We start from the raw sequence: 57,671 nt of genomic DNA, 5'->3' as shown, positions 1-57,671 counted from the left end.
CAAAGCGTTCGAAGGCGTGGAAAAGCTCGTCGAGCTGAACCTGCAAGTCGTCAAGTCGACGCTCGCCGAAGGCCAGGAAAACGCCCAGCGCGCGCTGTCCGTGAAGGACGCGCAAGAACTGCTCGCGCTGCAAGCCAGCCTGACGCAGCCGGTCGCCGAGAAGGTGCTGTCGTACGGCCGTCACCTGTATGAAATCGCGTCAGCCACGCAAGCCGAGTTCGCCCGTGTTGCCGAAGCGCAATACGAAGAGCAGAACCGCAAGGTGCAGGCACTCGTCGACAACGTCGCGAAGAACGCGCCCGCTGGTTCCGAAACGGCCGTCGCCGTGATGAAGTCGGCTATCACCGCCGCCAACACGACGTACGAAACGGTTCACAAGGCAACGAAGCAAGCTGTCGAAATCGCCGAGAGCAACTTCAACGCAGCCGCCACGGCCGCGACGAAGGCTGCCACGCAAGCGACGGAACAAGCTGCCCGCGCTGCGAAGCGCCCGACGGTCGCCTAAGTTCGAATCGACTGTTTCGGCGGTAAGCGTTGTACGAGAAACCCGGCTGCGGCCGGGTTTTTATTTGCCCCGACGACTCGTCACGGCAAATAAAAAGGCGCGTTCCCGCCAAGGGGAACGCGCCTTTCTCACATCTGACCGCGAACTGCCTTACTTCTTGCGCTGCGGCGGCAGATCTGTACAGACGCCCTCGTAAAGCTCGGCGGCCATGCCGATCGACTCGCCGAGCGTCGGGTGCGGGTGAATCGTGCGGCCGATATCGGTGGCATCCGCGCCCATTTCGATCGCGAGACACACTTCGCTGATCAGATCGCCCGCGTTCAGGCCGACGATGCCGCCGCCGATCACGCGATGCGTTTCCTCGTCGAAGATCAGCTTGGTGAAGCCCTCGTCGCGGCCATTGGCGATCGCGCGGCCCGACGCGGCCCACGGGAAGACCGCTTTGCCGTACTTGATGCCTTCGGCCTTGCACTGGTCCTCGGTCTTGCCCGCCCACGCCACTTCCGGATCGGTGTACGCCACCGACGGAATCTGCATCGCGTCGAAGTACGCCTTCTCGCCGTGCGCCGCTTCCGCCGCGACGTGACCTTCGTGCACGGCCTTGTGTGCGAGCATCGGCTGGCCGACGAGATCGCCGATCGCGAAGATGTGCTCGACGTTCGTGCGCATCTGCTTGTCGACGTTGATGAAGCCGCGCTCCGTCACCGCGACGCCCGCCTTGTCCGCGCCGATCTTGCCGCCGTTCGGCGTGCGGCCGACCGACAACAGCACGAGGTCGTAACGCTGCGGCTCCGCCGGCGCCTTCTCGCCTTCGAAGGTCACGTAGATGCCGTCTTCCTTCGCTTCGGCCTTCGTGGTCTTCGTCTTCAGCATGACGTTGGCGAAACGCTTGGCGTTGAACTTCTCCCACACCTTCACGAGATCGCGGTCCGCGCCCATCATCAGGCCGTCGAGCATTTCGACGACATCGATCTCTGCGCCCAGCGTCGAATAGACGGTGGCCATTTCCAGACCGATGATGCCGCCGCCCACCACCAGCATGCGCTTGGGCAACTGACGCAACTCCAGCGCGCCGGTGGAATCGACCACGCGCGGGTCATCCGGGAAGAACGGCAGCTTCACCGCCTGCGAGCCGGCCGCGATGATCGCCTTCTGGAACTTGACGACCTTCTTGCCGTCCGCGCCCTGCACTTCCATGTGATGCGGATCGACGAACGTGCCGACGCCCGTCACCACCTGCACCTTGCGCGCCTTCGCCATGCCCGCGAGGCCGCCCGTCAGCTTCTTGACGACGCCTTCCTTGAAGCCGCGCAGCTTGTCGAGGTCGATGGTCGGCTTGCCGAAGCTGATGCCGTGTTCGGCGAGCTCGTGTGTTTCATCCATGACGAGCGCGGTGTGCAAGAGCGCCTTCGACGGAATGCAGCCGACGTTCAGACACACGCCGCCGAGCGTCGAATAACGTTCGACGAGCACGGTCTTCATGCCGAGATCGGCGGAACGGAACGCCGCCGAGTAGCCGCCGGGGCCGGCGCCGAGCACGAGCATTTCGCACTCGATATCCGCCGAGCCCGAATAGCTGCCCGCTTGCGGCGCGGGCGCGGCGGTCGCCTTCTCGGCCGGTTGCGGCGCGGCGGCCGCGGGGTTCGTCGGCACGTAGGTCGTGCCGCCGCCCTGGCCTTCGAGCGTCAGGATGAGCGTGCCTTCCGAGACGTTATCGCCCACCTTCACCTTCAGTTCCTTGACGGTGCCGGCTGCGGGCGAAGGCACGTCCATCGTCGCCTTGTCGGATTCCAGCGTGATGAGCGACTGTTCTTTCTCGACCGTATCGCCCGGCTTCACGTGAATTTCGATGATCGGAATGTCCGTGAAGTCGCCGATATCCGGCACCTTCACGTCCTGCGTGCCGCCGCCGGAAGCCGCGGGCGCAGCGGGAGCGGGCTGGGCCGTCGACGCTTCCTTCGGCGCCCCGCCGGCCGGCGCGCCCGACCCGGCCGCCGCGCCTTCGGTCTCGACCATCGCGATGACCGAGCCTTGCGAAACCTTGTCGCCCTGCTTGACCTTCACTTCCTTGATGGTGCCTGCCACGTCGGCGGGCACTTCCATCGTCGCCTTGTCGGTTTCGAGCGTGATGACGCCCTGTTCCTTTTCGATGACGTCGCCGGGCTGAATATTGACTTCGATGACATCGACATCGGAGAAGTCGCCGATGTCGGGTACTTTTAGTTCGACGAGACTCATGGTGTCCCCTAAGAGAAGAGCGGATGGAACCGGAACGCGCATCACGGCGCGCGCGGTTCCGCCGTCGGCTGGGCCGCGCGTTCGGACGGGCAAGCCCGAACGCGCGCCGCGGTCAAAGAATCACGCGACGGAAATCCGCCAGAATCGCCGACAGATAAGCGTTGAAGCGCGCGGCTTCCGCGCCGTCGATCACGCGATGGTCGTACGACAGCGAGAGCGGCAGCGTGAGACGCGGCACGAACTGCTTGCCGTCCCACACCGGCTTTTGCTGGCCGCGCGACAACCCGAGGATCGCCACTTCCGGCGCGTTGATGATCGGCGTGAAGTGCGTGCCGCCGATGCCGCCCAGCGACGAGATCGAGAAGCAGCCGCCCTGCATCTGGTCCGGCTTCAGCTTGCCTTCGCGGGCGAGCTTCGACAGCTCGGCCATTTCCTTCGCGATATCGACGAGGCCCTTCTTGTCCGCATCGCGGATCACAGGAACGACGAGGCCATTCGGCGTGTCGGCCGCGAAACCGATGTGGTAGTACTTCTTGAAGACGAGGTTGTCGCCGTCGAGGCTCGCGTTGAAGGTCGGGAACTTCTTCAGCGCCGCGACCACGGCCTTGATGACGAACGCAAGCATCGTGAACTTCACGCCCGCTTTCTCGTGTTCCTTGTTCAGCTTGACGCGCAGCTCTTCCAGCTCCGTGATGTCCGCTTCGTCGTTGTTCGTGACGTGCGGAATCATGACCCAGTTGCGATGCAGGTTCGCGCCCGAGATCTTCTTGATGCGCGAAAGCGGTTTCGGGTCGACCGGACCGAACTTCGTGAAATCGACCTTCGGCCACGGCAAAAGGCCCAGCTCGCCGCCGCCACCGCCCGCCGGCGCGGCTGCCGCGGCGGGCGCCTTGGCCTGCCCCGTCATCACGCCCTTCACGAATGCGGTGATGTCCTGCTGCGTGATGCGTCCCTTCGGACCGGTGCCGTTCACGCGCGTCACGTCGACGCCGAGTTCACGCGCGAACTTGCGCACCGAAGGCGACGCGTGGCTCGACGTGCGCGTGCCGTCGCCGGCCGGCATCACGGGCGCTTGCGCGAGCGCGGACGGCGCTTCCTTCGCGGGCGCGGGCTTCGCGGGCGCATCGGGCGGCGCTGCGGCCGGCGACGGCGCTTCCTGCTTCGGCGCCGCTGCCGCTGGCGCTGCGGCAGCACCGCCTTCGCCGCCTTCGAGCACGAGAATCAGCGATCCTTCGGACACCGTATCGCCGATCTTCACCTTCAGTTCCTTCACCGTGCCCGCAGCCGGGCTCGGCACGTCCATCGTCGCCTTGTCGGATTCGAGCGTGACGAGCGACTGTTCCTTCTCGACCTTGTCCCCGACCTTGACGGCGATCTCGATGATCGGAATGTCCGTGAAGTCGCCGATATCCGGCACCTTCACTTCCACCGAGCCGCCGCCGCCCGAAGCCTGCGCGGGCTGCGAGTGCGTCTGCGTTTGCGCGGGCGCTTCTTCTTTCGCAGGCGCGGCAGGCGCAGCGGACGCAGCGTTCGCGCCGCCTTCCAGCACGACGATCAGCGTGCCTTCGGAGACGTTGTCGCCCACCTTGACCTTGACTTCCTTCACCGTGCCCGCCGACGAGCTGGGCACGTCCATCGTGGCCTTGTCGGATTCGAGCGTGACGAGGGATTGTTCCTGCTCAACGACATCGCCCGGCTTGACCAGCACTTCGATCACCGGAATGTCCTTGAAATCGCCGATGTCCGGCACTTTGACTTCGATCGCTTGACTCATTATTAGTGTCTCCTGGGTTGCACGCGGCCTCTTTCCGCTTCGGAAAGAGGCCGCGTCACAACGCTCGGGGGCGATGCCTTTAGACGGTCATCGGGTTGGGTTTGGCCGGGTCGAGGTTGTACTTCTTGATCGCCTCAGCGACGACGTTACGCTCGATCGTGCCTTCGTCGGCGAGCGCGTTGAGCGCCGCCAGCGTGACCCAGTAGCGGTCGACTTCGAAGAAGTGGCGCAGCGCCTCGCGCGTATCCGAGCGGCCGTAGCCGTCGGTGCCGAGCACCACGAACTTGTTCGGCACATAGCCGCGAATCTGGTCGACGAGCGCGCGGATGTAGTCCGTCGACGCGATCACCGGGCCCTGCGCGTCCTTCAGCAGCTTCGTCACGTGCGGCACGCGCTTCTCTTCGGTCGGATGCAGCAGGTTGTAGCGCTCGCACGCCTGGCCTTCGCGGGCCAGTTCGGTGAAGCTCGGCACGCTCCAGAGATCGGCGGACACGCCCCAGTCGTTCTTCAGCAGGTCGGCGGCGGCGATGACTTCGTTGAAGATCGTGCCCGCGCCCATCAGTTGGACGTGCGCCTTGCCTGCGCTCTCGGCCTTCTTGAACGAGTACATGCCCTTGATGATGTCGGCCGCGACCGACTCGCCTTGCGGAATCGCCGGATGCTCGTAGTTCTCGTTCATCACGGTGATGTAGTAGTACACGTCCTCCTGCTCCTGCACCATCCGGCGCAGGCCGTCCTGCATGATAACCGCGAGTTCGTAGCCGAAGGTCGGGTCGTAGCTCACGCAGTTCGGAATCGACGCCGCCCACAGGAGCGAGTGACCGTCTTCGTGCTGCAGGCCTTCGCCGTTGAGCGTCGTGCGGCCAGCGGTGCCGCCCAGGAGGAAGCCGCGCGAACGCATGTCGCCCGCGGCCCACGCCAGATCGCCGATGCGCTGGAAGCCGAACATCGAATAGAAGATGTAGAACGGGATCATGATCTCGCCGTGCGTCGAGTACGACGTCGCGGCCGCGATCCAGTCACACATGCCACCGGCTTCGTTGATGCCTTCCTGCAGAATCTGACCCGTCTCCGATTCCTTGTAGAACATCAGCTGGTCGGAGTCTTCCGGAATGTACTTCTGGCCGTCCTGATTCCAGATGCCGATCTGGCGGAAGAGGCCTTCCATGCCGAAGGTGCGCGACTCGTCCGGCACGATCGGCACGACGCGCTTGCCGATGGTCTTGTCCTTCAGCAGGATGTTCAGCACGCGCACGAACGCCATCGTCGTGGAGATTTCGCGGCCTTCGCCCGTGCCCTTCAGGAGCGGTTCGAACGCGGAGAGCGCCGGCACCGGCAGCGATTCCGCCTTTTGGCGGCGCGCCGGCAGATAGCCGCCCAGATCCATGCGCTTCTGGCGCATGTATTCCAGTTCCTTCGAGCCTTCCTCGAACGTGAGATACGGCACGTCGACGATCTGCTCGTCGCTGATCGGCAGACGGAACTGGTCGCGGAATTTCTTCAGCGTCTCGATCGGCAGCTTCTTCTGCTGGTGCGTGATGTTCATCGCCTGACCATGCTCGCCCATGCCATAGCCCTTGATGGTCTTGGCGAGGATGACGGTCGGCGCGCCCTTCGTCTTCGTGGCGGCGTCGAACGCGGCGTAGATCTTGTGCGGATCGTGGCCGCCGCGGTTCAGGTTCCAGATGTCTTCATCGGACCAGTCGGCGACGAGCGCCTTGAGTTCCGGCGTGTTGAAGAAGTGTTCGCGCACGAACGCGCCCGACTCCGACTTGTATGTCTGATATTCGCCGTCGACCACTTCCATCATGCGGCGCATCAGCGCGCCCGTCTTGTCGCGGGCGAAGAGCGCGTCCCAGCGGCTGCCCCAGATCACCTTGATGACGTTCCAGCCCGCGCCGCGGAATTCGCTTTCGAGTTCCTGGATGATCTTGCCGTTGCCGCGCACCGGGCCGTCCAGACGCTGCAGATTGCAGTTGATGACGAATACGAGGTTGTCGAGACGCTCGCGGCCGGCCATGCCGATCGCGCCGAGCGATTCCGGCTCGTCCGTTTCGCCGTCGCCGAGGAACGCCCAGACCTTGCGGCCTTCCGTCTTCGCGATGCCGCGCGCCTGCATGTACTTCATGAAGCGCGCCTGATAGATCGCCATGATCGGGCCGAGGCCCATGGAGACGGTCGGGAACTGCCAGAAGTCCGGCATCAGCCACGGATGCGGATACGACGAGATGCCCTCGCCGCCCACTTCCTGGCGGAAGTTGTCCAGTTGCTTCTCAGTCAGGCGGCCGAGCAGGAACGCGCGCGAATACACGCCCGGCGACGAGTGACCCTGCACGAACACGAGGTCGCCGCCGTGTTCTTTGGACGGCGCGTGCCAGAAGTGATTGAAGCCGACGTCGTAGAGCGTCGCGGCCGACGCGAACGAAGCGATGTGCCCGCCGACGTTCGTGTCCTTGCCCGCGCGCAGCACCATGGCGATGGCGTTCCAACGCGTGTACGAACGGATGCGGTGCTCGACGTCCTGGTCGCCCGGAATCTTCGCCTGCGACGCGACCGGAATCGTGTTGATGTACGGGGTGTTGGCCGAAAACGGCAGGTGTTCGCCGTGCACGCGAGCGAACTCGATCTGTTTCTCGATCAGGTAATGCGCGCGGTCAGGGCCGACCGCCGAAATCACGCCATCCAGTGCTTCGAGCCATTCGGCGGTTTCTTGCGGATCGTCGTCCTTGGCATTGGCGACATATTTGAGAACTTCGTCGGGTACAGCGGACATGCTCGTCTCCTGATGTGAGGAACGCTCTAAGAACAGCCGAAAAACACACGCCCGCACGGACTCGGGCACTGGCCGCGTGCCGGCATTCTAAAGAGGGTCCAGACCTAGTAGCAAGGAATTTTTCGAATCATGGGAGCGGATCTCATGATGTGAAAAAATGCTGCAATGCACCGTCCCATATAATTTTTCTGTTCAGACGTTTCTCCTCCTTTTCCCGCAAATGAGCCGTCTTTACCGTCTTTTTACGCCAATTAACAATCGGGTGCTGCGTTACAATCGCTTCCATGTTGACTGACCGGCTGATCAAACGCTCGGCGCGCGTCGGTAAGAAACCGACCGACTCGTCGCCCTCCCGCTGGCACCACGGCCCGTGGTGGTCGAACTCCTATTTACTCACGCCGCTCATCTCCATCATCGTTTTTTTGGTGGTGATGAGTCTGATTCTCTGGAGCCTGAACCGGCGCGAGCAGCAGCAACAGGAAGACACGCTGTACCGCAACGTCGCGTGGGCGCAGCAGCAAATCCGTCTTGCCATGACGGGTGCGCAAGAACAAATCCAGGCCCTCGCGCGCGACATCGCGGCCGGCCACGGCGACTCGCAGAACTTCCAGACCGCGTCCACCGACATCATGCAGGGGCATCCCGAGATCCTCTACATGAACTGGTACACGAGCGAGCACAAGCCGCGCTGGCCCAATACGCCGCTGCCGGTGCTCGGCTCGCGCCTCGCGAAGCCGAACGACACGCAAATGGACGAGGCCGTGCAGGCCGCGTTCGACGAGGCGCGCACCACGCGCCGCCAGGTCTACTCGCCGCTTCTCTACGACGACCTCGGCAACGGTTACATCACGCTGCAAACGCCCGTGTTTCGCGACCGCGAATTCCTCGGCTCCATCGCGGCGGTGTTTTCGATCGAAGGCATTCTGAAGCGCGACATTCCGAGCGAACTGTCCGCGAAGTACAAGATCTCGATCACCGATCTGAACAATCGCGAGCTCGCGACCACGTCGAGCCGCCCGCGCCTGCCGCGCGACATGTTCTACGACCTGCCGCTCGACCCGCCCGGACAGGGCCTGTCGGTGCGCGTCTATTCGTATCCGCAGCTCACGAACTTCACCAATAACACGCTGGTGTGGCTCGTCGCGGGCTTGTCGTGCTTCGTGCTGTGGAGCCTCTGGAGTCTGTGGAAGCACACGCGCCAGCGCTTCGAAGCGCAGCAGGCGCTCTACGCCGAAGCCTTCTTCCGCCGCGCGATGGAAAACTCGGTGCTGATCGGCATGCGCGTGCTCGACATGCACGGCCGCATCACGCACGTGAATCCCGCGTTCTGCCGCATGACGGGCTGGGACGAAAGCGATCTCGTCGGCAAGAACGCGCCGTTTCCGTACTGGCCCCGCGACGCATATCCGGAAATGCAGCGCCAGCTCGACATGACGCTGCGCGGCAAGGCGCCCTCGTCCGGCTTCGAGTTGCGCGTGCGCCGCAAGGACGGCTCGTTCTTCCACGCGCGGCTCTACGTCTCGCCGCTCATCGACAGTTCCGGCCGTCAGACGGGCTGGATGTCGTCGATGACGGACATCACCGAGCCGAAGCGCGCCCGCGAGGAACTCGCCGCCGCGCACGAACGCTTCACGACCGTGCTCGAAAGCCTCGACGCGGCCGTGTCCGTGCTCGCCGCCGACGAAGCCGAACTGCTCTTCGCGAACCGCTACTACCGGCATCTGTTCGGCATTCGCCCGGACGGGCATCTGCAACTGGCGGGCGCGGCCTTCGACGGCAACGCGCAGAGCTCGTCCGACACGCTCGACATGATCGACACCTACGCGGGCCTGCCCGCCGCCGCGCTCACCGAAAGCTCGGCGGACGCGCAGGAGGTCTACGTCGAGGGCATCCAGAAGTGGTTCGAAGTGCGCCGCCAGTACATTCAGTGGGTGGACGGCCACCTCGCGCAGATGCAGATCGCGACCGACATCACGCAGCGCAAGCAGGCGCAGGAACTGGCGCATCAGCAGGAAGAAAAGCTGCAGTTCACGAGCCGCCTGATGACGATGGGCGAGATGGCGTCGTCGCTCGCGCACGAATTGAATCAGCCGCTCGCGGCCATCAACAACTACTGCTCCGGCTGTGTCGCGCTCGTGAAGTCCGGGCGGATGACGCAGGAAACGCTGCTTCCGGTGCTGGAGAAGACCGCGCAGCAGGCGGTGCGCGCGGGCATGATCATCAAGCGCATCCGCGAGTTCGTGAAGCGCAGCGAGCCGAAGCGCCAGGCGACGCGCGTGGCGGATATCGTCGCGGACGCTGTCGGTCTCGCCGAAATCGAAGCGCGCAAGCGCAAGATCCGCATCGTCACCGAGATCCGCTCGCGCATGCCGGTGATCTACGTCGATCCGGTTTTGATCGAACAAGTGTTGGTCAACCTGTTGAAAAACGCGGCCGAAGCAATGCATGATGCAAAGCCGAACGCCGTCGATCCGGTGATCCGCGTGGTCGTGCAGCGAACCGATGGCGGTTTCGTGTGCATCAGCGTGGTGGATCAGGGTCCGGGCGTCGACGAAGCCACGGCCGAGCGTCTGTTCGAGCCGTTCTACAGCACGAAATCCGACGGCATGGGCATGGGCCTGAATATTTGCCGCTCGATCATCGAATCGCATCGCGGGCGGCTGTGGGTGGTGAACAACGTCGAGGCGGACGGCCACGTGACCGGCGCGACCTTCCACTGCAGCCTGCCGATCGGCGAAGCGGACGGATCGACGGGACCGGGCGCCGACGCGCGCGACGAACATACCAATACGAGACAACATACCGTTACGGGAGAACTATGAGCAGTCCAGTCACCACTCAGGAAACCGTCTTTGTCGTCGACGATGACGAGGCCGTGCGTGATTCTTTGCGCTGGCTGCTCGAAGCCAACGGCTATCGCGTGCAATGCTTTTCCAGCGCCGAATCGTTCCTCGACGTCTATCTGCCGATCGCGCATTCCGGCGCCATCGCCTGCCTGATTCTCGACGTGCGCATGGCCGGCATGACGGGCCTCGAATTGCAGGAAAAGCTGATTGCGGACAACTCCGTGCTGCCGATCATCTTCGTCACCGGTCACGGCGACGTGCCGATGGCTGTCTCGACCATGAAGAAAGGCGCGATGGATTTCATCGAGAAGCCGTTCGACGAGGCGGAACTGCGCAAACTGGTCGAGCGCATGCTGGAAAAGGCGCGCAGCGAGAGCACGAGCGTCCAGCAGCAGCGCGCGGCCGCCGAGCGGCTCGGCAAGCTGACGGCGCGCGAGCATCAGGTGCTCGAGCGCATCATCGCGGGGCGTCTCAACAAGCAGATCGCGGACGACCTCGGCATCAGCATCAAGACGGTGGAAGCGCATCGCGCGAACATCATGGAGAAGCTCTCGGTGAATACCGTCGCCGATCTGCTGCGCCTCGCGCTGTCCAACAAGCCTCAGCAGTAACCTCTTCGCGGTTTCGTCGCGTGGCCGGCTCGCATGCCGGCCACGACCGCTTCGGCTCTTCGCTCGCCGCCTCGGCCGGTGACATCCGCGAAACAGAAACGTGAAATTTCGTGTTTCGCATTGACACCGAAGAGCGCCCGCCCGTAGTTTGATCGTGCCCCAACATCGGAGTCGATCATGCGCGACAAGGCAACCGCTGTAAGCACCGGCAAACGTTTCGCCGTCCACCGCAAGCCCGCGCGAACGTGTCCATCCCTTGCCGCTTCGTCTGGCAGTTCCCCAGTCCCCTCTCAATCACCCACTTGGTATCCGTCGACTTGGCGCCGCGGGCCGATGAAAGCGTCGAAGTTCGTGCCTCTTGGCAGTCATGTCGCGCACTGGGCGCCTCAAGCAGCCGGCTTCGCCGCCTTCCTTTACCGATCCCACAACGCACCCGAGTCCCCCGCTTCCGATCCGTCGATCTGTCGCTGGTCAGCGGAAGCACCGACGTTCTTGCGTCTCGGCAGACATGTCGCACGCCCGGCGTCTCAAGCGCGTTACTCGGCTGCCTCAGTTCGCCGATCCACCAACGCACCCGAGCCCTTCGCTTCCAGTTTGCTGCTGACGTGCCGCTGGCCAGTCGACGCGCCGACGTTACTGCGCCCTGACAGTCATGTCGCGCGCCGGGCGGACTTAGGCTCACGCGACACGCCATGCCAGTCGGTCGCGGACCGCCTGCGGCCAGTGCGCCTTCTCGCGCTCGCCGCAATGCTCGCCGCCGCGCCGCTCGCCGTATTTCATGTGCCGCCCGCGCACGCTCAGACGCAGCCCGCCGGCCAGAAGCTCTCGAACGAGCAGATCGATGCGCTCGTCGCGCCCATCGCGCTTTATCCCGATGCGCTGCTCGCGCAGGTGCTGATGGCCTCGACGTATCCGCAGGACATTCAGGCGGCCGCGCAGTGGTCGAAGGCCAATCCGAACATCAAGGGCGACGACGCGGTCAAGGCCGTGCAGTCCGAGCCGTGGGACCCGAGCGTGCAATCGCTGGTTGCTTTCCCGCAAGCACTGGCGACGATGGCCTCCAAGCCCGACTGGGTCTCGCAACTCGGCAACGCGTTTATCGCGCAATCCGGCGACGTGATGGATTCCGTGCAGCGGCTGCGGCGCGCGGCTCAGAGCGCGGGCAATCTCAAGAGCAGCGAACAGCAGAAGGTGGTCGTCGAGCAGAGCACCATTCAGATCGTGCCGGCCAATCCGCAAGTGGTTTACGTGCCGACCTATAACCCTACCGTCGTCTACGGCGCGTGGCCGTACCCCGCGTATCCGCCGGTCTACGTGCCGCCGCCGCCCGGCTATGCGATCGCCTCCGGGCTCGCGGCCGGGCTCGCGTTCGGTACCGGGGTCGCGGTCGCGAACGCGCTATGGGGCAACTGCGACTGGGGCCGTCACGACGTCAACGTGAACGTGAACCGCTACAACAACATCAACGTCAACAACCGCATCAACGCGAACAGCAACAACGTGCGCTGGAACCGCAACGACCCGCAGTTCAACCGCAATAACATCGGCAACCGGCAGAACTTCGGGAACCAGAATCTCGGCGGAGCGAATCGCGACCAGTTCCGCGGCCGCGATCAGGCCCGCGCGCAGGCTGCGCAGACGCTCCAGCAGCGCACCGGGCAGAACCTCAATCAGTCGGCGAGTCAGCGCGTGCAGAACATCCGGCAAGGCGGCGATGGGCACGGCATCGGCAACAACGATCTGCATCAACGCGCGCAAAGCGTGAACCGCGACAACGCGCTGCGCGGCGCGGGCGACGGCAACGCGGCGCGGCAGGACATCCAGCGCGGGCAAGCAAGCCGCCAGTCGTTCGCGAGCGCGCATCCGAATGCGGGCGGCGGTTTCGAACGACAAGGCGGCGGGCTCGGCAGCGGCGGCGGCGGAATCCAGCGCAGCGGCGGGTTTCAGGGCGGCGGGGGGGCGGCGGCGGGGCGGCACGTTTCACGGCGGCGGCGGCTTTCATCGCCGCTGAGCCGCCGAGCTTCGCTGCGCCCCATCCACGCCCACGACTCAGGAACCCGACATGATCTCGATGAAAACACTTGCCGCATCGCCCCGCCCTTTTCTCAGCGCATCGCTTTTGCTCGCGGCCTCGCTCGCGCATGCGCAGGCCGTCTATCCGACGCCCGAAGCCGCCGCGCAAGCTTTCACCGACGCTATCGCATCGAACGACGAAACCGCGCTCTCCGAAGTGCTCGGCAAGGACCACGCGCGCTACGTGCCGACCGACAACATCGGCGAGGAAGACGTCTACGAGTACCTCGGCTCGTGGTCGAAGGGACACCGGATCGTCGAGGAGACCGGACCGGCCGGCGGCCCGAAGCGCGCGCACATCGAAACTGGCGACAGCGGCTGGACCCTGCCGATTCCGCTCGTGCAGACGGACAAGGGCTGGCGCTTCGACATGCCCGCCGCGCGCGACGAAGTGCTGACGCGGCGCACGGCCGCAACGAGCGATCGGCGATGCGCGTCGCGCTCGCCTACATCGACGCGCAGAACGACTATCGCAAGCTCACGAACCACTACGCCGACCGCTTCGTGAGCACGCCCGGCAAGCACGACGGCCTCTACTGGGACGCCGCGCCCGGCGAACCGGACAGCCCGCTGGGCCCGCTCGCGGCGGCCATGCCCAACAAGGCGACCGCCTCGGGCGGCTACTACGGCTATCACTACCGCATCCTTACCGCGCAAGGGCCGCACGCGAAAGGCGGCTCGAAGAACTACATGCAAAGCGGCGCGCTCGCGGACGGCTTCGGCCTGATCGCATGGCCGGCGAAGTACGGCGAAACCGGCGTGATGTCCTTCATGATCGATCAGGACGGGCAGCTCTATCAGAAGAACCTCGGTCCGGCGTCGGCGCGCGTGGCGGCGTCGATCAAGTCGTTCGATCCCGATTCTTCGTGGCAGCCCGTTTCGCCGTAGACCGACGAGCACGGCGGGCACCCTCGCCCAACACGCCGCCGGACGCCGGAAAGCGCCCGGCGGTATAATCTCGCCCTTCTTCGAGGGCGCCTTGCGCGCCCTGGCACGCCCGGCAGCTTGACGCATCGCCTGCGCGCCTCTCTTCGCTACGCCGCCCAATCTCGATTCCGATTCGCCATGACTGCCCAACTCATCGACGGTAACGCCCTCTCCAAGACTCTTCGCGCCGATGTCGCCGCCCGCGCGGCCGCGCTCACCGCTCGCGGACACAAGCCGGGGCTCGCCGTGGTGCTCGTAGGCGACAATCCGGCGAGCGAGGTCTATGTGCGCAACAAGGTAAAGGCGTGCCAGGACAACGGACTGCATTCGGTCTTCGACCGCTTTCCCGCGACGCTGGCCGAAAGCGAACTGCTCGCGCACATCGAAAAGCTCAATGCCGATCCGGACATTCACGGCATTCTGGTGCAGTTGCCGTTGCCCGCGCATATCGACAGCCACAAGGTGATCGAAGCCATTGCGCCGGAGAAGGACGTGGACGGCTTTCACGTCGCGAACGCGGGCGCGCTGATGACCGGCAAGCCGCTCTTTCGCCCGTGCACGCCGTATGGCGTGATGAAGATGTTCGAGGCGCACGGCATCGACCTGACGGGCGCGAATGCGGTGGTGATCGGACGCTCGAATATCGTCGGCAAGCCGATGGCGCTGTTGCTGCTCGAAGCGGGCGCGACCGTTACGATCTGCCACAGCAAGACGCGCGATATTGCGCACTACACACGCAACGCCGATGTCGTCGTCGCGGCGACCGGCCGCCGCAACATCCTGACCGCCGACATGGTGAAGCCGGGCGCGACGGTGATCGACGTCGGCATGAATCGCGATGAAGCCGGCAAGCTGTGCGGCGACGTCGACTTCGCGGGCGTGAAGGAAGTCGCGGGCTACATCACGCCGGTGCCGGGCGGCGTCGGCCCGATGACCATCACCATGCTGCTCGTCAACACCATCGAAGCCGCCGAGCGCGCGGCACAGGCGTAAGCCGCAGGGGACGCGCGCCATCGCGATCGTCCCCTTAGAAACAATCCATTGGATTTTGGCCCCGCGGCCCCAATAATGCTCCCATATCATTCGGACACGAGCGGCGCGGGCTTCGCATGACTGGCCCGCTCCGCGCTTCAACGATCACAGAACCGGGAGAGCCATGAGCGATACCACCGCAGCCACGCCGACCACGGCAGCATCCAATCCGCTGCTCGATTTTTCCGATTTGCCGCGCTTCGGCGACATCAAGCCCGAGCATGTCACCCCGGCGCTCGACGTGTTGCTGGCGGCGGCTAAAAGCGCCGTCGATCGCGCGAGCGCCCCGGACACGCCTGCCACCTGGCAAGACGTCGTCGAAACGGTGGAGCGTGAATCGGAAAAGCTCTCGCGCGCGTGGGGCATCGTCGGGCATCTGAACGCCGTCGCCGATACGCCCGAGCTGCGCGCCGCCCACGCCGAAAACCTGCCGCGCGTCACTGAGTTTTCGGCGAGCGTCGGCCAGAATCTGGCGCTGTATGAGAAGTACAAGGCGATCGCCGCAGGCGACGAATTCGCGGACCTTTCGCCCGAGCGCAAGAAGATTCTGGAAAACGCGCTGCGCGATTTCCGCCTGTCCGGCGCGGAATTGCCCGAAGACCGCAAGCCGCGCTTCGCCCAGTTGCAGGAAGAACAGGCTGCGCTGTCGAAGGCGTTTTCGGATCACGTGCTGGATTCGACCAACGCATACTCTTACGTCGTCACGCAGCAAAGCGACCTCGCCGGCCTGCCCGACGACGTGATCGAAGCCGCTCGCGAAGCCGCGCAGAAAGAAGGCAAGGAAGGCTGGAAGTTCACGCTGCACTTCCCTTCGTACTTCCCCGTGTTGCAATACGCCGAGCATCGTCCGATGCGCGAGGCGATGTATCGCGCGTATGTCACGCGGGCGTCGGAACTGGGCGAAACGTACGGCCACGGCAAGCCCGAATGGGACAACACGCAGAACATCGTCGAGCATCTGAAGCTGCGTCAGGAAGAAGCGCGCACGCTCGGCTATCAGAACTTCGCGGAAGTGTCGCTTGCGCCGAAGATGGCGGAATCGCCCGCGCAGGTCATCGCGTTTCTCGAAGACCTCGCCAAGCGCGCGCGTCCGTATGCTGAAAACGACTGGATGGAGCTGCGCGCGTTCGCGGCGACCGAGCTCGGCATGCCGGAGCTTCAGCCGTGGGATGTCGCGTATGCCGCCGAGAAGCTGCGCCAGAAGCGCTATTCGTTCTCCGAGAACGAAGTAAAGCAGTACTTCCCGCAGGAAGCGGTGCTCAAGGGCCTTTTCAAGGTGACCGAAACGTTGTTCAACGTCTCGATTCGCCGCGACGAAGCCGCCGTGTGGAATCCGGACGTGCGCTTCTTCCGCGTCGAGAACAAGGACGGCTCGCTCGTCGCTCAGTTCTATCTGGACCTGTACGCGCGCGAAGGCAAGCGCGGCGGCGCATGGATGGACGACGCCCGTGCCCGCCACAAGCGCACGCAAGGCGACGTGCAGACGCCGGTCGCGTACCTCACCTGCAATTTCTCAGCGCCGGTCGGCGGCAAGCCCGCCTGCTTCACGCACGATGAAGTCATCACGCTCTTCCACGAATTCGGGCACGGACTGCATCACATGCTTACGCGCGTGGACGAACTCGGCGTGTCGGGCATCAACGGCGTCGAATGGGACGCGGTGGAATTGCCGTCGCAATTCATGGAGAACTTCTGCTGGGAGTGGGACGTGCTGACCGACATGTCCGCGCACGTCGAAACGGGCCAGCCGTTGCCGCGCGAACTCTTCGACAAGATGCTCGCCGCGAAGAACTTCCAGAGCGGTCTCGGCACGCTGCGTCAAATCGTCTTTTCGATGTTCGACATGGTGCTGCACACGTCCTACGATCCGGCCAACGGCACGCAGAACGTGAACGACCTCGCCCGCGAGATCAACGAGAAGTTCCACGTCATTCCGCAGGCGCCGTTCTCGCGCTGGCCGAATACGTTCAGCCACATCTTCGCGGGCGGTTACGCGGCGGGCTACTACAGCTATAAGTGGGCCGAAGTGCTGTCCGCCGACGCCTACGCCGCGTTCGAGGAAGCCGCGAAGGCCGCGAACGGTTCGGTGTTGAACGCGGAAACCGGCACGCGCTATCGCCGCGAGATTCTGGAGGTGGGCGGCAGCCGCCCGGCGATGGATTCGTTCAAGGCGTTTCGCGGACGCGAGCCGAGCATCGACGCGCTGTTGCGTCACAACGGCATGAGCGAGCACACGCAGACGGTGCACTGATCCAAAACCCCGGCCGCCGAGCCGGGGTTTTTTCTTTCAGCGCTGGATCCTGAAGTCCACTTCCGCGGGCCGGCCTTCCAGCGCGAGCGTCGCGCGCATGGACGGGCTGCGACTCACCACCTTCCCTCTTCTGATCACCGCCGTGCGCGCCGCGCGCAGACGGATCGCTTCGATCGGATCGCGCGCGTCGAGCACGACGCAGTCCGCATGACAGCCCACTTCCACGCCGTAGCCTTCGAGCCCGAGAATGCGCGCGGGCGTGCGCGTGACGGCATCGAAGCACGCATGCATCGCGTCGACGCCCGTCATCTGCGCGACGTGCAGGCCCATGTGCGCGACTTCGAGCATGTCGCCGGAGCCCAGGCTGTACCACGGGTCCATCACGCAGTCGTGGCCGAACGCGACGTCGATGCCCGCCGCCATCAGTTCGGGCACGCGCGTCATGCCGCGCCGCTTCGGGTACGTGTCCGAGCGACCCTGCAACGTGATGTTGATGAGCGGATTCGCGATCGCCGAGACGCCCGCTTCGCGCATCAGCGGAATGAGCTTGCTGACGTAATAGTTGTCCATCGAATGCATGGACGTGAGATGCGAGCCCGTCACGCGGCCGTGCAAACCTAGGCGATGCGTCTCCGCCGCGAGCGTTTCGATGTGGCGCGACATCGGATCGTCGGATTCGTCGCAGTGCATGTCCACGCGCAAGCCGTGCTGGGCCGCGTACTCGCACAGCAGCGTGACGGACGCCGCGCCGTCCGCCATCGTGCGCTCGAAATGCGGAATGCCGCCGACGACATCGACGCCGAGCGCGATCGCGCGCTTCAGGTTCTCGAATGCGCCCGGACTGCGCAGCACGCCGTCCTGCGGGAACGCGACCAGTTGCAGGTCAAGATACGGCTTCACGCGGCGCTTCACTTCGACGAGCGCCTCGGCGGCGAGCAGACGCGGATCGCAGACATCGACGTGCGAGCGGATCGCCAGCAGCCCGCGCGCGACGGCCCAGTCGCAATACTGCAGCGCCCGCTCGACGATGGCTTCCTGCGTGAGTTCGGGCTTCAGTTCGCCCCATAACGCGATGCCTTCGAGCAGCGTGCCGGACGCGTTCACGCGCGGCAGACCGTACGAGAGCGTCGCGTCCATGTGAAAGTGGGCGTCGACGAACGGCGCGGTGACGAGCGAACCGTCCGCGTCGATTTCCTCACGCGCGCTCGCATTCAGATGCGGCTCGATCGCAGCGATACGGCCTGCTTCCATGCCGATATCGACGAGCCCCGTCGAGCGCACGAGCGATGCACGGCGAATGATGAGATCCATATGAAGCCCTCGGGCGTAAGCGGTTCGGACGATTGTAGCGGGGACATAAAAGCCCGCACGGGCCGCCTCGATGCTTATCGAATTGATCAGGAATTGGGAAGAAACGTTTGCCGATCCGCCGTGGCGGATGCGTCGGCACGTTTGGCGGCGAGCATTTAAGCGCGAGCTTACAATCGGTTGCAACTCAAGCAAAAGATACGGAGACCCAAGGTGCTAACCGCAAATCTTGCCTGCCGAAAGGACCGCAACCTGTTTCGAATGCTGTCGGGTGTCACCGGCTTCGTGCTTCGCCGCAGGCCCGGGCACACTGCGCAGGCTCACCCGCGCGTCGCGTTACCGAGCGCCGAAGTGCTGGCGCTCGCGCTTGCTGCGGAGGGTGGTTTGCGGCGCCACGCATCGTTGCCTTCGGGGCATTGCCCGGCCAGCAACTACTACGACCTCGCCATCTTCGAAGTCGACGTCGACGCCGAGTCTCGCGGTCCGAAGCCTCCCCGCGGCGCGCAAGGCAAGGTCGTGATCGCGGCCACATCGGAAGCCGGCGCGCTCGATGTGCTCCGGGCGCAACTGCGCGGCGACGCACGCTGCTATGCGTTCCACTGGAACGGCCGAACCATTCCCGTGCACTACGTGCTGGGCGCATCGGGGCTTTACCTGTAGTCATCCCCGCGGACGGTTGAGGCCGTCTTCGCGTCCCGTCCCGCTTGCACCGCTGCATCGCGCGTGCAACCGGGTTCCTCTCGTACCGCTGTCCATAGCCTGCCGTCAAACATGAACGTGACCGGCGTCGCTTCGTTGCGCCTCGCTCACGTGCTCATGCCTCGCATGAGCCGGTATTCGCAGGACTCCGACACATCAATCGTTTGCGTCTCGCGTTGCGCAGCCCGAGTGCGCGTGCGCTGGGGCCTGCACGATCCGTAGCGCGACCGCAACGGACACGGACGCGCGCCGCGCCTCGAAGATGGCATTCGTCCGCTGCATTTCCCGGCGTCGCATAGAAAAAGAACGACTGACAAACCATGCAGAGACCCAACGATGCTTCCCTTCTCCAACCTTCTCTCGGTCCGGCGCTTGCTGAGCCTCGGACTGGTGCTGAACCTGTTCGTGATGCGGCCCTCCGCGCTCGGCGAGCGTTATACGGCGATCGGCGTGCTGGTCGCGCCGCTCTTGACCTGCCTGTATCTGTTTCATACGCATCGCCAGATTCGCTACACGACGCCGCGTCTGCGCGCGGAGACCGCATGCCTGCTCGTGATGATGGCCATGTACTGGATCTATGTCGCGCCGATTTCCATCGTGAACGGACGCTCGCAACTCGAGTGGACACTGTATGAACTCGTGACGACCGGCGTGGTCGGCTTGTCATACAGCGCGCTGCTGCTGGACGTCAACGCGAACCGACTGTTCTTCCGCCAGCTGTGCACGGCCGTCGCGCTGCTCGGACTGTCGAGCCTCGTCACGGAACTGCTGACCCTATGGCTCGGAAGCAAGGACAGCCTGTATCTCTTCAGCCTGCCCGTCAAAGGCTATGCCGACTACACCGAAGACCCGCGCGCCGCGACGGGCGCGATCTACTTCCCGTTCTCCATGCTTTACAGCGACTTCGCGTCGGGGACCGTGAAGTTCGACCGCTATTGCGCGTTCTTTCGCGAGGCCGGCATTTATCAGGCCGTCGCGTGCTTCTGCCTCATCTACGAGGCGCTCACGCGCCGCTCGAAGTTTCTGCTCGCGTGCATGGTCGGCGGCATTCTCTGCGCGTTCTCGACGCTCGGCGTCGCGCTGCTCGCCTTGTCGCTCGGGCTCGTGTTCCTGCTCTCCGGACGATCGCGGCGGCTGTTCATCCCGCGCCTGCTCGTGACTTGTGCGATCGTGTTGACGGCGTGGCCTATCGCGCTCTATACGCCGTACATCGGCCTGAAGGACAAGGCGCGCACGCATGGCGAATCCATCAGTGACCGCTCGCGTTCCATCGACCGCGGCATCGCGAACTTCGCAATGCGCCCGCTCGGCGTCGGTCTCTTCAGCGGCAAGGAGCGCAACGACGGCATCTCGCTGCTGGCGCAGATCGGCATGATCGGCCTGTTCGGCTTCGCGTGCCAGGTCGTCATGCTGTCCGCCTGGCGGCCGGGGACGAAAGCGAACTGGTCGAAGATCGGCGCCTGCGCCCCACTGCTGATTACCGCGCTTTTCGCGCAGCCGATCGCCGGCGCGCCGACCATCTATGTCATTCTGCTGGCGTATCTGCCGCGTCTGCGGCATGCGCCGCGGCTGAAACCGCCCGAAGGCGCGTCGAAGTCCGCCGAGTCGCTCGCGTCAGCCGATCAGGTTCCCTGCCTGCAAGCTGTCGCGCGAAACGCGTAGCGGCACGCCGCATGCGGCGATCACATTGCCCTGCACGAGGCAGCGCGACACCACCGTGATGCCCTCGGCGAAGCGGTGGATCGCGTTGTTCGCGATGACGCTATCGACGGTTTCGGCATCCGGGATCAGGATGCCGGCGCTGCCCGACGATGCGCCGCTGCCCTCGATGTGGTTCGCGCTGATGACCACCTTGCGTCTTTCCGGCGCGTCGCCGCTGACGCTCGCCCGCGTGCCGACCTGAATGCCGTTGTTGCGCGCGAGCACGGTCACGACATTGCCGTCGATGGTGATCGCGCCGGTCGCATCTTCCACATGCAAGGTGCCGTTCGCGCTCGGCGCATTCGAGGCCACCGTATTGCCGACGACCGCGATATCCGTCACATGCGCGATGTTGAGCGGCAAGTCCATGGCGAGCCTGCGCGCAGTGATCGTGTTGCCCTGCACGACCACGTTCGAGCAAGCGATATGCGGCGTGTTCACGCCGATGCTCGCGTCGATGCACACGTTGCCGACGATATGAATATGCGCCGACGGACGTCCGAGCGGCGCGCTGCGTACATCGCCCGCCGTGCCGCGCTGATTATTGATCTGGACTCCGTATGAAACCGACTCGAATTGGTTATTCGACACGAAGAGCCCGGCGAGTCCCGTTCCCATGAACCACGCACCGAAAATGTTCGACTGCCGGGGCGTCGCGCCGGTCGTCCGTCCGATGATGCAGTTGTTCTCGAAACGCTGGTTGCGCGCGTCATCGACGGCGTTGAGTACGCCGTGCATGTCGGTCTTGCTGCTGTTCGACAGATCGAACGTCATGTCGCGCACGAAATTGCCGCTGCCGCCCCATTCGAATGCCGCGCCGCCGCGCGCGCCGTCCAGCGTCGCGATGAGCGTGGCGCCCTCGCCGTGCGTGGAGACGCCGCGTGCATAGACGCCGCGCGTCACGCGATACGTCGCGCCGCACAGCGATATGGCGGATACGCGCTGCTGTCGCGCGTGCGCGTAGGCGGCATTCAGGGCGGCGGAGTCGTCGGCGCGGCCATCTCCTTTTGCGCCGAACGCAAACGGGGTGATGACATTGGCATTCGAAGGAATCGCTGCGGACGCGGCGCGCGGATACGCATGGAGACTGTACGCGCCGAGTGCGAGCCCGGCATCGATAAGAAAGCGTCGGCGATTGGATGATTTCATGCGACGAATCTAACGCCGCGCCGCCTTCCTTACCGTGCGATCGCGCATGCACGCGTTAGATACCCTCGCCCTGCTCGATATCAGGCGGCGCTTCGTCCGCCGGCAACGTGAACCAGAAGCGCGCGCCGCACACGCGTCCTTCGCTGTCGACGCGATTCTCCACGCCGATGCGCCCGCCGTGCGCCTCCACGATCGCGCGGCAAATGGCGAGCCCGAGCCCGATGCCCGGTTGCGCCGATTCCTTCTCGCCGCGCGTGAACTTCTCGAAGAGGCGCGTCTCCATGCCGGCCGGCACGCCCGGCCCTTCATCGTCGATCACGACGCGCACGGCACGCGCATCGCCCGATGTCTCTTCTTCCGCCGCAATGCAGATCGGCGTATGGGCTGGCGTATATTTCGCCGCGTTCTCCAGCAGGTTCGCGAATAGCCGCTCCATCAACACCGCGTCGAGCCGCAGCATCGGCAGATTCGACGGCACCCGAACCTGCACGGGTCGGCCCGCAAGCGTGCGCCTCATCGATGCGAGCGCGGCGCCGACGGTTTCTTCGAGCATCGACCATTGACGGTTCAGCCGGATCGCGCCCGCCTGCAAGCGCGCCATGTCGAGCAGGTTCGTCACGAGCCCACTCATGCGCAGCGCCTCCTCGTGGATCGCGTGCACCAGTTCTTGCGACTCGCCCGAAAGACCGCCGATCGCGCGCGCCTCATCCTCCAGCACCGACGCGAAACCGACAATCGACGTCAACGGCGTGCGCAGGTCATGCGAGATCGCCGAGAGCAGGGAATTGCGCAGCCGTTCGGATTCCATGTTGACGAGCGCGTCCTGCGCGATATCCACGTAATGCACGCGTTCGAGCGCCAGCGCGATCTGCGCCGCGAACGTCTCGATCATGCGCCGCTGCTCGGGCACCGCCAGCTCCGCTTCCCGCTCGACGACGATCGCGAGCACGCCGCGCGTGCGCATCGGCGCGCGCAGCGGCAAGTAGAGCGCATCGGTGGCGGGCAGCGTGTCGGTGCCGCGGCCCGCGGGCTTCTGCTGCTCGTAGACCCACTGCGCGATATCGAGGTCGATGCGCGCGGCGTCGAGCATCGCATCCGCGTTCGGCTCGTCCACTTTCTGGCGCACGCGTTCGCTCGCATCGGGCAAAAGCATCGCGACTTTCCCGTGGAAGACTTCGGCCACGTGCCGCGTGCCGATCTCGATAATCTGCCCGGTCATCAGCGCAGCGGCGAGTTCTTTGGTCATCGCGTACATGGCGCTGGTGCGCCGTTCCCGCTGCGACGCGATGCGCGCCTCGCGGCGCAGGCTCGACGTGAGATGGCTGATCGTGAGCGAGGTCAGCAGCATCACGACGAAGGTGAGCACGTATTGCGTGTCGGTGACGGAAAACGACAGCGCGGGCGGCACGAAGAAGAAGTCGAACGCCGCGACCGACACGAACGACAGCATCACGCCCGGCCCGCGCCCGAGCCGCGCGGCGGCGAAGATCACGCCGAGCAGATACAGCATCACGAGATTCGTAAGCGCGATATGCCGCGCGGCCAGCCCATGTGCGACCAGCGTGATCGCCGCGCCGATGGCGAGCGCGTAGAAGTAGGCGCGCGGCGGCGAATGCCCGGCGTCGCGCCACGCGCCGGCTATCGACACCCGCCGCGTTTGCGATTCGTCGCGCGGGGCGGCAGAGACGAGCGTGACATCGATATCCGCCGCATGCCGGACGATGCGCTCCGCGACCGGCGTGCGCACGATCCGCCGCCAGCTTCGCGCGGCCGGCGCGCCCGCGACGAGCTTCGACACGTTGCGCATGCGCGCATAGTCGATGAGCGTCGCGGCGGCGTCCGCGCCATCGAGCGTCACCGTTTCCGCGCCGAGTTCCGAGGCGAGCTTGAGCGCGTCGAGCGTGCGGCGGCGCTCATCGTCGGAAAGGCGCTGAAGCTTCGGCGTTTCGACATAGACCGCGAGCCAGTCCGCCTTCAGCGCGGCCGCGAGCCGCGCCGCCGCGCGCACGAGCGCCGCGCCTTCCGGTCCCGGCCCGACGCACGCGATCAGCCGCTCGCGCGCTCGCCAGATGCGCTCGATCGACTGATCGGCGCGGTACTCGCGCATCTGCGCATCGACGCGGTCGGCGGTGCGGCGCAACGCGAGTTCGCGCAGCGCGATCAGATTGCCCTTGCGAAAGAAGTTGCGCACCGCCTGCTCGGCCTGCTGCGGCAGATACACCTTGCCTTCGCGCAGACGATCGAGCAGGTCCTCGGGCGGCAGATCGACGAGCGTGACTTCATCGGCGAGATCGAACACGCGGTCGGGCACCGTCTCCCACACGCGAATGCCGGTGATGCGCCCGACGATATCGTTGAGGCTTTCCAGATGCTGCACGTTGACGGTCGTGTACACGTCGATGCCCGCGTCGAGCAGTTCGTGCACGTCCTGCCAGCGCTTCAAGTGCCGCGAACCCTGCACGTTCGAATGCGCGAGTTCATCGACGACGATGAGTTGCGGCTTGCGCGCGAGCGCGCCGTCGAGATCGAATTCCGCGAGCGTGCGGCCGCGATAGTCGATGTGCGCGGGCGGCAGCGTTTCCAGCCCCGCGCACAGCGCGAGCGTCTCCTTGCGGCCATGCGTTTCGACGACGCCGATCACGACATCGACACCTTCGTCGCGGCGGCGTCGCGCGGCTTGCAGCATCGCGAAGGTCTTGCCGACGCCCGCCGACGCGCCGAAAAACACCTTCAGCCGGCCGCGCTGGCGCTTCGCTTCCTCGCGTTGGAGCTTGTCGAGGAGTTCATCGGGGGTCGGGCGCATGGGCTCCTGAGCGGGTTCTCGTCATGTGGCGCTTAGGGAGTGGCGGCGCTCAGCGAACGCTCGCCCGGTCCAGCGCGAGATTCAATTTAAGCACATTCACCGTAGGTTCCCCGATCACGCCGAACGTGCGCGTGGACGTCGCCTCGACGACGAGCGCATTGACTCGCGCGACGGACAGCCCGCGCGCCCGCGCCACGCGTGCGATCTGATACGCGGCCGCCGCCGGGCTGATGTCGGGATCGAGCCCACTGCCCGATGAGGTCACGAGATCGACGGGCACGGCGGCGTCGTTCGAAGGATCGGCGGCGTGCAGCGCGGCGATGCGCGCCTTCACGGCATCGGCGAGCGCGGGGTTCGTCGGGCCGAGATTCGATCCGCCGGAGCTGCCGGCGTTGTACGGATTCGGCGTCGTGGCGGACAAGCGGCCCCAGAAATAGCGCGGCGCGTCGAACTGCTGGCCGATCAGTTCCGAACCGACGATCTTCCCGTCTAGCTCGATCAGACTGCCGTTCGCCTGATGCCTGAACGCCGTCTTCGATACCGCCGTCACGATGAGCGGATACAGCATGCCCGTGATGATCGTCAGTGCAACGAACAATACGATGGCAGGACGCAATGCATTCTTCATGAGTGTTCTCCTAGTTCCAACCGAGCGCGGTGATCGTCATGTCGATCAGCTTGATGACCGGAAACGGCAGCACGATGCCGCCGAGCCCATACACGAGCAGATTCCGCCGCAACAACGAAGCCGCCCCGAGCGCGCGATACTTCACGCCTTTCAGCGCGAGCGGAATCAGGAACACGATGATGAGCGCGTTGAAGATGACCGCCGAAAGAATCGCCGACGACGGCGACGCGAGATGCATCACGTCGAGCACGCGCAATTGCGGATACGTGGTGGCGAAAGCGGCAGGAATGATCGCGAAGTACTTGGCGACGTCGTTGGCGATGGAGAATGTCGTGAGCGATCCGCGCGTCATCAGCATCTGCTTGCCGATCTCCACGATCTCGATCAGCTTCGTTGGGTTCGAATCGAGATCGACCATGTTGCCCGCTTCCTTCGCGGCCTGCGTGCCGGTGTTCATCGCCACCGCGACGTCGGCTTGCGCGAGCGCGGGCGCGTCGTTGGTGCCGTCGCCGGTCATCGCCACGAGCCGCCCTTCGGCCTGATGCGCGCGGATGGTCGAGAGCTTCGCTTCCGGCGTCGCTTCGGCGAGAAAGTCGTCCACGCCCGCTTCCGCCGCGATAGCCGCCGCCGTCAGCCGGTTGTCGCCCGTGACCATCACGGTCTTGATGCCCATCTTGCGCAGCTCGGCAAAGCGCTCCCTGATGCCGCCCTTCACGATGTCCTTCAGTTCGATCACGCCGAGCGCGCGCGCCTTGCCCGCGACGTATTCGGCGACGACGAGCGGCGTGCTGCCGCGCCGCGCGATCTCGTCGACGCCATGCTGCACTTCCTGCGGAAAGCGCCCGCCGCGTTCTTCGACATACTTTCTCACCGCATCGGCCGCGCCCTTGCGAATCTCGCGATCCGGCACATCGACGCCGCTCATGCGCGTCTGCGCGCTGAACGCGATGAACGTTGCGCCGAGCGTGGCCACGTCGCGTTCGCGGATATCGAAGCGCTGCTTCGCCAGCACGACGATGCTGCGGCCTTCCGGCGTTTCGTCGGCGAGCGATGCGAGTTGCGCGGCGTCGGCGAGATCGCGCTCGCTCACGCCGGGCGCAGGCGCGAACGCCGACGCCTGCCGGTTGCCGAGCGTGATCGTGCCGGTCTTGTCGAGCAGCAGCACGTCGACGTCGCCCGCGGCTTCGACCGTGCGTCCCGAGGTCGCGATCACGTTCGCCTGCATCATGCGGCTCATGCCCGCGACGCCGATGGCCGACAACAGTCCGCCGATGGTCGTCGGAATCAGGCAGACGAGCAGCGCGACGAGCGCCGTGATCGTGACCACGTGCCCGGCTTTCGCGGCGTCCACCGAAAACATCGAGAACGGCAGCAAGGTCGCGGTGGCGAACAGCAGCACGAGCGTCAGCGCGACGAGCAGAATGGTGAGCGCGACTTCGTTCGGCGTCTTTTGACGCTTCGCGCCTTCGACCATTGCGATCATGCGGTCGAGAAACGCCTCGCCGGGGTCAGCCGTCACGCGCACGACGATCCAGTCCGACAGCACGCGCGTGCCGCCCGTCACCGACGAGAAATCGCCGCTCGACTCGCGGATGACGGGCGCGGATTCGCCCGTGATCGCGGATTCGTCGACGGATGCGACGCCGTCGATCACCTCGCCATCGGCGGGCACGGCGTCCCCGGCTTCGATCAGCACGACATCGCCCTTGCGCAGATCGCTCGATGCGACGATGCGTATTGGCGACTTCGGATGCGGCTCGTTGAGCTTTTTCGCCATCACGTTGTGCTTGGCGCTGCGCAACGACGCGGCCTGCGCCTTCGAGCGCCCTTCCGCGAGCGCCTCGGCGAAGTTCGCGAAGAGCACGGTGAACCACAGCCACAGCGCAATGGCGAGAATGAAGCCCGCGGGCGCTTCGGCCTGCCCCACGAGCGCGGCGATCCAAAGCACCGTCGTCAAAATGCTGCCGACGTACACGCAGAACATCACCGGATTGCGCAGTTGCGTGCGCGGCGCGAGCTTCGCGAAGGAATCGGCGATGGCGGGTTTCAGAAGCGCCGGATCGAACATCGAACGCGCCGCCGTGCGCGCTTGCCCGAGGTTCTCCGGGCGATGCAGCGGCGCTTGATTCAGTTGAGTCATCTGTTCCTCGAAATCAGTGAGCGGCGATCATCGTCAGATGCTCGACGACAGGCCCGAGCGCGAGCGCCGGCACATACGTGAGCGCGCCGACGAGCAGAAGCGTGCCGAGCAGCAGCACCACGAACAGCGGTCCGTGCGTCGGCAAGGTGCCGGCGGTGACGGCGAGGCGCTTCTTCGCGGCGAGCGATCCCGCGATCGCCAGCACCGGCACGATCGAGCCGAAGCGGCCGAGCCACATCGCAATGCCGAGCAGCACGTTGTAGAACGGCGTGTTCACGGAAAGGCCCGCGAACGCGCTGCCGTTGTTGTTCGCCGCCGAGCTGAACGCGTACAGCACTTCCGAGAAACCGTGCGCGCCAGGATTGGCGATGCCCGCCGTGCCCGATGCCGTCAGCACGGCCACCGATGTTCCCGCGAGCACCAGAAGCGGCGTGAGCAGGATCGCGATGGACACCATCTTCATCTCGAACGATTCGATCTTTTTCCCGGCGTATTCGGGCGTGCGGCCGATCATCAGCCCCGCGACGAACACCGCGAGCAGCGCGAAGACGAGCATGCCGTACAAGCCGGAGCCGACGCCGCCGAAAATCACTTCGCCGAGCTGGATCAAGAGCATCGGAATGAGGCCGCCCAGTGGCGTCAGCGAGTCGTGCATCGCGTCGACCGCGCCGCAGGACGCGGCGGTCGTCGCCACCGTGAAGATGCCCGACTGCGCAATGCCGAAGCGCGTCTCCTTGCCCTCCATGTTGCCGCCCGCTTGCAGCGCGCTCGCGTGGGTATCGACGTGAAGCGACGCGAAGAGCGGATTGCCCGCCTGCTCCGCCGCTATCTCGCCGACGCACGCCGCCGCGAACGCGATGGTCATCGCCGCGAGCACGGCGTAGCCCTGCCGCTTGTCACCGATCATGCGGCCGAATACGACGCAGAGCGCCGCGGGAATCAGCAGCATCGCGATCATCTGCATGAAGTTGGAGAGCGGCGTCGGGTTCTCGAACGGATGCGCCGAGTTCGCATTGAAGAAGCCGCCGCCGTTCGTGCCGAGCATCTTGATCGCTTCCTGCGACGCGACCGGTCCCATCGGCAGCGATTGCTTGTCGGCTTTCATGTCGCGCAAGACAGGGTTGCCGTGAGCATCTTTCACGGCGTTGCCTTGCGCGTCGGTCTCCGGTGACTGATAGCTCGTGACTTGCAGCGTCGATACGTCCTGATACGGCCTGAAGTTCTGAATCACGCCCTGGCTCACGAAGACGAGCGCGAACACCACGGCGAGCGGCGCGAGCACGTAGAGCGTCGTGCGCGTGAGATCGACCCAGAAGTTGCCGATGGTCTGCGCGCTGTGCCGCTTGAAGCCGCGAATCAGCGCGACGACGACCGCGATGCCGGTCGCCGCCGAGAGAAAGTTCTGCACCGTGAGGCCGAGCATCTGCGCAAGGTAGCCCAGCGTGCTTTCGCCGCCGTAGTCCTGCCAGTTCGTATTGGTCACGAAGCTCACCGCCGTGTTGAACGCGGCGTCCGGCGTCATCGCGGCCATGCCTTGCGGATTGGCCGGCAAGACGTGTTGCAGGCGCAAGAGCGCGTAGAGCGCGAGCGCGCCGAGCGCGTTGAAGAGCAGCACCGCGAGCGCGTAGTGCTTCCACGACATTTCGGCATCGGCATCGACGCCGGCTATGCGATACAACGCGTCTTCGAACCGCTTCGTCTTGCGCACGACGGCCGACGAGCCGTCGAGCACGTCGGCGATGTATCGCCCGAGCGGAATGGCGAGCGCAATCAGCACGACGATGAACAGCGCCGTCTGCGTGAACGTGTTCGCGTTCATTCGAGATCCTCCGCGCGCAAGAGCGCGTACACGAGGTAGGCCAGAAGCAGCAGCGTCGATGCGGCCGCGAGCCAGATCATCCATGCGGTCATGCGCGGGCTCCCGGCAGACGGCGGCGCAAACGCTCACAGCCCAGGGTCAGCGCCGCGCACAGCCCCCAGAACAGGGCGATGCCGGCGACGTAAAGCAGGTCCATGGTTCGGTTCTCCTCTTGTGCATTGGACGCTTGCAAGCGTAGAAGGACCGGGATAAAGGGCGTGGCAAGAGTTCGCGCGGCGGCGTAAAAATCGCGTAAACGAGCGCGTGAGAGTGCGCGAACGCCGTGGCGTTATCATTCCGGCTTCGATCGACACTCAAGAAGCCGCAGGCCATCGCCGTCACATGAAAATCGCAACGTGGAACGTCAACTCTCTCAAGGTCCGTCTTCAGCACGTCACCGACTGGCTGCAACTCTCGCAAGTGGACGTGTTATGCCTTCAGGAACTGAAGCTGCCCGACGAGAAATTCCCTCGCGCCGAACTGGAAGCCGCCGGATACAAAAGCTGGTTCGCGGGACAGAAGACGTATAACGGCGTAGGCATTCTGGTGCGCGACGGCATCGAGGTGCACGACGCCACCGTGGTGCGCAATATTCCCGGCTTCGAAGACTTACAGCAGCGCGTGATCGCCGCGACGGTAAACGGCGTGCGGATAGTGTCGGCGTACTTCCCGAACGGACAGGCGCCCGGCTCCGAGAAATTCGCGTACAAGATGCGCTGGCTGGATGCGCTGCGCGAATGGCTGCGCGAAGAGATGATGCAGTATCCGAAGCTCGCGCTGCTCGGCGATTACAACATCGCGCCGGAAGACCGCGACGTGCACGACCCGAAAGCGTGGGAAGGACAGAACCTCGTTTCGCCGGAAGAACGCGCGCATTTCATGCAGCTCGTCGGCCTGGGACTCACCGACGCCTTCCGCAAGTTCGAACAGCCCGAGAAGCTCTTTACGTGGTGGGACTACCGCATGATGGCGTTTCGGCGCAACGCGGGCCTGCGCATCGACCACATTCTGCTGTCGTCGGAATTGTCGGCGTTGTGCACGTCATGCGAGATCGACAAGGTGCCGCGCAAGTGGGATCAGCCGTCCGACCACGCGCCTGTCGTCGCGACGGTCGGCTGCTGATCCGCGCTGTGCCGTCACGCGTCGAGATGCAGTTCCTGAATCTTGCGCGTGATCGTATTGCGGCCGATACCTAAGCGCTCCGCCGCCTCGACTTTGCGCCCGCGCGTGAAGTCGAGCGCCTCGCGAATCACGGCGGCTTCGAAGCGGCGCGCGAGTTCGTCCATGACATCGGCGGAATTTTCGCGCAACAGCCGCGCGACTTCCGTGCGCAAGCCGTTTTCCCACACGCTCGCCGGCACGCCCGCTGGCGGCGTCGATGCGGGCGCCGAGGCCGGCATGGCCGAGCCGTTCGGCGCGACCGCGCCATCGGTCGATACGGCGATGCTCTCCGGCGTGACGTCCTGACGCGGCGTGAGATCGGGCGGCAAGTCCTTCTGCTCGATGACCTGTGCGGGCGCCATCACCGTGAGCCAGTTGCACAGGTTTTCCAGCTGGCGCACGTTGCCGGGAAACGGCAGCGACGCGAGATAAGCGAGCGCGCTGTCGGACACGCGCTTCGGCTCGACGCCCAGATCGCGCGCGCTCTTTTGCAGGAAGTGCCGCGTGAGCAGCGGAATGTCCTCGCTGCGTTCGCGCAGCGCCGGCAAACGCAGGCGAATCACGTTCAGGCGATGGTACAAGTCCTCGCGAAACAAGCCCTGTCGCACGCGCGATTCCAGATTCTGGTGCGTCGCCGCTATCACGCGCACGTTCGCGCGCAGCGGATTGTGGCCGCCGACCCGATAGAACTGCCCGTCGGACAACACGCGCAAAAGCCGCGTTTGCAGATCGAACGGCATGTCGCCGATTTCATCGAGAAAGAGCGTGCCGTTCTCGGCCTGTTCGAAGCGGCCCTGCCGCATGGCCTGCGCGCCTGTGAACGCGCCGCGTTCGTGGCCGAATAGTTCGGACTCCAGCAGATCTTTCGGGATGGCGGCGGTATTGAGCGCGATGAACGGCCCGTTGGCCCGCGGGCTATGTCGGTGCAACGCGCGCGCGACAAGCTCCTTTCCGGTGCCTGATTCGCCGGTGATGAGCACGGTCGCCGCCGAATGCGACAGGCGGCCGATGGCGCGGAACATGTCCTGCATCGCGGGCGCCTGGCCCAACATCTCGGGCGTCTCGGTCACGCGCTCGTCGTACGCGGCCTCGCCGCGCATGCTTTCGTCGACGGCGCGGCGGATCAACTCCACCGCCTTGTCGATATCGAAGGGCTTGGCGAGATATTCGAACGCGCCGCCCTGAAACGCGGCGACCGCGCTATCCAGATCGGAAAACGCCGTCATGATGATGACGGGCAGTCCCGGCAGCCTGTCGCGCACCGTTTGCAGCAGTTCGAGCCCGGAGCCGCCGGGCATGCGGATATCGGATACCAGCACTTGCGGGCTTTCGGTTTCGAGCGCGGCAAGCGCGTCGCGCACGCCCGAGAAACTGCGCGTCGTGAAGTTCTCTCGTGCGAGCGCTTTTTCGAGCACCCAACGGATGGATTGGTCGTCGTCTACTATCCAGATCGGCTTCATATCGTTCGGCGAGAAGTCTTCGTGTGGTTCGGTGTATGCCCGTCGAAACGGTCAGGCTTCGTGGCTTCGCGCGAGAATCGCGGCCCGCAGTCTGGTGAATGTCGATGTAGGTTGATGTCCCGTGTCAGTTCCGGTGTCAGTTCCCGAATGGCAGCAAGATGGCGAACTCGGTGCAGCCCGGCTTGCTCTCCACTTCGATCAGTCCGTCGTGCTGCTGCACAAAAGACTGCGCGAGCGTGAGGCCGAGGCCGCTTCCGTCTTCCCTGCCCGACACGAGCGGAAAGAAGATGCGGTCGCGGATATCGCCCGGAATGCCGGGACCGTTGTCAGTGATATGCAAGTCCAGTGCCAGTTTGTGCAGGCGCTTGCCGATGGTGACCTTGCGCGCGATGCGCGTGCGCAGCTCGATCTTCGCGTCGCCTTGCGAGATGCGCTCCTTGAGCGCCTCCGCCGCGTTGCGCACGATGTTGAGCAGCGCCTGAATCAGTTGCTCCTTGTCGCCGCGCAGGTCGGGCACGCTCACGTCGTAGTCGCGCTCGATGGTGAGGCCGCGCGGAAACTCCGCGAGAATCACCGCGCGCACGCGCTCGCAGACTTCGTGAATGTTGACGTCGCCGACGATATGCGGATGCCGGTGCGGCTCCAGCAAGCGATCGACGAGCGTCTGCAAACGGTCCGATTCCTTGATGATGACTTGCGTGTATTCGCGCAACTCGTCGCGTTCGCGCCCGCCGAGTTCAAATTCGAGCAGTTGCGCCGCGCCGCGAATGCCGCCGAGCGGATTCTTGATCTCGTGCGCGAGATTGCGAATGAGTTGCTTGTTGACCGCCGTCAGATCGTGGATGCGCTCTTCACGATCCGTGCGCAGATGGCGCTCGTTCTCGAAGAGTTCGAGCAGCACGTAATCGGTCGCGGCTTCGAGATACGCGACGATCGCATGCACATGAACCGGCTCGCGCCCCGCGCGTTCGAGCGCCGCGTCGAGCCGCGTGGCGTTGAAGCGGTTCTCCGCGATGGAAGCGATCGTCGTCGCCAGTTCGTCGGCGTTCGCGAAGAGTTCGGGCCAATGCGTCTGCATCAGTTGCTTGCGCGACATCTCCAGCATCGACTCCGCCGACGGGTTCGCGTACGCGATCCTGAGATTGCGCTTGTCGAGCACCAGCACGACAGTCGGCAGCGCTTCGAGGCCGGGCAGCAAGCCGGTCGCGGCGAGTTGCGTATCGTCGGAGAGCGCATCGGCGTGACCCTTTCGCGCCTTGATCAGATTCTTGAGCACCATCGTGCAGTGATTGAGGTCGTTCGTGCTACCGATCTTCTTCTCGTTGCGTGACAACCGCGAGCGATTAAAAAAGGGACGGCGCGCCGTCCCTTTTCCGTCGTTCTTCATGACATGCGGCGAGCGCGCTTCATCGAATTGAAATCAACAAAACGCGCTGCCTTCATGCGTTACAGCGAGTAATACATCTCGAACTCGATCGGATGCACCGCCTGACGATAACGCTGCAGCTCGTTCGTCTTCAGTTCGATGTATGCGTCGAGCATCGAATCCGTGAACACGCCGCCGCGCGTCAGGAACTCGCGGTCGCCGTCCAGCGCGTCGAGCGCCTGATCCAGGCCCGCGCACACGGTCGGGATCTTCGCGTCTTCTTCCGGCGGCAGGTCGTACAGATTCTTGTCCGCGGCTTCGCCCGGATGAATCTTGTTCTGCACGCCGTCGAGACCCGCCATCATCAGCGCGGAGAAGCACAGGTACGGATTCGCGAGCGGATCCGGGAAGCGCGTTTCGATACGGCGGCCCTTCGGGTTGCTCACGTGCGGAATGCGGATCGACGCCGAGCGGTTGCGAGCCGAGTAAGCCAGCTTCACGGGCGCTTCGAAGTGCGGCACGAGACGCTTGTACGAGTTCGTACCCGGGTTCGTGATCGCGTTCAGCGCGCGCGCATGCTTGATGATGCCGCCGATGTAGAACAGCGCGAATTCCGACAGGCCCGCATAGCCGTTGCCCGCGAACAGGTTCTGGCCGTCCTTCCAGATGGACTGGTGAACGTGCATGCCCGAGCCGTTATCGCCGACGATCGGCTTCGGCATGAACGTCGCCGTCTTGCCGTACGTGTGCGCGACGTTGTGGATGATGTACTTCATCTGCTGCAGCCAGTCCGCGCGCTGAACCAGCGTCGAGAACTTGGTGCCGATTTCGTTCTGGCCCTGGCCCGCCACTTCGTGGTGGTGCACTTCGACCGGAATGCCGATCTGTTCGAGCAGCAGACACATTTCCGAGCGGATGTCCTGGAACGTGTCGACAGGCGCTACCGGGAAGTAGCCGCCCTTCGTGCCCGGACGGTGGCCGGTGTTGCCGCCTTCGAATTCCTTCGCCGACGACCACGGCGCTTCTTCCGAGCCGATCTTCACGAACGTGCCCGACTGGTCCGTGTTCCACTGCACCGAATCGAAAATGAAGAATTCCGGCTCCGGACCGAAGAACGCGGTGTCGCCGAGGCCCGAGCTCTTCAGATACGCTTCGGCGCGCTTCGCGAGCGACCGCGGGTCGCGCTCGTAGCCCTTGCCGTCGGCAGGCTCCACCACGTCGCAGGTCAGAACCAGCGTGGATTCTTCGTAGAACGGGTCGATGAACGCGGTGTCGGCATCCGGCACGAGCAGCATGTCCGACGCTTCGATACCCTTCCAGCCGGCGATGGACGAACCGTCGAAAGCGTGGCCGCTTTCAAATTTGTCTTCGTCGAATGCCGATACCGGCACGGAAACGTGTTGTTCTTTGCCGCGCGTGTCGGTGAAGCGAAAATCGACAAACTTGACGTCCTCGTCCTTGACGAGTTGCATGACGTCGGCCACGGATTTACTCATTACCTATCTCCTGATTAACAAAAGTCGGCGAATCGCTCCGCCGCCTCGACCAATTCTGCACTGCCGTTTCAATCGAGGGTGGGAAAAGCAGCTTCTATGCCATGTGCGTTATGCGCAGGCTAGATGGCTGAACTGCTTAGGTTTTTTAACGAGGCGCGAGCGGTGTCCGTTTTTCCTACCTCGCTGGTTCCAACGACTCAGCACCAAATGTGTGCATCCATCCTAGCACCGTCATCCAATCGCACTATTTCTGTGCTTAACTCGCGAAATGCACCTAAAGTGTGCTGGATTGTTCCCGAGTTGCGCGCTTGCACAGCACGCTAGAATTAATCGTTTAGCCAACGGAGACACCTCGCCATGAGTACGCTCGACCAACTGTACGGCAAAGCCGCGAGCCGGGCCGCCGAGAACAATCTCACCTACGCGGGCGCGTTGCTCCCCGCCGAAGCCTTCGAATTCCTTCAACTGGAACCGCGCGCTCGCCTCGTCGACGTGCGCACCCGCGCGGAACTCGACTGGGTGGGCCGGCCCGCGATCAACGGCGAGCAGTACGCGCACATCGAATGGATCCGCTATCCCGGTTCGGTGCCGAACGCTGAGTTTATCGAACAATTAAGACAAATCGCCACTCCGGATACGCCGCTCGTGTTTCTGTGCCGCAGCGCCGCTCGCTCGAAGCTCGCCGCCGTCGCCGCGCAGAATCAGGGGTTCACGAAAGCCTACGACCTGCTGGAAGGCTTCGAAGGCGACAAGGACGGTCAGGGGCACCGCAAGACGGTCTCGGGATGGTGCTACCGCGGATTGCCGTGGATCGGGGCGTGAGGCCGCGCGTCGGGCGCTAGCCGTCGAGCAATGCCCGCGCGCGGGCGACCGCCGCTTCGTCGACGGGCGCGAGCCCCTTGCCGCCGACCCGCACGCCCGAGCCGAAATGCACCGCCCGCACGCCTGTCGCAGCGACGAAGGGCGCGAGCGCGTCCACGGTCAGGCCCGCGCCTGCGAGCACGGTGCAACGCGTGCCTTGCGAGCGCTCGACGAGCGATTTGATTTGCGTTTCCGCTTGCAGCACCGACGGTTGGCCGCCCGACGTCAGCACGTTCGTGATGGCGTCGAAGCCGAGCAGCGTGTCGAATGCGGCGGCTAAATCGCGCGCCTCGTCGATCGCGCGGTGGAACGTGAGGGGCAAGCCATCGGCGGCGTCGATCACGCGCGAGAGCGCATCGGTATCGATCTCGCCGTTCTCGCGCAGCATGCCCACGACGATCGCGTTCGCACGAGTCTTTGCGATGGCGCGAATGTCGCGCAGCATGACGCCCAGATCGTCGGCATCGTAGACGAACGAGCGGCTATGCGGCCGCACGATCACGTTCACCGGAATGCCGACCGCGTCCACGACCGCTTCCATCAGCCCGATGCTCGGCGTCAGCCCGCCCTCGCCCATCGCGGTGATCAGTTCGATGCGGTTCGCCCCGCCCCGCTCGGCGGCGCGCGCGTCCGCGACCGTCGTCGCAATGACTTCGAGCAGAATCAACGCGCCTCCTCCGGCGGCACTTCGACGACCTCGCCGCCCAGCGCCGCCACGCCTTCGCGCAGCGCCTCGAACGCGGCGTTCGCGCGCTCGGGATCGCCCTTCACGCCCAGATCGATGTGCGGCCGCGCGTAGAGCGCCCCGCGCGCCGCGTCGCCGACGCTCGGCAAGCTAAAGGCACGCACGCCGGCGAAATCGCGCTCGATGGCAACCATCAGCGGCGTGATGCGCGATTCCGGCAACCCGAAGACGAGCAGCGAACGCTCGACATACGGCGTCGCGTGGTGCAGATGCGCGTATTTCGTGTCGAGCACCCATTCGATCATCGGCCATGCCATGACCGGAAAGCCCGGCACGAAGTGATGATCGCCGACCGAGAAGCCCGGAATCTTGTTGTAGCTGTTCGGAATGATCTCGGCGCCCTGCGGGAACATGCCCATGTTCAGCCGATGCAGGTTCTCGGGCGAATCGAGATCCGCAGGCTGGTCGCCCGCCATGTCGCGAATGCGCGCGCGGATCAGTTCCGCCGCTTCCGGCTGCAACGCGAGCGGCACGCCGAGCGCCTTGGCCGCGCACTGCCGCGTGTGATCGTCGGGCGTCGCGCCGATGCCGCCCGTCGAAAACACGATGTCGCCCGACGCGAACGTGCGCGCGAGCGTCGCGGTGATGCGCGCGGGATCGTCGCCGACGTATTCCGCCCAGTCGAGCGACAGCCCACGCGCGCCCAACAGTTCGATGACTTTCGGCAGATGCTTGTCCGTGCGCCGCCCGGACAGGATTTCGTCGCCGATGATGATGACGCCAATGCCCATGAGTGCCTCTTCTTTCTGTTGACTGCCGTTCAGGACTGCGCCGTGATGGCCGGATAACGCGGCTCGTTCGCCCGCAGCCGCGCGAGCGCGTGCAGGCAGTAGTGCGCGAACCACAGCGCCGAAAACACGAGAATGAACGCATACGCCCAGATCGTCACCGCGGCCACGACCGGAAACAGCGGCAGGAGCCAGACCGACCACGCCCAGATCAGCGTCGGAACGGAGCTCAACAATCCGCTCACGATGCCGATGGCGAGCAGCGGCCAGCGCGATTCCCGCACGATCGCGCGCCGTTCGTCGGGGCTCGCGTGCACGGCGAGCGCGTCGTAGGTCATCACGCGATACGTGAGCCAGCCCCACAGGAGCGGCGGAATCAGCGCGAAGAAAGGCGGGATCAACCAAAGCGGCAAGGTGACGACGAGCGCAACGAGGCACACGATGGTCGTCACCACAGAATGCCCGAGACTTCCGTACCACGAGCCACCGCGCCGCGCTTCGAGCGCCGCATAGTGGCCTTTCGGACTCCGCGTGAGCAGCTTGATGACGCCCGGCATGGAAAGCGTGGCGATTAGCAGAAGCACCGTCACGACGATCAGCGGAATCGTCACGACAACGACGAGGAACGGCGCAATGACCGCGTGCAGCGACGAGAAGCCGACGGCGTCGAAAAGGCGGTACATCGCGGAGGTCAGCGCCCAGCCGTCGAGCCAGCCGTTCGCCGCGCCGGTGAGCGTCTGCCAGAAGAACCACAGGATCGCGCCCCAGACGGCGGTGGCGACCGCGAACGGCATCAGCGTGAGCCAGAGCATGCGCGGATGGAAGACGTTCGCCAGCGCGCGCACGAACGAACGCAGCAGATCATTCATGCGTGATTCGTTGAAGGAAGAGTAAGCGACAGGATAAACCAGCGCGGGTTCGGCGCGCTGGCATCCACAAGAAGGCGAATGAAAGGCTCAGAGGGCAGCCGGCCGCTTGCCGGAATCCGCCGCGCGCCGCGCCGCGAGACGCGCGCCGATGCGCTTGAACGCGAGCCAGTGTTGCTCGAAGAAGCCGTCGCCGTAATTGACGGGCGCGGTGCCCGGCGCGCCCAGCTGATCGCGGATGCCGGTCGGCTCGACGGTGCGGTCGAACGACGCCGAGCGGAACAGGATGTCCCAGAACGAAAACAGCACGCCGAAGTTGCAGCCGTACGCCGTGCCTTCGTGACCATAGCCGATCGCGTGATGACGGCGATGGAACGCAGGACTCACGATCAGCCGGTCGCCGAGCCAGCCGAAATGCAAACGGATGTTCGCGTGCTGCACGCTCTGCATCAGGTTCGTGATCGCGACGAGCACGACGAATTGCGACGGCTCCACGCCGATCACGAGCGCGACAGCGGCGAAGAAGCTCGCTTGCAGAACGTCGTCGAGCAGATGGTTGCGGTCGTCGGACCACAGGGACATCTTCTGCTGGCTGTGATGGACCGCGTGCAGTTCCCACCAGATGCCGAACCGATGCTCCAGCCGGTGATACCAGTAACCGGCCAGATCCAGCAGAATCAGATAGATGGCGAACGTGACGAGCGGCTGCGTGGTCACGCCGGGCCACAGATTGTCGATTTCGAGCGTCGGCACGCCTTGGATGCGCAGCCAGCTTTGCACGGAATCGAAAATAGGCTGGAACGTGAAGAAGAAAAACAGATTGAGGATGCCGAGCTTCACGATCCACGTATAGAGCACGTCCACGCGCACGCCCTTGCGGTCCTGCCATTGCTCGGCAGGGCGCAAGGCTTCCAGCGGGCGCAGGATCGCGTACATCGCGATCACTTCCAGCACGCCGACGATCACCCAGTACAGCGCGTCGTACGTGTCTTCGTCGTAGTCCATCATGCCGATCTTGAAAAGCAGCGGCTGCACGACGTCCACGTACAACGTGGTCTGAACGGAAGAAACGAAGCTGTCGAGGGACGAGAGAATGACGTGAAACATGGTGCTCCGTGGAAGTCGGCCGGCCCTGGGAAATGACGCCCAGCGGCCCGTGACTCAATCGTAGTACAGGGCGCCCGCGAGCGCCCTTCTCACCGTTCGCCGCCGCGGTCAGGCGCCGTTGGGCGCGGTGACCGGCGCGCGGTCGAGGAAAAAGATGCCGTGCGGCGAACGTCCCACCGCGATGGTCTGGATGAGCTTGCGGTTTGCAAGGTCGATCACGCCGACATGCTTCGCGAAGCGGAACGTCACCCAGAGATACTTTTTATCGGCGGAAAGTTCCATGTCGTCCGGTCCGGGCAAGAGGCCGGTGATATCGCCGACGTTCGTGAGCGTGTCTTCGTCGATGATGCTGATGGTGTTCGCCACCCGGTTCGACACGAGCACATGCTTGCCATCCACCATCGAGCGGAAGTTGTGTGCGCCTTTGCCGGTCGTGATGGTCTTCACGACCTTCTGGTTGCGCCAGTCGACGACCGCCACGTAGTCCGCGCCCGTCATGCCGACGAGCAGGAACTTGTCGCCGGGCGTCAGCCAGACGCCCGCCGGCACCTTGCCGACCTTCATCTTCCATTTGACCGTCTGCGTCGGCAGGTCGATGGCCGCGATCTCGCCCGACACCTGAAGCGAGATGAACGCCGTGGAACTGTCGTTCGAGAACGCGATGTGGCTCGGCATGGTCGCGAGCGGCAGGCGCTTGGCGAGGCTCAGATTTTTGCCGTCGTAATGGTAGATATCGAGCCGGTCGAGGCGCAGGCCGGTGGAAACGAACCACTTGCGGTCCGGCGAGAAGCCGATCTGATACGGATCCTCGATGTCCTGCACCCAGCGCTGCACCGCGCCCGTTTTCGGGTCGACGAACATGAGGTTGTTCGACACCGAGTTCGCGACGATCAGCGACGAATTGTCGGGCGTCGGCATCAGGTGATGCGGCTCTTTGCCGGTCGGCACCGTGCCGATGACCTGATGCGTGTTTTCGTCGATGAGGCTCAGCGTGGCTTCCGCCGAATTGAGCACGATGACGTTATTGGCGAATGCCGCGGTCGCGGCAAACGCTGCGACCGCCGGAACCGCGAAGCGCGCGGCGCTGGCGGCGGCCGCGCGGAGGCGGCCGGAGAATAATGTGGAGCGCATGAATGTACACGTCGGAAAGCAGGCGTCATTGTAGAACGTTTGCATGCTCTAACGCGTTGACGGCGCGGCTCTTTTTGCGCAATTCGGTGCGCGTGCGCAAGAAATGCCGCCTGTTGGCGCGGCTTTCCGCCACGTTCGCGCGAGAACGCGGACGCGTCACCGCTGCATCGATTCCCAGACCTTGTGAAGGCGTTTCACGGAAATGGGCATCGGCGTGCGCAACTCCTGCGCGAAGAGAGACACGCGCAGTTCTTCCAGCAGCCACCGATACTCCGCGAGCCGCGCATCCGCGACGCCGCCGCGCTGCGACAAGGTCCGCTGGTACTGCTGCACGAGCGGCAGCAATTCCGCCATCAGGCGCGCGTCGCGGGCGGAATCGGCCTTCAGCTTGTCGATGCGCAGCGCGATGCCTTTCAGATAGCGCGGGAAGTGCGCGAGCTGCGCGTACGGCGTGTCGATCACGAAGCGTTTGCCGATCAGCCCGCTTAACTGTGCCTGCATGTCGGCGTAGGCGGTGGCGAAGGGCTTCGCCTGCGCGAGCTTCTTAGTGAGCGCGGCGTATTCCGCGAGAATCGTCCCCGCGAGGCGCGCGATTTCGTTCGCCAGCAACGTGAGGCGCCCTTTCGCGGCGTCGCGGCGGGCGTGAAAGCTGGCGTCGTCGTCGGGCAGCGGGTCTTGCAGGCATGCGCGGTCGAGCGCCGTCTCGACGATCTGGTCGCGCAACTCGTCGGCGGTGCCGAGCGCCATGAATTGCACCGACATTTCGCGCAGGCCCGGCAGGTTCTTTTCCAGATAGCGGATCGGCTCGCGCAATTGCAGCGCGAAAAGCCGCCGCAAGCCCGCGCGATGAATGCGCGCCGCTTCTTCCGGCGAATCGAACACTTCAACGTCGCAGTGCGTGATGCGATCCACCAGCGCCGGATAGCCGAAAAGCGTCTGCCCGCGCCGGCGGATTTCGAGCAACTCCGGCAGTTTGCCGAAGTTCCACGTCGTCAGGTTTTCGTAGAGCGCGGTGCTTTCGGCGGGCGCGGCCTGGGCGGCCGGTACGTTCGAATCGCCTCCATCGCCCGAAAGCGCGTCGAGCGCGACGCTCGCCGCTTCCGCCGTGAGCTTCTGAAAGTGCTGCTGCGCCTGTCCGCCGAGTTCTCCGCGCAATTGCGCTAGATTGCGGCCCATCGCGAGTTGCCGGCCGTGCTCGTCGATCACCTTGAAGTTCATGAACAGATGCGCCGGCAGCGTTTCCAGCTTGAAATCCGCGCTTTTTACGGCGATTTGCGTCTGTTCGCGAATATCCGCGATGAGCGCGTCGATCAGCGCGCCCGCGCCGAATTTTGGCCCCGCGTGACGCTCGGCGAAGGCGGCCGCGTATTCCGGCAACGGCACCACATGCCGGCGCAGTTTCTGCGGCAGCGACTTCAAGAGCAGTTGCGTCTTTTCCTTGATCATGCCCGGCACGAGCCATTCGACGCGGCGCGCGTCGATCTGATTCAGCCCGTAGAGCGGCACCGTGAGCGTCACGCCGTCGCGTGGCGCGCCCGGCTCGAAGTGATACGACAGCGTCATCTCGATGCCCGACATCGTCATGCGCTTCGGGAACAGGTCCGTCGTGACGCCGGCGGCTTCATGGCGCATGAGGTCGTCGCGCGACAGGAAAAGCAGTTGCTGCCTGCCCTCTTTCTTTTGTTCGTCGCGATACCAACGCTCGAACGCCGCGCCCGTCCAAATGCCTTCGGGCACGAGCGAATCGTAGAACGCGTAGATCAGTTCGTCGTCGACGAGCACGTCCTGGCGGCGCGACTTGTGCTCCAGTTGCTCGATATCCGCGACCAGCTTGCGGTTATGCGCGAAAAACGGCAGACGCGTGTCGAACTCGCCTTCGACGAGCGCGCCGCGAATGAAGAGCTCACGCGCGTATTTCGAGTCCTGCTTGCCGAAGCTCACGCGCCGCCGCGCGTACACGGTGAGGCCGTAAAGCGTCGCGCGTTCGAACGCGACGACTTGCGCTGCCTTCTTCTCCCAATGCGCGTCCGAGAGCGATTTCTTCAGCAAATGCGCGCCGACCGTTTCGAGCCATTCCGGTTCGATTTTGGCGATGGTCCGCGCATACAGCCGGCTCGTCTCGACGAGCTCGCCCGCCATCACCCAGCGCCCCGCTTTTTTCAGCAGCGCCGAGCCCGGCCACAAATGGAACTTGATGCCGCGCGCGCCGAGATAATGCGGCTCGTCGTCAGCCTTCACGCCGATGTTGCCGAGCAAGCCCGTCAGCAGCGACAGATGCACCTGCTCGAAGGTCGCATCCGATTCGTTCAACCGCCAGCCATGCTCGCGCACGACGGTCAGCAATTGCGAATGCACGTCGCGCCATTCGCGCAGCCGCACATGCGACAGGAAATTCGCGCGGCACGCGTCGGCGAGCTGCTTGTTCGACTTCTTGTGCGCGACGGCTTCCTCGAACCACTTCCAGATGCGCGTCCATTGCAGGAATTCGGAACGCTCGTCGACGAACTGACGATGCTTCTCGTCGGCCTGCTCCTGCGCTTCGATCGGCCGGTCGCGCGGGTCCTGGACCGAGAGCGCGGACGCGATCACGAGCACTTCGGTGAGCGCGTGATGATCGCGCGCGGCGAGGATCATGCGGCCGACGCGCGGATCGAGCGGCAGGCGCGCGAGTTCCCGGCCGAGACTCGTCAACGCGTTGTCGTCATCGACTGCGCCGAGTTCGTTCAGCAATTGATAGCCGTCCGCGATCGCGCGTCCCGGCGGCGGCTCGATGAACGGGAACGTCTCGATTTCCGTCAGATGCAGCGACTTCATGCGCAGAATCACCGACGCGAGCGACGAACGCAGAATCTCCGGATCGGTGAAGCGCGGACGCGACTGGAAGTCGGCTTCGTCGTAAAGCCGGATGCACACGCCGTCCGCCACGCGCCCGCAGCGGCCCGCGCGCTGGTTCGCCGCCGCCTGCGACACCGGCTCGACCTGCAGCTGCTCGACCTTGTTGCGGTACGAATAGCGTTTGACGCGCGCGGTGCCCGTATCGACGACATAGCGGATGCCCGGCACCGTCAGCGATGTCTCCGCGACGTTCGTGGCCAGCACGATGCGCCGCGCGTTCGACGGCCTGAACACGCGCTCCTGCTCCTGCGCCGACAGGCGCGCGAACAGCGGCAGAATCTCCGTATGCGGCGGATGGTGCTTGCGCAGCGCCTCGGCGGCGTCGCGAATTTCGCGCTCGCCGGGCAGAAACACGAGCACGTCGCCGGGGCCTTCGCGGCAGAGTTCGTCGACGGCATCGACGATGCCTTCCATCAGATCGCGGTCCGTCTTGCGGTCGCTTCGTTTCTGCGGCGTGCCCTGCGCGTTCTTGATCGCCTCGCTTTCCTCTTCGATCGGGCGATAGCGGATTTCGACCGGATACAGCCGCCCGCTCACTTCGATCACCGGCGCGGGCTTGTCCTCGCTGCCGAAATGGCGCGCAAAACGGCCGGCGTCGATGGTCGCTGATGTGACGATCAGCTTCAGGTCCGGGCGCTGCGGCAGGATTTCCTTTAAATAGCCGAGCAGAAAGTCGATGTTGAGGCTGCGCTCGTGCGCCTCGTCGATGATGATCGTGTCGTACGCCTTCAGCAGCGGATCGGTCTGCGTTTCGGCGAGCAGAATGCCGTCGGTCATCAGCTTGACGGACGCGCCGGGCGCGAGATTGTCCGTGAAGCGCACCTTGTAGCCGACGACTTCGCCGAACGGCGTGCCGAGTTCTTCGGCGATTCGCCGCCCTGTCGCCGAGGCCGCGATCCGGCGCGGCTGCGTATGACCGATCAAGCCGGCGCCGCCCGCGCCGAGGCCGCGTCCGAGCGCGAGGCAGATTTTCGGCAGCTGCGTGGTCTTGCCGGAGCCAGTCTCGCCGCTGACGATCACGACCTGATTCGACTCGATCGCACGCGCGATCTCTTCGCGACGGCCGGAGACGGGCAGCGCCTCGGGGAATGTGATCGGGGGAATCGGGTTCGGCGTGACGGTGCGGGGTTTGTCGCGCTTGCGGTCGGGGCGTGCTTCGGCGCCGGGCTGCGTGTCGGCGCTGCGCGGATTGCGATGGGCCGGCGTTGTGTTCTGCGTTGGGATGCGGTCGTCGCGTTTCGCGGCGGCGGCGTGCGTGTGCTCGTCTGCGTTCGCGCGGCGCGCTTCGCGGTGGGAAGCGCCGTCGTCCGCTCGGGGCGCGGCGTTCGTTTCGCCGCCCGACGATGCCGCCGCCCGTTCTTGCGACCGAGCGCGCGCGGGGCCGTCGCTGTGGCGCTCCGATTCACGCTGATTCGATTGTGCCGGCTTTTGCGCGCCGGGAACAGCGGGCGATTGCTCCGCGCGATGCCGCTCCACCGCGCTCGCACCGCGCCGGTGGGGCTGCTCGACGTTCGTGCCGTTTTTTGCGCTTCGGCCCACGTCCGACTGGTCCGCATGATGCGGCTTCGACGCGCTCGTTTCGCGTTGATCCGATTGTGCCGATCCCGGGCCGCGCACAACGGGCGATTGCGTTTGGCGACTCGGCTTCGCCGCCTCTGCGCCGCGTTCGTTCGATTGTGCCGGGTTCGCGACGCGTTCCGCGTTGGAGACAGCCACGGGTTGCGCCCCACGATTGGACTTCAGCGCGCCGGCACCGTGTTGGTTAGATTCTTCAAGCTTGACGGCGCTTTCCGCGCGTGCCCCAGCGCGCGATTGAGTCGCGGGATCCGGCCTTGGCGCACCTACGCCGCGTTCGTTCGGCTGTGCCGCCTTCGCGCCGTCTTCCGCGCTGCGGCCGGCTCGCAATTGCGTTGCGCGATCCGGCTTCGGTGCAACTGCGCCGCGTTGCACAGGTTGATCAAGCTGCGCGGCATCGTCCGCGCTTCGGACACCGGCCGACGTGGTGAGGCGACCCGGCTTGGCCGCTTCTGCGCCGCGTCGATTTGATTGGTCAGCGTTCGCTGCGCTTTCCGCGCCTGACGCAGCGCGCGATTGAGTCGAGGAGTTCGGCCTCGGCGCATCCAGGCCGCGTTGGCTGGACTGTGCCGCATTTGCGCTCTCCTCCGCGCTTCGGCCAGTTCGCGATTGCGTTGCGCGATCCGGCTTCGGTGCAACTGCGCCGCGTTGATCAGATTGGGAGCGCTTCGCAGCATCGTCCGCGCTTCGGACAACGGGCGATCGCGTCCCGCGATCAGACTTCCCCGATGGCCGTGCAGCGCTTTCCGCGGCCGACCCAGCAACGCGATGCGTCTTGTCAGCATCCGATCCGCGCGCGCCCGCGTTTGGCCCTTTCGAACCCGCGTCGCCCGACGACTTCAGCGCGCGCCCCGCCCCGGCATCGCGCGATAGCTGCGTCTGCTTCGACTCGTCCTGCGCCCCCGCGAACCGCCGCGCCGCCAGCTCTTTCTTGCTGAGCCCGGCCGATTCGCCCGGCGCCTCGCTCGGCCGCGCATCGCGCAACAGGTTCTCGCGCAGTTTCTTCAACTGCTCCTGAGCGGTGAGGGTCTTATCGGCGGACTGCGGCTGGCCCGGCTGAACGGGGCGTCTGGAAACATTCGGCATAGCGTCGCATTATAATCCCGGCATGAATTCCCAAACCGACCTCACCCTCGCGTCGCAGCCGCCCGCAAGCGAAGCCGACGCGCCGACTTCCCTCGGCCAGTTCGTCGACTGGATGCGCTCCGTGGCGCCCTATATTCACGCGTTCCGGAACAAGACGTTCGTCGTCGCGTTCGGCGGGGAACTCGTGCAGGAAGGACGGCTGAACGCGCTGGTGCAGGACGTCGGCCTGCTGCACGCGATGGGCATTCAGATCCTGCTCGTCCACGGCTCGCGTCCGCAGCTGGACGAACAGTTGAGCCTGCACGGCGTCGAATCGTCGTTCTCGCATGGACTGCGCATAACGGATGCCCGCGCGCTCGAATCCGCGAAGGAAGCCGCCGGCGAAGTGCGTCTCGACATCGAGGCCGCCATCAGCCAGGGTCTGCCGAACACGCCGATGGCGCACGCGCACATCAGCGTCGTGTCCGGCAACTTCGTGACGGCGCGGCCGGTCGGCATTCTGGATGGCGTCGATTTCCAGCACACGGGCGTCGTGCGCAAGATCGACGGCGATTCGGTGCGCCAGTCGCTCGCGAGCAACAAGATCGTGCTGCTGTCCTCGCTCGGCTTCTCGCCGACGGGCGAAGCCTTCAATCTGTCGATGGAAGACGTCGCGTCCGCCGCCGCCATCGCGCTGCGCGCCGACAAGATCATCTTCGTGACGGAGATTCCGGGCCTCGTCGATCAGGAAGGCGCACTGGTGCGCGAAATGTCGCTGGACGACGCTTACCGCCTGCACGAATCGGGCGAATTGCAGGGCGACACCGCGTTCTATCTGAAACACGCCATTCGCGCCTGTCGCGGCGGCGTGGCACGGGCGCACATCATTCCGTACGCGCTCGACGGCAGCGTGCTCCTCGAACTGTTCCTGCACGACGGCGTCGGCACGATGATCTCGTACGAGAACCTCGAAAGCCTGCGCGAAGCCACGCCCGACGACGTCGGCGGCATTCTCACGCTGATCGAGCCGCTCGAAGCCGACGGCACGCTCGTGCGGCGCGGGCGTCATCAGATCGAGCGGGATATCGATCACTTCTCGGTCATCGAGCACGACGGCGTGCTCTTCGGCTGCGCGGCGCTGTATCCGTACACGCAGGAGCGCATCGGCGAGATGGCGTGTCTCACCGTCGCGCCCGAAGCGCAAGGTTCCGGCGACGGCGAGCGGCTTTTGAAACGCATCGAGCAGCGCGCCCGCGCGCGCGGCCTCACGCGCATCTTCGTGCTGACGACGCGCACGGAACACTGGTTCCTGAAGCGCGGCTTCGTAAAGGTGACGGTGGACGATCTGCCGGAAGACCGCCGCCGTCTCTACAACTGGCAGCGCAAGTCGCTCGTCTTAATGAAACAGCTTTGAACTGACTACGGACGCGCGCCGCGCGTGCCCGGATTGCAAATCATGGAACCGGTAGGCCAAGCCGACACCGGTCGATAAAGGAGAAACACAGATGGCCCGAATGGTTCAATGCGCAAAGCTCGGCAAGGAAGCCGAGGGACTGGACTTCCCGCCGCTGCCGGGCGAACTCGGCAAACGTATCTACGAAACGGTCTCGAAGGAAGCGTGGCAAGGCTGGCTCAAGCAGCAGACGATGCTCATCAACGAAAATCGCCTGAACATGGCCGACCCGCGCGCGCGCCAGTATCTGCTGAAGCAGACGGAGAAGTATTTCTTCGGCGAAGGCGCCGATACGGCCTCGGGATACGTGCCGCCGCAAAGCTAATTTCCGGCTCGCAACCGTCGCAGGAACCGACCCTTCGAGGTCGGTTTTTTATTGCTTGCACGTACCGTTTAGAACATCCGACGCATAGGACACAACTCGGCGCAATCCTAAGCCCTGTAAGGGATAGCGCGGGTCGGGCACTGCCCAAATTACAAGCCGGTTTGCAGATCGTCTGTCATCGTGTTATCATCTTGCTCGTTATCAACAGCAATTCACCATCATTAACGCGCGGCCTGCTCGGCATACCGTTTATCGGGTAACGCGTGGTAGTGACAGTTTTTTATACAAAGAGGCTTGTCGGTTAAGCAGTACGCCGGCCTTTTTCGTTCCAAGCCTTAGTTTTCGCCGACGTTGCGGTTCCACCCGCGGCTGCCTCCCGGCTTGCCGTCCGCGCGTCCAATTCGTTTGTTTAATCCGAGTGCAATTTCGCGACTTCCACCGCGAGGCACCGGCACCGCTTTTCTTCGATCGTCAGCTTCGGGCGCCCTGTCCGACGCTCGGCGGAGCCATTCGCTCTCGTCCTGACGGTCGGAACGGCTCGCGGCGCCGTCACGAAACTGCACTATCCGGCCCATGCGCTGCTTAGGCGGCGCGCCCGATGCTTTTCGCGAGCATCCCGGCACTCGACACGGAGTCTTCAACCTATGACCGCCCTGAACGACGGCCTTTGGCGCAAGCGCCACACATCGAATCAAGCTAACTCACTTTCCCTCGACGACATCACCATCGTCGATCAATCCCTGCTCAAGCGCGCGGTCGGCGCCATGGCCATCGGCAATGCGATGGAATGGTTCGACTTCGGCGTGTACAGCTATATCGCCGTGACGCTCGGCAAGGTGTTCTTCCCCTCGTCCAGCCCGACCGCGCAGTTGCTCGCCACCTTCGGCACGTTCGCTGCGGCGTTTCTCGTGCGCCCGCTCGGCGGCATGGTGTTCGGGCCGCTCGGCGACCGCATCGGCCGCAAGCGCGTGCTCGCGATGACCATGATCATGATGGCCATCGGCACCTTCTGTATCGGCCTGATTCCGAGCTATGGAAGCATCGGCGTGATGGCGCCGGTGCTACTGCTCGTCGCGCGCCTCGTGCAGGGCTTCTCCACGGGCGGCGAGTACGGCGGCGCGGCGACGTTCATCGCCGAGTTCTCGCCGGACAAGAAGCGCGGCTTCATGGCGAGCTTTCTCGAATTCGGCACGCTCGTCGGCTACGTGCTGGGCGCGGGTGTCGTCGCGGTGCTGACAGGCGCGCTCTCGCAAGACGCGCTGTTGAGCTGGGGCTGGCGCATTCCGTTCCTCGTCGCCGGGCCGCTCGGCCTGATCGGTCTCTATATCCGCATGAAGCTCGAGGAAACGCCCGCGTTCCAGCGCGAAGCCGACAAGATGGAAGCGGCCGCGCACGAAACGACGAAGGGGCAGTTCCGCGAAACGCTGCTCGCGCAATGGAAGCCGCTGCTGCAATGCGTGGGTCTCGTGCTGATCTTCAACGTGACCGACTACATGGCGCTTTCGTATCTGCCGAGCTATCTGTCCGCCACGCTCAAGTTCAACGAGACGCACGGTCTCTTCATCGTGCTCGTGGTGATGGTGCTGATGATGCCGCTCACGCTGCTGGCCGGACGCCTGTCCGACAAGATCGGCCGCAAGCCGGTGATGCTCGCGGGCTGCGTCGGGCTGCTGGTGCTGTCGATTCCCTCGCTTTCGCTGATCCGCATGGGCACGATGCCGTCGATTTTCGCCGGCATGATGATCCTCGGCGCGCTGCTGTCGACCTTCACGGGCGTGATGCCGTCGTCGCTGCCCGCGCTCTTCCCGACGAAGATTCGCTACGGCGCGCTCGCCATCGGCTTCAACGTGTCGGTGTCGCTCTTCGGCGGCACGACGCCGCTCGTCACGGCATGGCTCGTCGGCAAGACCGGCAACCTGATGATGCCCGCGTACTATCTGATGGGCGCGTCGGTGATCGGCATCGTCTCGGTGCTCGCGCTGCACGAAACGGCGAAGAAGCCGCTGAAGGGCTCGCCGCCCGCGGTCGCCACGCACTCCGAAGCGCATGCGATCCTGCGCGGCCATCGCGAGGCGGCCGAGATGGACGACGGCTTCCCGGAAGGCACGGTCCGCGCGTAAGCGACTGCTGGAAACAAGAAGCGCGAAAGGCCGGCGTCTGAGAGGACGCCGGCCTTTTTCATGCGATGAGCGTGACGATGCGCGCCTCGATCCCCGCCTCGCCGATGTCGAGCAGGCCGACGCTGATCGGCAATTTGAAGCGGCGCGGCCCCGCGCTGCCCGGATTCACGAAGAGCACGCCGCCGCGCCGCGCGACGACCGGCTTGTGCGAATGCCCCGTCACGACGACATCGACGCCGTCGAGCCTATCGGGAACATCGGCGATATCGTGCACGACGTGGATCGTCGCGCCGGCCACTTCGATGCGCGCGTGCTCCGGCAGATGCGCGACGCTCCCGGCGACGTCGTTGTTGCCGCGAACGACGGTCAGCGGCGCGAGCGACGCGAGCGCGTCGAGCACCTCATGCTTGCAGATATCGCCCGCATGAATGATGTGCGCGCAATCGCGCAGCGCATCGAGCGCCTCGGGGCGCACGAGATTGTGCGTGTCGGAGATGAGACCGATGCGCGTCGTCGGCAAGTCAATGCTCCTCGCTCGCCAGCATGCGCTCGATGCGCCGGTCCGGCACCAGCCAGCCGGCGGCCACGACCGCATAGATGACCGCCGCGATCCACGGCTGCCAGAACGACGCGGCAATCGCCAGCAGATACAGCGTCACCGACACCTTGCCCTTGCGGTCCGCGCCGACGGCGCGTTCGAGCCGCGTGTTTTCACCATGCATGGCGATCAGCACGCGCGTCAGGATGTACCAGGCAACGGCCGTCATGAACAGCACGAAGCCGTAGCACGCGGTCGGCACGGCGCTCAGATGGCTCTCGCCCATCCAGTTGGTCGTGAACGGAAAGAGCGACAGCCAGAAGAGCAGATGCAGGTTCGCCCACAACGCCGAGCCGTTCACGCGCCCGATGGCGTGCAGCAGGTGATGGTGATTGCTCCAGTAGATGCCGACATAGACGAAGCTCAACACGTACGCCGCGAGCACCGGCACGAGCGGCGCGAGCGCGGCGAAGTCGTGACCGTGCGGCACTTTGAGTTCGAGCACCATGATCGTGATGATGATGGCGATGACGCCATCGCTGAACGCTTCGAGCCGGGTTTTGCCCATCGTGTGTCCTTGCGCGTGATCGACGGCCTGCCGTTGCGCGCGTTCTCCGGCGCGCCGGTCCGTCGGCGATTATGCGTGAGGCGTGCGAGGTTGTCGAATGGCTTTCAATACGCGCGCGTTCGCGGCGGATCGCGCGTCGACGCGGTTTTGGCGCGACCCGGCGCAATGGTAGAATCGCGTCCGCCCTGCCGGGGTGATGAAATTGGTAAACATAGCGGACTTAAAATCCGCCGCCTCACGGCTTGCCGGTTCGAGTCCGGTCCCCGGCACCAGGTCTGCATCGTGTTCTTCACACAAACACGAAAAAACAAAATAAGCAGCATTTCACGCGGTAAGGAGACTCAAGTGAGCGCCAGATCAAGAATCTTCGCGGCAGCGTTTTATTTCGCATTCCTCACGCTCGGGCGCGCAGAGGAGACGCCGAAGCCCGTCACGGCGGACAACTTCAACCGCGCGGAGAGCGATCTCTATTTCCGTCAGGCGGTTTCGCGGGCAAAAGGTCTCGGGGCGTTCGATCACCGCCGGGTTCCCGCCTCCGCAGATTCACAAGTGGTCGTGCGCACCAATCGCGACACGCTCTACTCCGCCGCCGTGTTCGATCTCGACGCCGGGCCGGTGACCGTCACGATGCCCGACGCGGGAAAGCGTTTCATGTCCCTCATGGCCATCGACGAAGACCACTATGTCGCGGGCGTCCACTATGGCGCGGGCCGCTATACCTTCGACCGTCAGCGCGTCGGTACGCGCTATGTGCTGCTCGGCGTGCGCGTGTTCGTCGATCCCAACAGCCCGGACGATCTCGCCAAAGCACATGCATTGCAGGACGCAATCCGCACCGAGCAGGCAAGCCCGGGCCGCTTCGAAGTTCCGGCGTGGGATACCGTCAGTCAGAAAAAGGTTCGCGACGCCCTGCTCGCGCTCGCAACGACGCTGCCCGACACGCACAGGATGTTCGGCTCGCGCGGCGAGGTCGATCCGGTGCGCCACCTCATTGCTTCAGCTTCCGGCTGGGGCGGTAATCCGGACAGGGACGCGACGTATCTCACCGTCACGCCGCCCGGAAATGACGGCACCAAAGTCTTCCGCTTGACGGTCAAGGACGTGCCTGTCGATGCCTTCTGGTCCATCACCATGTACAACGCGCAAGGCCGTCTTGAGAAAAATGCGTACGACGCGTACTCGGTCAACGACGTCACCGCAAAGAAGAACGTCGACGGCTCGGTCACGGTGCAGTTCGGCGGATGCGACGGCGTGATCCCGAATTGTTTGCCGACGCCGCCTGACTGGACCTACTGGGTGCGGCTGTATCGTCCTCGCGCGGAAATATTGAGTGGCGCGTGGCGGTTTCCGGATGCTCAGCCTGTGCAGTAGAAGACGGCTCGCTCTTTAGCAAACGCCGAAGCTGGCGACAAACAGCGTCAAGGCGCTTCTGAAAGCGCCTTGCTCGGAAGAGTGGCGAGCTTCTGACGCGCGCCGTTGGCGGGTCTCTAAGAGGGTGTCCCGATGCTTAGATGCACGGCGGACGACCGGAAGCCCCCACGTTCCGAACGGGCGGCAATCCCGCGCTACAGGCCATGCTCAAGAATGCGCGAGACGTAATGCCGGCCCCACGCCTCGCCATGCGCCATCGCCTCCGCGACCGTCGCAAACGGTCCGTGATCTCCCGACATCTCGCCGGAATCGGTGACAAGCGTCGTTCCGTGTAGCGGTCGCCCGTCGAGGCGCGCCACGCGCACGCGCACCGCGTAGCCTTCGGCGGACGCATCCGACTGTCCGTCGGCCGGCGGCGATGTCGGCAACGTGTCGAGCGCGAGCACGTAATCGCCTACTTCGATGTCCTTTCGCATGGCGGCAGCCTCCGTCGCGAGCGCATTCGCCGATTGTGCTACCGTGCCGGTCCGCGTAACAAGCGGCCTTCGCTTCGCGCGAAACTCGCGCCGGGCGCGCCGCTCGCGCCATGTTATAAAGCCTTCGCCGCACACTCATCCCACGCTCCGATGCGCGCGCCGCGTCGGGCATCGACCGACTGACTCGATGAACACTCGCTCTCGCCTGCTTCTCGCCTGCTCGTTTCCGCTGATGTTGATGGCGGGCTGCACGTCGTACTACCGCAATGTCGAAACGTGCAAGGACAAGGTGCGCGCGGCGTATCCCGATGCGGCGAGCGCGCCGCTCAAGATCACCGGCTCCGGCGCCGCTTATCATGGTTCGCGCGTGGTCGTGCGAGGCGTCATCGTGACGCCGCCGACGCCGCCTGCGAGCAAAAAGACAGACGTCCCCGCCGCAGCCGAATGCACGTTCAGCGAGACGACGCTCACCGGTTTCCGGTGGCTCGCCCCCGAGAAGCTCGTGCCGAAACCCGCCGCGGACGAAGACGAATGAGGCGCGAGGTTCCACGAGCGCGCTGAGCAAACGTCGCGCGTCTCCAGTATGATCGGCGGCTGGCCGAACGCCGCTTCCCGCCGTCCGACGGAACGAACTCATGTCCGCGCATTCGCATCAGCCGCCTCACTCATCGTCTCACGCACACGCGCCCGAACCTCATCCGCATTATTCGCGGGCCACGCTCTGGCTACTCGCGACCATCGCGGGCGTATCGGTCGCCAATATCTATTTCAACCAGCCGCTGCTCGGCGACTTCCGCGCGTCGTTTCCGCAGAACGCGTATCTGATCGGCGCCGTGCCGACCGCCACGCAGCTCGGCTATGCCCTCGGCATGCTCGTGCTCGCGCCGCTCGGCGATCGCTTCGACCGGCGCATGCTGATCCTGCTTCAGCTCGCCGCGCTGGGCGTCTCGCTCGTCGCCGCATGCGCCGCGCCGACGCTCGCGGTGCTGATCGCGGCGAGTCTCGCGATCGGCGTCGTAGCGACGATCGCGCAGCAAGCCGTGCCGTTCTCCGCCGAACTCGCGCCGGCCGCCGAGCGCGGCCACGCCGTCGGCACCGTGATGAGCGGGCTTTTGCTCGGCATCCTGCTCGCGCGCACGGTCTCGGGTTTCGTCGCGCAGTACTTCGGCTGGCGCGCGGTGTTCGGCGCATCGGTCGTCGCGACCATCGCGCTTGCCGTCGTCGTGCTGATGCGGCTCCCGAAGAGCCGGCCGACATCCACGCTTTCCTACGGCAAGCTGCTCGTCTCGATGTGGCATCTCACCGTCGAAAATCCCGGCCTGCGCGAAGCCGCGCTGACGGGCGGCGCGCTCTTCGCCGGCTTCAGCGCGTTCTGGTCGCTGCTCACGCTCTTGCTCGCGGGCGAGCCGTTTCACATGGGACCGCAGGCGGCGGGGCTCTTCGGCATCGTCGGGGCCGCCGGGGCGCTCGCCGCGCCGCTCGCCGGCAAATCGGCGGACAAGCGCGGGCCGCGCGCGGTGATCTCGCTGTCGATCGGGCTCGTCGCATTGTCGTTCGTCGTGTTCGCGCTGTCGGCGCGCAGCATCGCGGGGCTGGTCGTCGGCGTGATCGTGCTGGATATCGGCGTGCAGGCCGCACAGATATCGAACCAGTCGCGCATCTATGCGCTGAAGCCCGAGGCGCGCAGCCGCGTGAACACGGTCTACATGGTGGCGTACTTCATCGGCGGCGCGGCGGGCTCGGCGCTGGCGTCGCTCGCGTGGCATGCGATGGGATGGACAGGCGTATGTCTCGTCGGGCTCGCGGCGACCGGGCTCGCAGGTTTCAGTCATTGGCGCGGGCGCGAGCGGCGGCTCGTTTCGCGGCAGGTGCGAGAGGAGTGACGAGCCGCGATGACGGTTCTGCGTACGCTTACGCGAGTCGAGCGGCGTTCCCGCTGACTGCCTTCAAAGTCGAACCGCAACTTCGCGCGAACGCCCAAACCCGCCTCAAACCCGCTCCCGCGCATAGTCCCACAACGCATCGAGCACGCGGTCGAACTCCAGCGACTTGTCGAAGAAATGCCGCGCGCCGTATTGCAGACACCGCTCGCGATACGCCGGCAACGCGTGGTTGGTCAGCACGACGACGAAAGCGCCCTCGGCGACTCCCGACCGGTCTGCGTTCTTGAGCCACGCGAGCACGTCAATGCCCGAGCCGCGCTTCAGTTGCAGATCGACGATGACCGCGTCGAACCGCTGCGACGACAAGAGCGCGATGGCCTCGTCGGGCGCATCGGCGAAAGCGGTCACGCGCCACGGCCCGAGCGCCTCGATGGCTTCGGTGAGGCTGCGCCGGATCAGCGGCGAATCTTCGATCAGCAGCACCGCGAGCGGCCCGCCGCGCGGCTCATGCCGCCCTTTCGAATCGTCGGTGATGATGTGGTCGCCCACGGCAGGCATCCTCCGCAAGCACTATTCGATCAATCCGTTCTTGATCGCGTAGTACGTCAGATCGGCGTTGTTCGAGAGCCGCATCTTCTCCAGCACGCGCGCCCGGTACGTGCTCACCGTCTTCACCGAAAGATGCAGTTCCTGCGCGATTTCCGTCGGAATCCGGCCGCCCGCGAGCTTGCAGAAAATCTGGAACTCGCGCTCCGACAGCAACTCGTGCGGCCGCTCGGCGGCGGGCTTGTCGAGCTTGTCGGCGAGCGCATCCGCGATGAATTCGGACAGGTAACGATGCCCGCGCGCCACCGTGCGAATGGCGCGCACGATCTCGTCCGGCGCGGCGTCCTTGTTCAGGTAGCCGTTCGCGCCCGCCTTCAGCAGGTTGATCGCGTACTGGCTTTCCGGGAAGCCCGACAGCATCAACACGCCCTGCTGCGGCCGAATCTGCTTGATGACGCGCAAGGTGTCCACGCCGTTCTTGTCCGGCATGGCGATGTCGAGCAGCACCACGTCGAACGCCGTTTCGCGTACGAGCGCGATGGTTTCATCGCCCGTCGATGCTTCCGCCGCCACTTCCATGTCCGGCTCGTCCGCGACGAACTGCCTGAACCCGCTGCGCACGATCGCATGGTCGTCGGCTATCAAGACTCGAATCATTCACGCCGTCCGTGCTGCTGTAATGAGAACGGTGATTCTACCGAGGCAGGCGTGAAAGCCATGCGCGGCGCAACACGCACCGCGCCGAAGGCTTACGCTTACCCGTTGCGGCCTTCCAGCAGGTCGGCCATGTCGTCCGCGTGCTCTTCCTCGACGGCGAGAATCTCCTCGAAGATGCGGCGCGTGGTGACATCCTTGTCGCCGAGATAGCGAATGATCTCGCGGTACGTGTCGATCGCGATGCGCTCGGCGATCAGGTTCTCGCGAATCATGTCGATGAGATCGGCGCCTTCCTTGTACTCCGAATGCGACCGCGACTTGAGGCTGTCCGGCGCGAAGTCCGGCGAGCCGCCCAGCTGCACGATGCGCTCCGCGAGCATGTCGGCGTGTTCCTGCTCCTCGGTCGCGTGCTCGGCGAATTCCTTCGCAACGGCCTCAGAGTGAATGCCCTTCGCCATGAAGTAGTGGCGCTTGTAGCGCAGCGTGCAGACCCACTCGGTCGCGAGCGCGTCGTTGAGCAGCTTCAGCACGGTTTCGCGGTCGGCGGCGTAGGTCGACGTGACCGGGCCTTCGTCCATGTGCTGCCGCGCGTCGTTCCGGATTTTTTCCACATCGAGGACGAAAGCGTCCTTGGACTGGCCCGGCGCGGTCGATACAGCAGATGAATCGGACATGTGTTTGCTCCTGTGAATTGGGGGGATGGACGGATGCGTCGAGCGAATCGCCGTGCTTCATAGCGTTCCGCTATTCGATCATCGTCCGCGATGCATGGCGCGTGCCCGCTCCGCTCTATCGTCCGATGGGCGGGCGCGGGCACGACGATTCGGCAACGTCACGTCCTGAAGACACCGAGCAGCAGCGTCACGACGAACACGACGAGGAAAATATAAAACAGGATCTTCGCGATTTCAGCGGCGCCGGCCGCGATGCCCGTGAAGCCGAACACCGCCGCGATGATCGCGATGACGAAGAAAACGGCTGCGTAGTGAAGCATGGGACCCTCCTCGTGATTGTTCTAAGGTCGTTCAAGGTCGGAGCCGGGCATGGCGCGAACCGTCATCCCGGCATGGCAAGGCATGGAGCAAGCTAAGCCGCTAATCGACCGCTTTCTTGGTGATGACGAACCCCAGCACCAGAAACACGACGCAAAGAATCAGGAACAGCACGAACAGGAACTTGGCAATGGTCGCGGCGCCCGCGGCGATGCCCGTGAAGCCCAGCAAGCCGGCGATCACAGCGACGATCGCAAAAAACAGAGCCCATCTCAGCATGATCGCTCCCCGTAGGAATGGTTGACGCACTCATGCTAGCCGCGCGTTCTGCCGCGCGCATTCGGGCTGGCTCCTTTTTTGCTGTGAGAATCCACCGACATTTGCTTTCAAATCGGCTGCGCAAAGCGCGCCATCTGCCTCGTCGCCGCATCGAGAACCACGCCATGAGCCACCTTCCCCACGCCGCGCTTGCCGGCATCGCGCAAGACGACGCCCCGCCCGCGAGCCGCGGCACGCGCGCCGGCTTCGCGCGCATCAATGAATGGATGCATCGGTATAGCTGGGCCGTCGCGATGACGGTGGCCATCGTGATTACCGTCGGCGGGCTCGTGATTCTGGAGTCGGGCCGCATGCGCATTGCCGCCGAATACGAAACGGCGCTCGACGCCAAGAGCGCGACCGCGCAGCTTTCGGCGCTCGCCGCGGACATCGCAACGCTGTCCGCGCAGGGACAAGCAATCGCGCTGAAACCGGACGCCGCCTACAAGAACCAGTTCGAAGCGACCGCCGCGCACGTGCGCCGCGCGCTCGCCACGCTCGATGCCTACTATCGCCGCATCGGCGACGACACCGCGCTCGCGAGCTTCGCGCAGATTCGCGCGGCGGCCAACGACGCCATCGAGCGCAGCGCGGCGCCATCGGCCGCGCCTTCGGATGCATCGGCCGACAAGGACATGACGCTCGACGCCGC

At 64.7% G+C, this 57,671-nt stretch carries 45 protein-coding genes, 1 tRNA gene and 2 pseudogenes (2 of these 48 only partly in view); 19 read left to right on the top strand and 29 right to left on the bottom strand.

Translation table 11 applies throughout. The annotated features are described in order from the left end of the window. Nucleotides 1-505: the 3' portion of a phasin family protein gene (locus JYK05_RS04650; RefSeq protein WP_175939991.1), read on the top strand. Its footprint begins 74 nt before the window's first position; the window shows 505 of its 579 coding nt (coding positions 75-579); its start codon lies off the left edge, out of view; its stop codon occupies nt 503-505. 150 nt (nt 506-655) lie between these two features. Here the strand turns inward: JYK05_RS04650 and lpdA are convergent, their stop codons facing one another. From lpdA to aceE, 3 genes are all read right to left on the bottom strand, one after another. Further along, the gene (gene lpdA / locus JYK05_RS04645) at nt 656-2,743 is read right to left on the bottom strand and encodes a dihydrolipoyl dehydrogenase (RefSeq protein WP_206467928.1); all 2,088 of its coding nucleotides are present in this window, start codon (nt 2,741-2,743) and stop codon (nt 656-658) included. 112 nt (nt 2,744-2,855) lie between these two features. Continuing rightward, nucleotides 2,856-4,517 (bottom strand): dihydrolipoyllysine-residue acetyltransferase, encoded by a 1,662-nt coding sequence (aceF, locus tag JYK05_RS04640; protein ID WP_206467927.1) that lies wholly within the window; start codon nt 4,515-4,517, stop codon nt 2,856-2,858. Between the two features lie 79 nt (nt 4,518-4,596). After that, nucleotides 4,597-7,290 (bottom strand): pyruvate dehydrogenase (acetyl-transferring), homodimeric type, encoded by a 2,694-nt coding sequence (aceE, locus tag JYK05_RS04635; RefSeq protein ID WP_206467926.1) that lies wholly within the window; start codon nt 7,288-7,290, stop codon nt 4,597-4,599. 284 nt (nt 7,291-7,574) lie between these two features. Here aceE and fixL point away from each other — a divergent pair, with 284 nt between their 5' ends. The 3 genes and pseudogenes from fixL to JYK05_RS26625 all read left to right on the top strand — a co-directional run. After that, nucleotides 7,575-10,112, top strand: coding sequence for a PAS domain S-box protein (gene fixL / locus JYK05_RS04630; RefSeq protein WP_206467925.1), 2,538 nt, complete (start codon nt 7,575-7,577; stop codon nt 10,110-10,112). Further along, on the top strand, nt 10,109-10,747 hold the full coding sequence (fixJ, locus tag JYK05_RS04625; RefSeq protein WP_159835767.1) for an oxygen response regulator transcription factor FixJ: 639 nt from the start codon (nt 10,109-10,111) through the stop codon (nt 10,745-10,747). The genes fixL and fixJ overlap by 4 nt, the downstream gene beginning before the upstream one ends. Nucleotides 10,748-10,924: 177 nt before the next feature. Continuing rightward, nucleotides 10,925-12,199, top strand: a pseudogene (locus JYK05_RS26625) (DUF3300 domain-containing protein); the annotation flags it as partial. Here the strand turns inward: JYK05_RS26625 and JYK05_RS26620 are convergent. Further along, nucleotides 12,146-12,640 carry a hypothetical protein gene (locus JYK05_RS26620; protein ID WP_371826402.1) on the bottom strand — a complete coding sequence of 165 codons (495 nt, stop codon included), beginning with the start codon at nt 12,638-12,640 and terminating at the stop codon, nt 12,146-12,148. The pseudogene JYK05_RS26625 and the gene JYK05_RS26620 overlap by 54 nt on opposite strands. Nucleotides 12,641-12,866: 226 nt before the next feature. Here JYK05_RS26620 and JYK05_RS04615 point away from each other — a divergent pair. From JYK05_RS04615 to JYK05_RS04605, 3 genes and pseudogenes are all read left to right on the top strand, one after another. After that, nucleotides 12,867-13,708, top strand: a pseudogene (locus tag JYK05_RS04615) (DUF2950 domain-containing protein). A 177-nt stretch (nt 13,709-13,885) separates the two neighbouring features. Next, on the top strand, nt 13,886-14,740 hold the full coding sequence (folD, locus tag JYK05_RS04610; protein ID WP_206467924.1) for a bifunctional methylenetetrahydrofolate dehydrogenase/methenyltetrahydrofolate cyclohydrolase FolD: 855 nt from the start codon (nt 13,886-13,888) through the stop codon (nt 14,738-14,740). 163 nt (nt 14,741-14,903) lie between these two features. After that, on the top strand, nt 14,904-17,030 hold the full coding sequence (locus JYK05_RS04605; RefSeq protein WP_206467923.1) for a M3 family metallopeptidase: 2,127 nt from the start codon (nt 14,904-14,906) through the stop codon (nt 17,028-17,030). A 36-nt stretch (nt 17,031-17,066) separates the two neighbouring features. Here the strand turns inward: JYK05_RS04605 and JYK05_RS04600 are convergent, their stop codons facing one another. Beyond that, on the bottom strand, nt 17,067-18,341 hold the full coding sequence (locus JYK05_RS04600) for an amidohydrolase family protein (protein ID WP_206467922.1): 1,275 nt from the start codon (nt 18,339-18,341) through the stop codon (nt 17,067-17,069). A gap of 210 nt (nt 18,342-18,551) precedes the next feature. On the opposite strand from JYK05_RS04600, the gene JYK05_RS04595 reads away from it, so the two are divergent. Next, nucleotides 18,552-18,998 (top strand): hypothetical protein, encoded by a 447-nt coding sequence (locus tag JYK05_RS04595; protein WP_206467921.1) that lies wholly within the window; start codon nt 18,552-18,554, stop codon nt 18,996-18,998. 375 nt (nt 18,999-19,373) lie between these two features. Then, a complete protein-coding gene (locus tag JYK05_RS04590; RefSeq protein WP_206467920.1) occupies nt 19,374-20,699 on the top strand; it encodes a hypothetical protein in 1,326 nt (441 codons plus the stop codon). Here the strand turns inward: JYK05_RS04590 and JYK05_RS04585 are convergent. The 6 genes from JYK05_RS04585 to JYK05_RS04560 are packed head-to-tail and all read right to left on the bottom strand — an operon-like array spanning nt 20,652 to nt 29,369. Beyond that, nucleotides 20,652-21,887, bottom strand: coding sequence for a hypothetical protein (locus JYK05_RS04585; RefSeq protein ID WP_206467919.1), 1,236 nt, complete (start codon nt 21,885-21,887; stop codon nt 20,652-20,654). The genes JYK05_RS04590 and JYK05_RS04585 overlap by 48 nt on opposite strands. 55 nt (nt 21,888-21,942) lie before the next feature. Continuing rightward, nucleotides 21,943-24,690 (bottom strand): sensor histidine kinase KdpD, encoded by a 2,748-nt coding sequence (locus JYK05_RS04580; protein WP_206467918.1) that lies wholly within the window; start codon nt 24,688-24,690, stop codon nt 21,943-21,945. A gap of 49 nt (nt 24,691-24,739) precedes the next feature. Further along, a complete protein-coding gene (gene kdpC, locus JYK05_RS04575; RefSeq protein ID WP_206467917.1) occupies nt 24,740-25,318 on the bottom strand; it encodes a potassium-transporting ATPase subunit KdpC in 579 nt (192 codons plus the stop codon). A 10-nt stretch (nt 25,319-25,328) separates the two neighbouring features. Beyond that, on the bottom strand, nt 25,329-27,458 hold the full coding sequence (kdpB, locus tag JYK05_RS04570) for a potassium-transporting ATPase subunit KdpB (protein WP_206467916.1): 2,130 nt from the start codon (nt 27,456-27,458) through the stop codon (nt 25,329-25,331). A 13-nt stretch (nt 27,459-27,471) separates the two neighbouring features. After that, complete coding sequence (gene kdpA, locus JYK05_RS04565) at nt 27,472-29,277, bottom strand: potassium-transporting ATPase subunit KdpA (RefSeq protein ID WP_206467915.1); 1,806 nt, start codon at nt 29,275-29,277, stop codon at nt 27,472-27,474. Next, nucleotides 29,274-29,369 carry a potassium-transporting ATPase subunit F gene (locus tag JYK05_RS04560; RefSeq protein WP_175939976.1) on the bottom strand — a complete coding sequence of 32 codons (96 nt, stop codon included), beginning with the start codon at nt 29,367-29,369 and terminating at the stop codon, nt 29,274-29,276. The genes kdpA and JYK05_RS04560 overlap by 4 nt, the downstream gene beginning before the upstream one ends. 289 nt (nt 29,370-29,658) lie before the next feature. On the opposite strand from JYK05_RS04560, the gene xth reads away from it, so the two are divergent. Further along, nucleotides 29,659-30,438: an exodeoxyribonuclease III gene (xth, locus tag JYK05_RS04555; protein ID WP_206467914.1), complete on the top strand. Its 780-nt coding sequence runs from the start codon at nt 29,659-29,661 to the stop codon at nt 30,436-30,438. 14 nt (nt 30,439-30,452) lie between these two features. Here xth and ntrC read toward each other — a convergent pair whose 3' ends face one another. From ntrC to glnA, 3 genes are all read right to left on the bottom strand, one after another. Then, nucleotides 30,453-31,937, bottom strand: a complete 1,485-nt coding sequence (gene ntrC, locus JYK05_RS04550; protein WP_175939974.1) for a nitrogen regulation protein NR(I) — start codon at nt 31,935-31,937, stop codon at nt 30,453-30,455. A 136-nt stretch (nt 31,938-32,073) separates the two neighbouring features. Beyond that, nucleotides 32,074-33,216: a nitrogen regulation protein NR(II) gene (glnL, locus tag JYK05_RS04545; protein ID WP_206468216.1), complete on the bottom strand. Its 1,143-nt coding sequence runs from the start codon at nt 33,214-33,216 to the stop codon at nt 32,074-32,076. Between the two features lie 167 nt (nt 33,217-33,383). Further along, nucleotides 33,384-34,799, bottom strand: coding sequence for a type I glutamate--ammonia ligase (glnA, locus tag JYK05_RS04540; RefSeq protein WP_175939973.1), 1,416 nt, complete (start codon nt 34,797-34,799; stop codon nt 33,384-33,386). A 357-nt stretch (nt 34,800-35,156) separates the two neighbouring features. Between glnA and JYK05_RS04535 the strand changes: the two genes are divergently transcribed. Then, nucleotides 35,157-35,621: a rhodanese-like domain-containing protein gene (locus JYK05_RS04535; protein WP_206467913.1), complete on the top strand. Its 465-nt coding sequence runs from the start codon at nt 35,157-35,159 to the stop codon at nt 35,619-35,621. A gap of 16 nt (nt 35,622-35,637) precedes the next feature. On the opposite strand, the gene JYK05_RS04530 is transcribed toward JYK05_RS04535, so the two are convergent. From JYK05_RS04530 to JYK05_RS04500, 7 genes are all read right to left on the bottom strand, one after another. After that, entirely contained in the window at nt 35,638-36,327 is a 690-nt protein-coding gene (locus JYK05_RS04530) for a copper homeostasis protein CutC (RefSeq protein WP_206467912.1), read from the bottom strand. Beyond that, nucleotides 36,324-37,136 (bottom strand): molybdopterin-binding protein, encoded by an 813-nt coding sequence (locus JYK05_RS04525; RefSeq protein ID WP_175939970.1) that lies wholly within the window; start codon nt 37,134-37,136, stop codon nt 36,324-36,326. The genes JYK05_RS04530 and JYK05_RS04525 overlap by 4 nt, the downstream gene beginning before the upstream one ends. A 29-nt stretch (nt 37,137-37,165) precedes the next feature. Continuing rightward, nucleotides 37,166-38,002, bottom strand: a complete 837-nt coding sequence (locus JYK05_RS04520) for an EI24 domain-containing protein (protein ID WP_206467911.1) — start codon at nt 38,000-38,002, stop codon at nt 37,166-37,168. A gap of 87 nt (nt 38,003-38,089) precedes the next feature. Further along, the gene (locus JYK05_RS04515; protein ID WP_206467910.1) at nt 38,090-39,106 is read right to left on the bottom strand and encodes a sterol desaturase family protein; all 1,017 of its coding nucleotides are present in this window, start codon (nt 39,104-39,106) and stop codon (nt 38,090-38,092) included. 108 nt (nt 39,107-39,214) lie between these two features. Next, entirely contained in the window at nt 39,215-40,237 is a 1,023-nt protein-coding gene (locus tag JYK05_RS04510; RefSeq protein ID WP_206467909.1) for a beta-propeller fold lactonase family protein, read from the bottom strand. 156 nt (nt 40,238-40,393) lie between these two features. Next, complete coding sequence (gene hrpA, locus JYK05_RS04505; RefSeq protein WP_241269849.1) at nt 40,394-44,848, bottom strand: ATP-dependent RNA helicase HrpA; 4,455 nt, start codon at nt 44,846-44,848, stop codon at nt 40,394-40,396. A gap of 125 nt (nt 44,849-44,973) precedes the next feature. Further along, nucleotides 44,974-45,492, bottom strand: coding sequence for a hypothetical protein (locus tag JYK05_RS04500; protein ID WP_175939966.1), 519 nt, complete (start codon nt 45,490-45,492; stop codon nt 44,974-44,976). A gap of 323 nt (nt 45,493-45,815) precedes the next feature. On the opposite strand from JYK05_RS04500, the gene argA reads away from it, so the two are divergent. The 3 genes from argA to proP all read left to right on the top strand — a co-directional run bounded on the left by argA (nt 45,816) and on the right by proP (nt 49,670). Then, on the top strand, nt 45,816-47,186 hold the full coding sequence (argA, locus tag JYK05_RS04495) for an amino-acid N-acetyltransferase (RefSeq protein WP_175939965.1): 1,371 nt from the start codon (nt 45,816-45,818) through the stop codon (nt 47,184-47,186). A 91-nt stretch (nt 47,187-47,277) separates the two neighbouring features. Then, nucleotides 47,278-47,550, top strand: coding sequence for an oxidative damage protection protein (locus JYK05_RS04490; protein WP_062636188.1), 273 nt, complete (start codon nt 47,278-47,280; stop codon nt 47,548-47,550). Between the two features lie 644 nt (nt 47,551-48,194). Next, the gene (gene proP, locus JYK05_RS04485) at nt 48,195-49,670 is read left to right on the top strand and encodes a glycine betaine/L-proline transporter ProP (RefSeq protein ID WP_206467908.1); all 1,476 of its coding nucleotides are present in this window, start codon (nt 48,195-48,197) and stop codon (nt 49,668-49,670) included. 58 nt (nt 49,671-49,728) lie between these two features. Here the strand turns inward: proP and JYK05_RS04480 are convergent, their stop codons facing one another. Then, nucleotides 49,729-50,190 carry a metallophosphoesterase family protein gene (locus tag JYK05_RS04480; protein ID WP_241269848.1) on the bottom strand — a complete coding sequence of 154 codons (462 nt, stop codon included), beginning with the start codon at nt 50,188-50,190 and terminating at the stop codon, nt 49,729-49,731. Nucleotide 50,191: 1 nt separating this feature from the next. After that, nucleotides 50,192-50,776, bottom strand: coding sequence for a TMEM175 family protein (locus JYK05_RS04475; protein ID WP_175939962.1), 585 nt, complete (start codon nt 50,774-50,776; stop codon nt 50,192-50,194). Nucleotides 50,777-50,963: 187 nt separating this feature from the next. On the opposite strand from JYK05_RS04475, the gene JYK05_RS04470 reads away from it, so the two are divergent. Together JYK05_RS04470 and JYK05_RS04465 are read left to right on the top strand one after the other, a co-directional pair. Further along, nucleotides 50,964-51,048 (top strand) — tRNA-Leu (locus tag JYK05_RS04470). A 73-nt stretch (nt 51,049-51,121) separates the two neighbouring features. Then, the gene (locus JYK05_RS04465) at nt 51,122-52,147 is read left to right on the top strand and encodes a DUF1254 domain-containing protein (protein WP_206467906.1); all 1,026 of its coding nucleotides are present in this window, start codon (nt 51,122-51,124) and stop codon (nt 52,145-52,147) included. A gap of 194 nt (nt 52,148-52,341) precedes the next feature. Here the strand turns inward: JYK05_RS04465 and JYK05_RS04460 are convergent, their stop codons facing one another. Next, entirely contained in the window at nt 52,342-52,623 is a 282-nt protein-coding gene (locus JYK05_RS04460) for a hypothetical protein (protein ID WP_206467905.1), read from the bottom strand. Between the two features lie 187 nt (nt 52,624-52,810). On the opposite strand from JYK05_RS04460, the gene JYK05_RS04455 reads away from it, so the two are divergent. Beyond that, nucleotides 52,811-53,158, top strand: a complete 348-nt coding sequence (locus JYK05_RS04455) for a hypothetical protein (RefSeq protein WP_206467904.1) — start codon at nt 52,811-52,813, stop codon at nt 53,156-53,158. Nucleotides 53,159-53,258: 100 nt separating this feature from the next. Continuing rightward, complete coding sequence (locus tag JYK05_RS04450) at nt 53,259-54,506, top strand: MFS transporter (protein ID WP_206467903.1); 1,248 nt, start codon at nt 53,259-53,261, stop codon at nt 54,504-54,506. Nucleotides 54,507-54,611: 105 nt separating this feature from the next. Here JYK05_RS04450 and JYK05_RS04445 read toward each other — a convergent pair whose 3' ends face one another. The 5 genes from JYK05_RS04445 to JYK05_RS04425 form a co-directional block, all read right to left on the bottom strand. After that, on the bottom strand, nt 54,612-55,055 hold the full coding sequence (locus JYK05_RS04445; protein WP_241269847.1) for a response regulator: 444 nt from the start codon (nt 55,053-55,055) through the stop codon (nt 54,612-54,614). Between the two features lie 21 nt (nt 55,056-55,076). After that, nucleotides 55,077-55,709: a response regulator transcription factor gene (locus JYK05_RS04440; protein ID WP_175939957.1), complete on the bottom strand. Its 633-nt coding sequence runs from the start codon at nt 55,707-55,709 to the stop codon at nt 55,077-55,079. 98 nt (nt 55,710-55,807) lie between these two features. Then, nucleotides 55,808-56,383 carry a bacterioferritin gene (locus JYK05_RS04435; protein WP_175939956.1) on the bottom strand — a complete coding sequence of 192 codons (576 nt, stop codon included), beginning with the start codon at nt 56,381-56,383 and terminating at the stop codon, nt 55,808-55,810. Nucleotides 56,384-56,541: 158 nt separating this feature from the next. Further along, nucleotides 56,542-56,703: a DUF1328 domain-containing protein gene (locus JYK05_RS04430; RefSeq protein ID WP_040048814.1), complete on the bottom strand. Its 162-nt coding sequence runs from the start codon at nt 56,701-56,703 to the stop codon at nt 56,542-56,544. Nucleotides 56,704-56,803: 100 nt separating this feature from the next. Further along, the gene (locus tag JYK05_RS04425; protein WP_159835737.1) at nt 56,804-56,980 is read right to left on the bottom strand and encodes a DUF1328 domain-containing protein; all 177 of its coding nucleotides are present in this window, start codon (nt 56,978-56,980) and stop codon (nt 56,804-56,806) included. 164 nt (nt 56,981-57,144) lie between these two features. On the opposite strand from JYK05_RS04425, the gene JYK05_RS04420 reads away from it, so the two are divergent. Further along, nucleotides 57,145-57,671, top strand: the 5' end (the start) of a protein-coding gene (locus tag JYK05_RS04420) for a sensor histidine kinase (RefSeq protein ID WP_206467902.1). Its footprint extends 934 nt past the window's final position; the window shows 527 of its 1,461 coding nt (coding positions 1-527); the start codon lies at nt 57,145-57,147; its stop codon lies beyond the right edge, outside the window.

Source organism: Caballeronia sp. M1242, from assembly GCF_017220215.1.
In the GTDB taxonomy this organism is placed as follows: Bacteria; Pseudomonadota; Gammaproteobacteria; order Burkholderiales; family Burkholderiaceae; genus Caballeronia.
The sequence above is the reverse complement of the archived record's forward strand: the minus strand, read 5'-3'. Positions and strand labels throughout refer to the sequence as shown.

Bases quoted from the DNA above. Each gene is read 5' to 3' on its own strand.
- JYK05_RS04460 (WP_206467905.1), bottom strand. From the start codon at position 52,623: ATGCGAAAGGACATCGAAGTAGGCGATTACGTGCTCGCGCTCGACACG.
- kdpA (WP_206467915.1), bottom strand. From the start codon at position 29,277: ATGAACGCGAACACGTTCACGCAGACGGCGCTGTTCATCGTCGTGCTG.
- JYK05_RS04605 (WP_206467923.1), top strand. From the start codon at position 14,904: ATGAGCGATACCACCGCAGCCACGCCGACCACGGCAGCATCCAATCCG.
- JYK05_RS04535 (WP_206467913.1), top strand. From the start codon at position 35,157: ATGAGTACGCTCGACCAACTGTACGGCAAAGCCGCGAGCCGGGCCGCC.
- fixL (WP_206467925.1), top strand. From the start codon at position 7,575: ATGTTGACTGACCGGCTGATCAAACGCTCGGCGCGCGTCGGTAAGAAA.
- JYK05_RS04490 (WP_062636188.1), top strand. From the start codon at position 47,278: ATGGCCCGAATGGTTCAATGCGCAAAGCTCGGCAAGGAAGCCGAGGGA.
- JYK05_RS04525 (WP_175939970.1), bottom strand. From the start codon at position 37,136: ATGGGCATTGGCGTCATCATCATCGGCGACGAAATCCTGTCCGGGCGG.
- JYK05_RS04455 (WP_206467904.1), top strand. From the start codon at position 52,811: ATGAACACTCGCTCTCGCCTGCTTCTCGCCTGCTCGTTTCCGCTGATG.
- lpdA (WP_206467928.1), bottom strand. From the start codon at position 2,743: ATGAGTCTCGTCGAACTAAAAGTACCCGACATCGGCGACTTCTCCGAT.
- JYK05_RS04585 (WP_206467919.1), bottom strand. From the start codon at position 21,887: ATGAAATCATCCAATCGCCGACGCTTTCTTATCGATGCCGGGCTCGCA.
- kdpC (WP_206467917.1), bottom strand. From the start codon at position 25,318: ATGAAGAATGCATTGCGTCCTGCCATCGTATTGTTCGTTGCACTGACG.
- JYK05_RS04435 (WP_175939956.1), bottom strand. From the start codon at position 56,383: ATGTCCGATTCATCTGCTGTATCGACCGCGCCGGGCCAGTCCAAGGAC.
- argA (WP_175939965.1), top strand. From the start codon at position 45,816: ATGAATTCCCAAACCGACCTCACCCTCGCGTCGCAGCCGCCCGCAAGC.
- JYK05_RS04590 (WP_206467920.1), top strand. From the start codon at position 19,374: ATGCTTCCCTTCTCCAACCTTCTCTCGGTCCGGCGCTTGCTGAGCCTC.
- JYK05_RS04600 (WP_206467922.1), bottom strand. From the start codon at position 18,341: ATGGATCTCATCATTCGCCGTGCATCGCTCGTGCGCTCGACGGGGCTC.
- JYK05_RS04430 (WP_040048814.1), bottom strand. From the start codon at position 56,703: ATGCTTCACTACGCAGCCGTTTTCTTCGTCATCGCGATCATCGCGGCG.
- JYK05_RS04425 (WP_159835737.1), bottom strand. From the start codon at position 56,980: ATGCTGAGATGGGCTCTGTTTTTTGCGATCGTCGCTGTGATCGCCGGC.
- glnL (WP_206468216.1), bottom strand. From the start codon at position 33,216: ATGGTGCTCAAGAATCTGATCAAGGCGCGAAAGGGTCACGCCGATGCG.
- JYK05_RS04500 (WP_175939966.1), bottom strand. From the start codon at position 45,492: ATGCTGACAAGACGCATCGCGTTGCTGGGTCGGCCGCGGAAAGCGCTG.
- kdpB (WP_206467916.1), bottom strand. From the start codon at position 27,458: ATGACTCAACTGAATCAAGCGCCGCTGCATCGCCCGGAGAACCTCGGG.
- aceF (WP_206467927.1), bottom strand. From the start codon at position 4,517: ATGAGTCAAGCGATCGAAGTCAAAGTGCCGGACATCGGCGATTTCAAG.
- JYK05_RS04475 (WP_175939962.1), bottom strand. From the start codon at position 50,776: ATGGGCAAAACCCGGCTCGAAGCGTTCAGCGATGGCGTCATCGCCATC.
- JYK05_RS04560 (WP_175939976.1), bottom strand. From the start codon at position 29,369: ATGACCGCATGGATGATCTGGCTCGCGGCCGCATCGACGCTGCTGCTT.
- fixJ (WP_159835767.1), top strand. From the start codon at position 10,109: ATGAGCAGTCCAGTCACCACTCAGGAAACCGTCTTTGTCGTCGACGAT.
- aceE (WP_206467926.1), bottom strand. From the start codon at position 7,290: ATGTCCGCTGTACCCGACGAAGTTCTCAAATATGTCGCCAATGCCAAG.
- JYK05_RS04580 (WP_206467918.1), bottom strand. From the start codon at position 24,690: ATGCGCCCGACCCCCGATGAACTCCTCGACAAGCTCCAACGCGAGGAA.
- xth (WP_206467914.1), top strand. From the start codon at position 29,659: ATGAAAATCGCAACGTGGAACGTCAACTCTCTCAAGGTCCGTCTTCAG.
- JYK05_RS04520 (WP_206467911.1), bottom strand. From the start codon at position 38,002: ATGAATGATCTGCTGCGTTCGTTCGTGCGCGCGCTGGCGAACGTCTTC.
- JYK05_RS04515 (WP_206467910.1), bottom strand. From the start codon at position 39,106: ATGTTTCACGTCATTCTCTCGTCCCTCGACAGCTTCGTTTCTTCCGTT.
- ntrC (WP_175939974.1), bottom strand. From the start codon at position 31,937: ATGAAGCCGATCTGGATAGTAGACGACGACCAATCCATCCGTTGGGTG.
- folD (WP_206467924.1), top strand. From the start codon at position 13,886: ATGACTGCCCAACTCATCGACGGTAACGCCCTCTCCAAGACTCTTCGC.
- JYK05_RS04510 (WP_206467909.1), bottom strand. From the start codon at position 40,237: ATGCGCTCCACATTATTCTCCGGCCGCCTCCGCGCGGCCGCCGCCAGC.
- JYK05_RS04440 (WP_175939957.1), bottom strand. From the start codon at position 55,709: ATGATTCGAGTCTTGATAGCCGACGACCATGCGATCGTGCGCAGCGGG.
- JYK05_RS04450 (WP_206467903.1), top strand. From the start codon at position 53,259: ATGTCCGCGCATTCGCATCAGCCGCCTCACTCATCGTCTCACGCACAC.
- proP (WP_206467908.1), top strand. From the start codon at position 48,195: ATGACCGCCCTGAACGACGGCCTTTGGCGCAAGCGCCACACATCGAAT.
- glnA (WP_175939973.1), bottom strand. From the start codon at position 34,799: ATGAGTAAATCCGTGGCCGACGTCATGCAACTCGTCAAGGACGAGGAC.